This window comes from Pseudarthrobacter arbutini (genome assembly GCF_054510915.1).
Window position 1 is genome coordinate 1 of record NZ_JBTNDQ010000009.1, and the last position, 56,250, is coordinate 56,250.

At 66.6% G+C, this 56,250-nt stretch carries 54 protein-coding genes (1 of these 54 only partly in view); 31 read left to right on the forward strand and 23 right to left on the reverse strand.

Annotated features, from left to right (window positions below; translation table 11 throughout):
* Both ACX80V_RS11435 and nboR read left to right on the forward strand, forming a co-directional pair.
* On the forward strand, positions 1-1,859 hold a 1,859-nt coding region (locus ACX80V_RS11435), incomplete at its 5' end, for a transketolase-like TK C-terminal-containing protein (RefSeq protein ID WP_485843213.1).
* A gap of 84 nt (positions 1,860-1,943) precedes the next feature.
* Positions 1,944-2,552, forward strand: a complete 609-nt coding sequence (gene nboR / locus ACX80V_RS11440; RefSeq protein WP_485843214.1) for a nicotine blue oxidoreductase — start codon at positions 1,944-1,946, stop codon at positions 2,550-2,552.
* On the opposite strand, the gene ACX80V_RS11445 is transcribed toward nboR, so the two are convergent.
* From ACX80V_RS11445 to ACX80V_RS11485, 9 genes are all read right to left on the reverse strand, one after another.
* Positions 2,549-3,172 carry a Pr6Pr family membrane protein gene (locus ACX80V_RS11445; protein ID WP_485843215.1) on the reverse strand — a complete coding sequence of 208 codons (624 nt, stop codon included), beginning with the start codon at positions 3,170-3,172 and terminating at the stop codon, positions 2,549-2,551. The genes nboR and ACX80V_RS11445 overlap by 4 nt on opposite strands.
* A gap of 209 nt (positions 3,173-3,381) precedes the next feature.
* Positions 3,382-4,161 (reverse strand): SDR family oxidoreductase, encoded by a 780-nt coding sequence (locus ACX80V_RS11450; RefSeq protein WP_485843216.1) that lies wholly within the window; start codon positions 4,159-4,161, stop codon positions 3,382-3,384.
* A gap of 43 nt (positions 4,162-4,204) precedes the next feature.
* Positions 4,205-4,948 (reverse strand): aspartate/glutamate racemase family protein, encoded by a 744-nt coding sequence (locus tag ACX80V_RS11455; RefSeq protein WP_485843217.1) that lies wholly within the window; start codon positions 4,946-4,948, stop codon positions 4,205-4,207.
* A gap of 72 nt (positions 4,949-5,020) precedes the next feature.
* Positions 5,021-6,589, reverse strand: a complete 1,569-nt coding sequence (locus tag ACX80V_RS11460) for an NCS1 family nucleobase:cation symporter-1 (protein ID WP_485843218.1) — start codon at positions 6,587-6,589, stop codon at positions 5,021-5,023.
* 196 nt (positions 6,590-6,785) lie between these two features.
* The gene (locus tag ACX80V_RS11465; protein WP_485843219.1) at positions 6,786-9,638 is read right to left on the reverse strand and encodes a molybdopterin-dependent oxidoreductase; all 2,853 of its coding nucleotides are present in this window, start codon (positions 9,636-9,638) and stop codon (positions 6,786-6,788) included.
* 2 nt (positions 9,639-9,640) lie between these two features.
* Complete coding sequence (locus ACX80V_RS11470) at positions 9,641-10,576, reverse strand: FAD binding domain-containing protein (RefSeq protein WP_485843220.1); 936 nt, start codon at positions 10,574-10,576, stop codon at positions 9,641-9,643.
* A complete protein-coding gene (locus tag ACX80V_RS11475) occupies positions 10,567-11,868 on the reverse strand; it encodes an XdhC family protein (RefSeq protein WP_485843221.1) in 1,302 nt (433 codons plus the stop codon). Before ACX80V_RS11475 ends, ACX80V_RS11470 begins: the two co-directional genes overlap by 10 nt.
* 296 nt (positions 11,869-12,164) lie before the next feature.
* Complete coding sequence (locus ACX80V_RS11480; protein WP_248764071.1) at positions 12,165-13,691, reverse strand: NCS2 family permease; 1,527 nt, start codon at positions 13,689-13,691, stop codon at positions 12,165-12,167.
* Between the two features lie 15 nt (positions 13,692-13,706).
* On the reverse strand, positions 13,707-14,201 hold the full coding sequence (locus ACX80V_RS11485; RefSeq protein WP_485843222.1) for a nucleoside deaminase: 495 nt from the start codon (positions 14,199-14,201) through the stop codon (positions 13,707-13,709).
* Between the two features lie 365 nt (positions 14,202-14,566).
* Between ACX80V_RS11485 and ACX80V_RS11490 the strand changes: the two genes are divergently transcribed.
* A complete protein-coding gene (locus ACX80V_RS11490; protein WP_485843223.1) occupies positions 14,567-15,961 on the forward strand; it encodes an 8-oxoguanine deaminase in 1,395 nt (464 codons plus the stop codon).
* A gap of 126 nt (positions 15,962-16,087) precedes the next feature.
* On the opposite strand, the gene ACX80V_RS11495 is transcribed toward ACX80V_RS11490, so the two are convergent.
* A complete protein-coding gene (locus ACX80V_RS11495; protein ID WP_485843224.1) occupies positions 16,088-17,032 on the reverse strand; it encodes a type IV toxin-antitoxin system AbiEi family antitoxin domain-containing protein in 945 nt (314 codons plus the stop codon).
* A gap of 212 nt (positions 17,033-17,244) precedes the next feature.
* Positions 17,245-17,418 carry a hypothetical protein gene (locus ACX80V_RS11500; protein ID WP_167349832.1) on the reverse strand — a complete coding sequence of 58 codons (174 nt, stop codon included), beginning with the start codon at positions 17,416-17,418 and terminating at the stop codon, positions 17,245-17,247.
* A 372-nt stretch (positions 17,419-17,790) separates the two neighbouring features.
* On the opposite strand from ACX80V_RS11500, the gene pucL reads away from it, so the two are divergent.
* On the forward strand, positions 17,791-18,705 hold the full coding sequence (gene pucL / locus ACX80V_RS11505; protein ID WP_485843225.1) for a factor-independent urate hydroxylase: 915 nt from the start codon (positions 17,791-17,793) through the stop codon (positions 18,703-18,705).
* Between the two features lie 178 nt (positions 18,706-18,883).
* A complete protein-coding gene (locus ACX80V_RS11510; protein WP_485843226.1) occupies positions 18,884-20,389 on the forward strand; it encodes a nucleobase:cation symporter-2 family protein in 1,506 nt (501 codons plus the stop codon).
* A 129-nt stretch (positions 20,390-20,518) separates the two neighbouring features.
* On the opposite strand, the gene ACX80V_RS11515 is transcribed toward ACX80V_RS11510, so the two are convergent.
* Entirely contained in the window at positions 20,519-21,274 is a 756-nt protein-coding gene (locus tag ACX80V_RS11515; RefSeq protein ID WP_485843227.1) for an IclR family transcriptional regulator, read from the reverse strand.
* Positions 21,275-21,495: 221 nt separating this feature from the next.
* Here ACX80V_RS11515 and ACX80V_RS11520 point away from each other — a divergent pair, with 221 nt between their 5' ends.
* The 5 genes from ACX80V_RS11520 (at position 21,496) to ACX80V_RS11540 (ending at position 28,892) form a co-directional block, all read left to right on the forward strand.
* The gene (locus ACX80V_RS11520; RefSeq protein WP_485843228.1) at positions 21,496-22,890 is read left to right on the forward strand and encodes an NAD-dependent malic enzyme; all 1,395 of its coding nucleotides are present in this window, start codon (positions 21,496-21,498) and stop codon (positions 22,888-22,890) included.
* Between the two features lie 16 nt (positions 22,891-22,906).
* Positions 22,907-24,505: a malate synthase A gene (gene aceB / locus ACX80V_RS11525; protein ID WP_485843229.1), complete on the forward strand. Its 1,599-nt coding sequence runs from the start codon at positions 22,907-22,909 to the stop codon at positions 24,503-24,505.
* Between the two features lie 3 nt (positions 24,506-24,508).
* Entirely contained in the window at positions 24,509-25,786 is a 1,278-nt protein-coding gene (locus ACX80V_RS11530) for a DUF6986 family protein (RefSeq protein WP_485843230.1), read from the forward strand.
* Between the two features lie 10 nt (positions 25,787-25,796).
* A complete protein-coding gene (locus ACX80V_RS11535; RefSeq protein WP_252603495.1) occupies positions 25,797-26,609 on the forward strand; it encodes a bifunctional allantoicase/(S)-ureidoglycine aminohydrolase in 813 nt (270 codons plus the stop codon).
* A 165-nt stretch (positions 26,610-26,774) separates the two neighbouring features.
* Entirely contained in the window at positions 26,775-28,892 is a 2,118-nt protein-coding gene (locus ACX80V_RS11540) for an AfsR/SARP family transcriptional regulator (protein WP_485843231.1), read from the forward strand.
* 8 nt (positions 28,893-28,900) lie between these two features.
* On the opposite strand, the gene ACX80V_RS11545 is transcribed toward ACX80V_RS11540, so the two are convergent.
* Together ACX80V_RS11545 and ACX80V_RS11550 are read right to left on the reverse strand one after the other, a co-directional pair.
* Entirely contained in the window at positions 28,901-29,200 is a 300-nt protein-coding gene (locus tag ACX80V_RS11545) for an antibiotic biosynthesis monooxygenase family protein (RefSeq protein WP_058931198.1), read from the reverse strand.
* A gap of 129 nt (positions 29,201-29,329) precedes the next feature.
* Positions 29,330-29,737 carry a winged helix-turn-helix transcriptional regulator gene (locus tag ACX80V_RS11550; RefSeq protein WP_058931197.1) on the reverse strand — a complete coding sequence of 136 codons (408 nt, stop codon included), beginning with the start codon at positions 29,735-29,737 and terminating at the stop codon, positions 29,330-29,332.
* Between the two features lie 210 nt (positions 29,738-29,947).
* Here ACX80V_RS11550 and ACX80V_RS11555 point away from each other — a divergent pair, with 210 nt between their 5' ends.
* From ACX80V_RS11555 to hutG, 3 genes are all read left to right on the forward strand, one after another.
* On the forward strand, positions 29,948-30,625 hold the full coding sequence (locus ACX80V_RS11555) for an FMN-dependent NADH-azoreductase (protein ID WP_485843232.1): 678 nt from the start codon (positions 29,948-29,950) through the stop codon (positions 30,623-30,625).
* Positions 30,626-30,829: 204 nt separating this feature from the next.
* Positions 30,830-31,585: an IclR family transcriptional regulator gene (locus ACX80V_RS11560; protein ID WP_485843233.1), complete on the forward strand. Its 756-nt coding sequence runs from the start codon at positions 30,830-30,832 to the stop codon at positions 31,583-31,585.
* Complete coding sequence (hutG, locus tag ACX80V_RS11565) at positions 31,582-32,532, forward strand: formimidoylglutamase (protein ID WP_485843234.1); 951 nt, start codon at positions 31,582-31,584, stop codon at positions 32,530-32,532. The genes ACX80V_RS11560 and hutG overlap by 4 nt, the downstream gene beginning before the upstream one ends.
* Positions 32,533-32,567: 35 nt before the next feature.
* Here the strand turns inward: hutG and ACX80V_RS11570 are convergent, their stop codons facing one another.
* Both ACX80V_RS11570 and ACX80V_RS11575 read right to left on the reverse strand, forming a co-directional pair.
* Positions 32,568-32,777: a hypothetical protein gene (locus ACX80V_RS11570; RefSeq protein WP_485843235.1), complete on the reverse strand. Its 210-nt coding sequence runs from the start codon at positions 32,775-32,777 to the stop codon at positions 32,568-32,570.
* 58 nt (positions 32,778-32,835) lie between these two features.
* Entirely contained in the window at positions 32,836-33,681 is an 846-nt protein-coding gene (locus ACX80V_RS11575) for an aldo/keto reductase (protein ID WP_485843236.1), read from the reverse strand.
* 182 nt (positions 33,682-33,863) lie between these two features.
* Here ACX80V_RS11575 and ACX80V_RS11580 point away from each other — a divergent pair, with 182 nt between their 5' ends.
* The gene (locus ACX80V_RS11580) at positions 33,864-34,769 is read left to right on the forward strand and encodes a helix-turn-helix transcriptional regulator (RefSeq protein WP_485843237.1); all 906 of its coding nucleotides are present in this window, start codon (positions 33,864-33,866) and stop codon (positions 34,767-34,769) included.
* A 163-nt stretch (positions 34,770-34,932) separates the two neighbouring features.
* Positions 34,933-35,709 carry a carbonic anhydrase gene (locus ACX80V_RS11585; RefSeq protein WP_485843238.1) on the forward strand — a complete coding sequence of 259 codons (777 nt, stop codon included), beginning with the start codon at positions 34,933-34,935 and terminating at the stop codon, positions 35,707-35,709.
* Between the two features lie 4 nt (positions 35,710-35,713).
* Here ACX80V_RS11585 and ACX80V_RS11590 read toward each other — a convergent pair whose 3' ends face one another.
* Both ACX80V_RS11590 and ACX80V_RS11595 read right to left on the reverse strand, forming a co-directional pair.
* The gene (locus ACX80V_RS11590) at positions 35,714-36,646 is read right to left on the reverse strand and encodes a threonine/serine dehydratase (protein WP_485843239.1); all 933 of its coding nucleotides are present in this window, start codon (positions 36,644-36,646) and stop codon (positions 35,714-35,716) included.
* 199 nt (positions 36,647-36,845) lie between these two features.
* The gene (locus ACX80V_RS11595; RefSeq protein ID WP_485843240.1) at positions 36,846-37,445 is read right to left on the reverse strand and encodes a hypothetical protein; all 600 of its coding nucleotides are present in this window, start codon (positions 37,443-37,445) and stop codon (positions 36,846-36,848) included.
* A 321-nt stretch (positions 37,446-37,766) separates the two neighbouring features.
* On the opposite strand from ACX80V_RS11595, the gene ACX80V_RS11600 reads away from it, so the two are divergent.
* Positions 37,767-38,144 carry a recombinase family protein gene (locus tag ACX80V_RS11600; protein WP_485843385.1) on the forward strand — a complete coding sequence of 126 codons (378 nt, stop codon included), beginning with the start codon at positions 37,767-37,769 and terminating at the stop codon, positions 38,142-38,144.
* Positions 38,145-38,211: 67 nt separating this feature from the next.
* On the opposite strand, the gene ACX80V_RS11605 is transcribed toward ACX80V_RS11600, so the two are convergent.
* A complete protein-coding gene (locus ACX80V_RS11605) occupies positions 38,212-38,520 on the reverse strand; it encodes a Fur family transcriptional regulator (RefSeq protein WP_485843241.1) in 309 nt (102 codons plus the stop codon).
* A gap of 30 nt (positions 38,521-38,550) precedes the next feature.
* On the opposite strand from ACX80V_RS11605, the gene ACX80V_RS11610 reads away from it, so the two are divergent.
* The 14 genes from ACX80V_RS11610 (at position 38,551) to ACX80V_RS11675 (ending at position 51,690) form a co-directional block, all read left to right on the forward strand.
* The gene (locus ACX80V_RS11610; RefSeq protein ID WP_485843242.1) at positions 38,551-39,492 is read left to right on the forward strand and encodes an RNA polymerase sigma factor; all 942 of its coding nucleotides are present in this window, start codon (positions 38,551-38,553) and stop codon (positions 39,490-39,492) included.
* A gap of 2 nt (positions 39,493-39,494) precedes the next feature.
* Positions 39,495-40,316, forward strand: a complete 822-nt coding sequence (locus tag ACX80V_RS11615; RefSeq protein WP_485843243.1) for a hypothetical protein — start codon at positions 39,495-39,497, stop codon at positions 40,314-40,316.
* 206 nt (positions 40,317-40,522) lie between these two features.
* Entirely contained in the window at positions 40,523-40,681 is a 159-nt protein-coding gene (locus ACX80V_RS11620) for a hypothetical protein (RefSeq protein ID WP_485843244.1), read from the forward strand.
* Positions 40,682-40,746: 65 nt separating this feature from the next.
* Positions 40,747-41,388 (forward strand): NADPH-dependent F420 reductase, encoded by a 642-nt coding sequence (locus tag ACX80V_RS11625; protein WP_485843245.1) that lies wholly within the window; start codon positions 40,747-40,749, stop codon positions 41,386-41,388.
* A gap of 119 nt (positions 41,389-41,507) precedes the next feature.
* Positions 41,508-42,452 (forward strand): hypothetical protein, encoded by a 945-nt coding sequence (locus ACX80V_RS11630; RefSeq protein WP_485843246.1) that lies wholly within the window; start codon positions 41,508-41,510, stop codon positions 42,450-42,452.
* A 166-nt stretch (positions 42,453-42,618) separates the two neighbouring features.
* Entirely contained in the window at positions 42,619-42,795 is a 177-nt protein-coding gene (locus ACX80V_RS11635) for a CsbD family protein (RefSeq protein ID WP_056340807.1), read from the forward strand.
* 220 nt (positions 42,796-43,015) lie between these two features.
* Positions 43,016-43,816: a hydroxypyruvate isomerase family protein gene (locus ACX80V_RS11640; RefSeq protein ID WP_485843247.1), complete on the forward strand. Its 801-nt coding sequence runs from the start codon at positions 43,016-43,018 to the stop codon at positions 43,814-43,816.
* Positions 43,705-44,739, forward strand: coding sequence for a 2-hydroxy-3-oxopropionate reductase (locus ACX80V_RS11645; RefSeq protein WP_485843248.1), 1,035 nt, complete (start codon positions 43,705-43,707; stop codon positions 44,737-44,739). The genes ACX80V_RS11640 and ACX80V_RS11645 overlap by 112 nt, the downstream gene beginning before the upstream one ends.
* A 129-nt stretch (positions 44,740-44,868) precedes the next feature.
* Entirely contained in the window at positions 44,869-46,647 is a 1,779-nt protein-coding gene (gcl, locus tag ACX80V_RS11650) for a glyoxylate carboligase (protein WP_485843249.1), read from the forward strand.
* Between the two features lie 24 nt (positions 46,648-46,671).
* On the forward strand, positions 46,672-47,859 hold the full coding sequence (locus tag ACX80V_RS11655; protein ID WP_485843250.1) for a glycerate kinase: 1,188 nt from the start codon (positions 46,672-46,674) through the stop codon (positions 47,857-47,859).
* Entirely contained in the window at positions 47,852-49,213 is a 1,362-nt protein-coding gene (allB, locus tag ACX80V_RS11660; RefSeq protein ID WP_485843251.1) for an allantoinase AllB, read from the forward strand. Before ACX80V_RS11655 ends, allB begins: the two co-directional genes overlap by 8 nt.
* Positions 49,214-49,224: 11 nt before the next feature.
* On the forward strand, positions 49,225-49,920 hold the full coding sequence (locus ACX80V_RS11665; protein ID WP_485843252.1) for a winged helix-turn-helix domain-containing protein: 696 nt from the start codon (positions 49,225-49,227) through the stop codon (positions 49,918-49,920).
* 67 nt (positions 49,921-49,987) lie between these two features.
* Complete coding sequence (gene bcp, locus ACX80V_RS11670) at positions 49,988-50,455, forward strand: thioredoxin-dependent thiol peroxidase (RefSeq protein ID WP_141141703.1); 468 nt, start codon at positions 49,988-49,990, stop codon at positions 50,453-50,455.
* Positions 50,456-50,646: 191 nt separating this feature from the next.
* The gene (locus ACX80V_RS11675; protein WP_485843253.1) at positions 50,647-51,690 is read left to right on the forward strand and encodes a DMT family transporter; all 1,044 of its coding nucleotides are present in this window, start codon (positions 50,647-50,649) and stop codon (positions 51,688-51,690) included.
* Between the two features lie 67 nt (positions 51,691-51,757).
* Here ACX80V_RS11675 and ACX80V_RS11680 read toward each other — a convergent pair whose 3' ends face one another.
* Positions 51,758-52,855 (reverse strand): D-TA family PLP-dependent enzyme, encoded by a 1,098-nt coding sequence (locus ACX80V_RS11680; protein WP_485843254.1) that lies wholly within the window; start codon positions 52,853-52,855, stop codon positions 51,758-51,760.
* An 80-nt stretch (positions 52,856-52,935) separates the two neighbouring features.
* Between ACX80V_RS11680 and ACX80V_RS11685 the strand changes: the two genes are divergently transcribed.
* Entirely contained in the window at positions 52,936-53,313 is a 378-nt protein-coding gene (locus tag ACX80V_RS11685) for a cupin domain-containing protein (RefSeq protein ID WP_485843255.1), read from the forward strand.
* A gap of 303 nt (positions 53,314-53,616) precedes the next feature.
* Here ACX80V_RS11685 and ACX80V_RS11690 read toward each other — a convergent pair whose 3' ends face one another.
* The 3 genes in view from ACX80V_RS11690 to ACX80V_RS11700 are tightly spaced (at most 52 nt apart) and all read right to left on the reverse strand, a layout consistent with a single transcriptional unit that may run on beyond the window.
* A complete protein-coding gene (locus ACX80V_RS11690) occupies positions 53,617-54,678 on the reverse strand; it encodes an NAD(P)-dependent alcohol dehydrogenase (RefSeq protein ID WP_485843256.1) in 1,062 nt (353 codons plus the stop codon).
* Between the two features lie 52 nt (positions 54,679-54,730).
* Positions 54,731-55,648, reverse strand: coding sequence for a carbohydrate ABC transporter permease (locus tag ACX80V_RS11695; protein ID WP_485843257.1), 918 nt, complete (start codon positions 55,646-55,648; stop codon positions 54,731-54,733).
* Positions 55,645-56,250, reverse strand: partial view of a carbohydrate ABC transporter permease gene (locus tag ACX80V_RS11700; protein ID WP_485843258.1) — the 3' portion only. The gene runs 363 nt beyond the window's last position; only the last 606 of its 969 coding nucleotides appear in the window; its start codon lies off the right edge, out of view — the gene reads right to left on this strand; the stop codon is at positions 55,645-55,647. Before ACX80V_RS11700 ends, ACX80V_RS11695 begins: the two co-directional genes overlap by 4 nt.

The window sequence follows — 56,250 nt, forward strand, 5'->3', positions numbered from 1 at the left end:
TCATCAAGGTCGTCTGGGGCCGGGAGTGGGATGACCTGCTCACCAAGGACGCCGACGGCTCGCTCGTGAAGATCATGAACGAGACCCCGGACGGTGACTACCAGACCTATAAGGCAGAGTCCGGCGGGTTCGTCCGCGAGCACTTCTTCGGCAAAACCCCGCAGACCAAGGACATGGTCGCGGACCTTTCCGATGACGAGATCTGGAACCTCAAGCGCGGCGGCCACGACTACCGCAAGGTCTACGCCGCGTATAAGGCAGCCACCGAATTCAAGGGCAAGCCCACCGTCATCCTGGCCAAAACGGTCAAGGGCTACGGACTCGGACCCCACTTCGAGGGCCGCAACGCGACCCACCAGATGAAAAAGCTCACCCTCGAAGACCTGAAGAAGTTCCGCGACCACCTGCGGATCCCCATCACGGACGAACAGCTCGACGCGGACCTCTACCGGCCCCCGTACTACCACCCCGGCATGGACTCCCCCGAGATCCAGTACATGATGGAGTGCCGCCGCGCCCTGGGCGGTTTCGTCCCCGAACGCCGGCCGGACCACGCGCCGGTGGAGCTGCCGGAGGCCAAGACCTACGAGGTTGCCAAGCGCGGTTCCGGCAAGCAGCAGGCGGCCACCACCATGACCTTCGTGCGCCTGCTCAAGGACCTGCTCAGGGATAAGAAGTTCGGACACCGCATTGTCCCCATCGTTCCGGATGAATCCCGCACCTTCGGCATGGATGCGTTTTTCCCCACGGCGAAGATCTACAACCCGGACGGCCAGGCCTATCTCTCCGTGGACCGGGACCTGGTCCTGGCCTATAAGGAATCGGCTCAGGGCCAGCTGATCCACCCCGGCATCAATGAGGCCGGCGCCGTCGCGGCGTTCACCGCCGCCGGAACCGCCTACGCCACCCACGGCGTACCGCTGATCCCGGTGTACGTGTTCTACTCCATGTTCGGTTTCCAGCGCACCGGCGACGCCTTCTGGGCCGCCGCGGACCAGATGGCCCGCGGGTTCATCATCGGCGCCACCGCCGGCCGCACCACCCTGACCGGCGAAGGCCTCCAGCACGCCGACGGCCACTCCCCGATCCTGGCCTCCACCAACCCGGCCGTACTCACCTATGACCCGGCGTACGGGTACGAAATGGGCCACATCATCCGGGACGGCATCGAGCGCATGTACGGGCCGGCCGCAAGCGGCGATGGAACCGGACCTGCATCCGATAACAACCTCATGTACTACATCACGGTCTACAACGAGCCGATCTCCCAGCCGGCCGAACCTGAGAACCTCGACGTCAACGGTGTGCTGAAAGGCATCCACCGGGTGTCGGCGTCGGGTCTCGAAGGGCCCAAGAGCCAGATCCTGGCCTCCGGCGTCTCCGTCCCGTGGGCCCTGGATGCCCAGCGGATCCTCGCCGAGGACTGGGGCGTCTCCGCCGACGTCTGGTCCGTCACGTCCTGGAACGAACTGCGCCGCGACGGGCTCGCCGCCGAGGAAGAGGCCTTCCTGAACCCGGGCCAGCCCGCCCGCGTACCGTTCGTCACGCAGCAGCTCGCCGATGCGCAGGGGCCCGTGGTGGCGGTGACCGACTACATGAAGGCCGTCCCGGACCAGATCCGCCAGTTCCTCCCGCACCAGTTCGCCTCCCTCGGAGCCGACGGCTTCGGCTTCTCCGACACCCGCGCAGCAGCCCGCCGCTTCTTCAAGAACGACACCCACTCGATTGTGGTGAAGACCCTGCAGCTGCTCGCTTCGCGCGGAGAGGTGGACGGCGGCGTGCCCGCCTACGCGCTGGACCGCTACAAGCTCCTGGACGTCAACGCCGGGACCACCGGCGGCACCGGCGGCGACGCCTGACCCCGGTCATCCATACAACAGTTGACGGCAGTGTTCCCCCGGAACACTGCCGTCAACTGTCATGTGGCTGGATAGGCTGGGGCGATGGCTGACCTGGACAAACAACGCACGACGGCGGTGCTGCTTGCCGCCGGCGCCGGGACGCGGCTGGGGCTCGGGCCCAAGGCACTGCTCCGGTTCCAGGGCCGCACGCTCGTTGAAGTCCTGGCCGACGTGCTGCTCGACGGCGGCTGCCGGGAGGTGGTGACGGTGCTCGGCGCGGACGCGGCAACGGTCCGCGCCGCCACCGATCTCAGCCGGCACCGGGTCATCGACAACCCGGACTGGGCCAGCGGAATGGGAAGTTCGTTCCGGACGGGAGTTGCCGCCGCAGCCCCGGTGGACCATGTGCTTATCGCGCTGGTGGACCAGCCCGGCCTGACCATCGAAACCGTCGCCAGGTTGCTGGCATCCCACCGGCCTGGCCGGGTGACGGCGGCCGCCTACCGTGGCGCCGACGGAAAACTACAGCGGGGACATCCGCTGCTCCTGGATTCCAGCCGCCGCGTTGAGGCCGCGGAAACGGCAACGGGCGACGCCGGGGCACGCTATTTCCTCCAGGCACATCCCGGACTGATAGACCTCATCGATTGCAGCGACCTCTCCGGCGGCGAAGACCTCGACACCCCCGAACAGCTGCACCTCCTCGACTAGTAATCCACCTGCCGCTTGAGCTTGTTGCCGAGCCACAGCATCGCCAGGCTCACTACCAGGAAGCCGACGGAAATGGCGAGGGCAAAGACCACCACCCCGCCCCAGCCACCTGCCCGTGCGGGGTCGATGAACCAGTACGGGTACCAGTTCACTAAGGCCCCGCGGACCAGGCTGTAGACCAGGTAGCCGACGGGGTAGAGCAGCCAGTACCAGATGTGCTTGACCGTGAGCGTGGCCCGCGGCGGTTGGAAGAGCCAGTCCACCACCATGACCACCGGGATCAGGTAGTGCACCACGAAGTTGATCCACGGCAGCATCGAGCCGAGATCTTCCCCGGCGAGCAGCGCACCGAACACGAGCCCCACCACGGCCATGGCGATGGTTGCCGTGCCGCGCGTGACGTCGTCGATTTCGCTGGGGCGTTTGCGGATCAGGACCCTGTAGCCGCTGATGAGAAGCACCAACGCAGCGAAGATGTTGGACAGATTAGTGAAGTAGCTGAAGAAGTTCCAGACGTCATAGCCCATGCCCAAATGAACTGTCAGCTGTGTTCCCACCGCCACCAACGTCAAAAGGCCAAAGAAAAAGCGTCCCCCGATAAGCACAGTTCTCTTGGTCATAGCCCCAATCCTTGCCGAATCCCCAGCTCAGACGCGGTTCGACACTCCGAAGCTGAACGGGCGCTCCGTGATCGGCAGCTCGAGTGCCTCGGCCACGTGGCCTACTTCGCGTTGCGGTCCGCTATCGGCATTCGCGCCGCTACGTTAGTCGAGCCCAATTTTGCGCAGCAGGCTCTACTGCCCAGAGGGCCCACGTTGGTGTTCTCCAACTACCCCCGGCCGATGAACGGCATTCCCGCAGCAGTGATCACCACTGAACCCACACTGGCCGACGGCGGCATGCCTGCCATCAGGAGCACGGCGCGCGCGGCGTCCTGCACCGGGAACGTGGGTTCCACCCTGCGGCTGCCGTCAGCCTGCAGGGCGCCGGAGTCCACGCCGATGGTGGACATGATGTCCGTGGCCGTGTTGCCGATGTCGATCTGACCGCAGGTGATGCCGAAGTCCCTGCCGTCCAGCTCGATGCTCTTGGTAAGGCCCGTCATGGCGTGCTTGGTGACCGTGTAGGCCACCGTCCGCGGCCGCGGCGAATGCGCTGAAATGGACCCGTTGTTGATGATGCGGCCACCCTGCGGCTCCTGGGATTTCATGGCCCGCACGGCGGCGGCGGCGCACAGCATGGAGCCGGTCAGGTTCACCGCCACCACCGCGTCCCAGTCGGCCACACTGATTTCATCCACCGACGCCGCCGGGCCGAACACTCCGGCGTTGTTGAACAGGACGTCAACCCTCCCCCACTTGCCGAGGGACGCGGCGAAAAGGCGCTCGACGTCGTCGGGCACGCTCACGTCGCAGGGAACCGTCAGCGCCTGGCGGTGGCCGGCCGCGGACTCCAGCAGCGGAGCCTCACGGCGGCCGGCCAACACCACGCGGTACCCATCAGCCAGCATGAGCCGCGCCACCGCCCTGCCAATCCCGGAGCCTGCACCGGTCACTACGGCGACCGGTGCCGGCCGGTGGGGATGTGCGGGCCGGTGGGTTGCAGTCATAGGGTCGCTCCTTGAGTTGACGGCCGGGCTGTTGATCGCCGGCTTAAGGCGCAGCGGGCACGTCCGCTGCCGTTATTGGCCAGCCTATGACGGTCTTGGGCCGCGGGGTGGCGTAGGTCCGGACCTTTGAGGTGCTCAGCCGCAGCCGGACCAGCGATTCGGCGATGGTGACAGCAGCCGCCACACCGTCCACCACGGGGACGCCGGCACGCTTCCGGATTTCCTCGTCCAGACCGGCCATGCCGCCGCAGCCCAGGACAATGACTTCCGCCTTGTCCTCACGGACAGCCAGCAGCGCCTGTTCGATGATGGCTTCCACAGCGCGCTCCGGCTCCTCCTCCAACTCCAGGACGGCCATGCCGCTGGCCCGGACCGAGGCGCACCGGGCGTCGAGGCCGGCCAGCTTCAGCCGGTCCTCGATCAGCGGCACGGCCCGGTCCAGGGTGGTGATCACGGAGTACTTGTGGCCCAGGAACATCGCGGTGCTCGCGGCCGCCTCGGTGATGTCCACTACCGGAACGTCAAGGAGCTCCTGGAGCCCTTCGCGGCCGTGCTCGCCGTAGCCGGCCTGGATGACGGCGTCGAACGGCTCCTGGTAGTTGACCACGGCGTCCATCACCGCGATCGCCGCGAGGTAACTCTCAAAGTTTCCCTCGCAGGAGTCTGCGCCGAAGCGCGGAGTGATTCCCACGATCTCCGTGTCCGGCAGCGCGGCCTGTTTTGCTTGCGCGGCGATGGAATCGGTCATGGACTGTGTGGTGTTGACATTGGCCACAAGGATGCGCATGGTGCTTTTTCCTCTTTCGGGACAGGTTGGTTGGCTGGCGCGGCGGTTGGCTGGCGCGGCGGTCAGCTGGTGTTAGTGGGCGCTGGCGACGGCAATGGATTCGCCGTCGACGTCGTCGAGCCGCTGCCTGCGGTCCGAGATGACGTAGTAGACCGCCGCGGCGATGCCGGCCGCGACGAACCACGCGAACGGGGCGGCCGCTTCCAGTGCCGGAACAAAGGCGATCAGGAGTGCAATGGCCGCAGCAGGCACCATGGCAATGATGGCCCGGGGGTTGTAACCCTTTTTGTAGTAGTAGGCACCTGCCGGGTCCTCGGAGTAGAGCTCAAGGACGTTGACCTTGCCGCGGCGCAGCAGCCAGTAATCGGCCATGACCACGCCGAACAGCGGGCCGAGAAGGGCTCCGAGTCCGCCCAGGAAGTACACAATGACCAGCGGGTTGTTGTACAGGTTCCACGGCAGGATGATGAGGCCGATGGTGCCGCTGACCCAGGCCGCCTTGCGGAAGTTCAGGTGCTTCGGGAAGAGGTTGGTCAGGGCATAGACGGGGGCCACAAAGTTGGCCATCAGGTTCACGGCGATGGTCAGGATCAGCAGGGCAAGGCAGGCCAGGACAAGGAACAGCGTGTTCGGGATGGTCTGGACGATGTCCGACGGGCTCTGGATGACAGTGCCGTTGATCTTGAACTGTCCACCGGCCATCACCACAACGATCGCGCCGAAGAGGAGCATGTTGATGGGGATGCCCCAGAAGTTACCGCGAACCACGGCCTGCTTGGAGACGGCGGACCGGGTGAAGTCGCAGAAGTTCAGGACGAACGTTCCGTAGATGGCAACCCACAGGGCACCGCCGGCGAAGATGGTGCGCCACATGTCGCCGCCTTCGAGGGCGTTGTCCCCGGCCCAGGCGATGGAGCCGCCGGCTTCGACGAAGATCCAGACGGCGATGGCCGCCATGGTGACCAGGATGATGGGGCCGGCGAAGGCCTCGTACTTGCGGATCATTTCCATGCCGAAGCTGACGATGACCAGCTGGACAATCCAGAGGAATACGAACGACGCCCAGCCCAGCGTGGACAGGCCGAGAATGGAGTTGGTGTCGAGCTCCTGCAGCGAGGGAACCATGGCAACGAGCATGACCCTGAGCACCACGGACGCGAGGTACGTCTGGATGCCGAACCAGGCCACGGCCACTGCCCCGCGCAGGAGGCTGGCAATCTGGGCGCCCCTGATGCCGAAGCTGATCCGGCTCATGACGGGGAACGGGACACCGGTTTTTACGCCCATAAAGCCTGACAGGCTAAGGAGCGCAAACAGCAGGACGGCGCCGACACCCAAAGCGAGGAGGATCTGCCAGCCGCCCAGCCCGAGGGCGAAGAGTCCGATGGCGAAGGCATAGTTGCCAAGGCTGTGGACGTCGTTGGCCCAGAGCGTGAAGATGCTGTAGCCGGTCCAGCGGCGACCTTCCCGCTTCGTCGGGGCAAGGTCGATGTTGTAGAGGGTGGGGCTGATGGTTCTGCCGGAGGCGGCGCTGGCTACATCGCAAAGCGCGTCGACGCCCACGGAGGGGTGGGCTGCTTTGCCCAAGTCAACTGCTGTCTCAGGTGCCGGTTCAACGCCGGTCAACGGGGTTGTCTGCATCGTGATCTCACTTCTTGAAGATGTTTTCCATATGTTCCGCTGTGGGATTTATGCCGGAAACTACCGGCAGAAGCGTCGCTGCTTTTCCACAATGCGAAAAATAGGTATCGAGTAGTGAAATAACGGTATGACCTGGGTCACGCATCAGTCAAGGGGTCGCCGAATCACGGGCAGTCACAAACGGTCAGCAATGGTGTCAGCGGGACGGAACTGGACCTCCTTCCTTCAAACCCAGATAGATCTTGTCCCGCCCGATCGGCAGCTCCGCGAACCGGACCCCCGTGGCATTCCGGATCGCATTGGCCAGGGCCGGAGCCACCGGGTTGAACGGGCTCTCACTCATGGATTTCGCCCCGAGCGGGCCCACCTGGTCGTTGGTGGAAGCGAAGTAGACCTCGCTGCGCGGCACGTCCGCGAAGGACGGGATGTGGTATTGCCGCAGGATGTCCGTGGTGACCCGGCCGGCGTCGTCCACCCGGACCTCCTCATACAGGGCAGCGCCCAGCGCCTGCGCGATGCCTCCTTCGATCTGGCCGCGGCACTGCCGCGGATTCACCACCACGCCGGCGTCGGCTGCCTGAACGCTCTGCAGGATTCGCAGCTCCCCCGTGCCGGTGTTGACCGCAACGCGGAAGCCGTGGACGTTGAACGCCACGGATCGCGGGGTCCCGTCCCAGTTGCCCTCGACGGCGAGCTGCACGCCCTGGTCCCGCGCGGCGTCGTGGATGTCCGTGAGCGGAACCCGCCGTCCGGCACAGTCCACGCCGCCGTCGTCGAGCACGCATTCGGTCTCCGGCGCGCCGGTCAGCGCCGCGGCGACGGTGACGATCCGGGAGGCCAGCCCGGTAGCCGCCATCAGGGTGGCCTTGCCGGCAACCACCGTTCCGGCCGAGCCGAACGCGCCGGTGTCGTGCTCCACGAGGTCCGTGTCGGACTGCCGCACGGCCACTTTGGCTGCCGTGGTGGACAGCGCCGTCGCGGCCAGCTGCGCGTGCACCGTGGTGGTGCCGTTACCGAACTCGGCGGTCCCGACGGCGGCCGCGAACGTGCCGTCCGGAAGCAGGCTCACGCGGGTGTGGGCGAAGTGGCCGCGGGGCGGGACGGTGTCGATCATGGACAGCGCGGAACCTTCCCCGGTGACCCAGTCCGGGCCGAGGTCGTCGAGCCCGGCGTCGCGGTAGCGCTGCTGGCCGCGGTCCAGGGCATCACGCACCAGGGAGATGCACTGGTCCAGGCCGTAGCTGCCGTAGTGGACGTCTTCCTCGGGCTCGGGGTTGGTGGAGAGCATGTCATCGCCCTCGCGCACCATGTTCCGGCGCCGGAATTCCAGGGGATCCATCCCGATGCCGACAGCCAGCTCATCGATGGCCGACTCGATCGCGAAGATCATCTGGCTCAGCCCGTAGCCGCGGAACGCCCCGGCCGGCACGGTGTTGGTGTAGACGGCATGCGCGTCCACTTTTTTGTTGGCGCACTTGTACACGGCCAGCGATTCGCCGCAGCCGTGGAACATCACACCGGGGGCGTGGTTGCCGTAGGCGCCGGTGTTGGTGACCACGTCCAGCTGCAGCGCGGTGAGGAGACCGTCCTTGCTGGCGCCCGCCTTGAGCTTGATGGTGAAGGGGTGCCGCGTGGTGGTGGCGGTGAACTGCTCCGTGCGGGTGAACTCCACCTGGACCGGCCGGCGCAGCGTGAGCGCGGCGAGGGCAACGAGGTCCTCGGTGAGCACTTCCTGCTTGCCGCCGAAGCCGCCGCCCACGCGCCCGGCCACCACGCGGATGCGGTCCTCCGGCATGTCGAACACCCGGCCCAGCGTGCGCCGGACCAGGAACGGGACCTGGCTGGACGTGCGGACCACGAGGCGGTCTTCCTCGTCGAGCCAGGCGATGGAGGAGTGCGTTTCCAGGGCGACGTGCTGCACGCGCTGCGTCCTGTACGTGTGCTCATGGATGAAGTCGGCAGCGGCGAAGCCGTCCGCCACACTGCCCAGCTCCGAGTGCAGCTCGGCCACGACGTTCTGCCGCGGCCGCGAGATCCGGGCCTTCACGGCATCCTTGTCCCCGTGCAGTGCCGGGGCGCCGGGGAGCATGGCGTCCTGCGGGCTGAAGACGGTGTCCAGCAGCTCGTATTCCACCTGCAGGGCGCGGGCCCCAGCCTCGGCGGCACCCACCGATTCCGCCACGACGGCCGCAACGCGCTGGCCGATGAACCGCACCACGTCATCGAGGACACGGGTGTCGTCGGGATCGTCCGTGTAAAGCTCGTGCTGGGCGGTGGAGAAGTGCTGCGCCGGGGCGTCCTCATGCGTGAAAATTGCGACGACGCCGGGCACCTGGAGCGCGGCCGTCCTGTCGATGGAGACAAGCCGGGCGTGCGCGTGGGGTGAGCGCAGCAGCTTCAGGTGCAGCAGGCCCTGGAGCTCTTCGGCCGGGACATCGAGTGTGTAGCGGGCGGTGCCGGTGACGACGGCGAGGCCCGCCGGGGCGGGCACGTTGTCGCCCAGCTGTCCGGCCCGGGCTGCCGTGGTGCCGGCGGCGGTATTGCTCGTGGCGGTGGCGCCAGCGGCAGTGGCGACTGCGGAAGCCGGACGGACCGCGCCATCTGCCGCGCCGCCGTCGTGCGTGTGGGTCCCGCACACTGCGTCCGCGATGGAACGGTAGCCGGTGCAGCGGCAGAGGTTGCCCTTGAGGCTGCGGGGCAGGTTGGCTTTCTGGTCGTCGTCGAAGGTGGCTGCCGTCATCATCATGCCGGCGGTGCAGAAGCCGCACTGGAAGCCCTGTTCGGCCAGGAACTGCTCCTGCACGGGGTGCAGCGCACCGCCCTGGGCGAGGCCTTCGATGGTGGTGACGGCCTTGCCGTCGGCGCGGACGGCCGGGTAGATGCAGCTGTGCACGGGGGTGCCGTCCACGTGCACGGTGCAGGCACCGCAGTCGCCGCCGTCGCAGCCTTTTTTGACCCCGAAGTTGCCCTGTTCGCGCAGGAACGTGCGCAGGCACTGGCCGGGGCGGGGTGAGGCCGGGGTGGCGGTGCCGTTGATTTCGATTGCCATGCTCAGGCCTCCTTCTGCTGCTGGTTCTGTGCTGTGTCGGGTTGCGCGCTCGGCTGCGGCGATAAGGCGTGCGGCCGACCGGTCCAGAAATCGCCCGACACGGTGAGCCGTTCCTCCAGCAGTTCCGCACGGATCTCCTCGGCGAGCCGGAGGGTCATGTCCCGGCGCCATTCGGGCAGCCCGTGGATGTCGTCGTGGTACAGCTCCGCCGGGATGGCCTTCCCGACGGCGGCCGCCAGTGCCGCGGGGCCAGCCATCTTGGCCGCGGTGAACCGCAGCTGCACGGGGCGTTTGGTGGCGGCGGTGACGGTGAGGACCAGGCCGCCGTCGGCATCCCGCCGTCCGATCAGCAGGACTCCGGAACGGCCGAGGTTGCTGAGCGAGAGCCGCCGGAAGGCCACTTTCGCGGACAAGGCCGACGCCGGCAGGTGGATGCTGCGCAGGAGCTCGCCGGGTGCCAGGCTGTTTTGCCCGTCCCCGGTGATGAACGTGGCCACCGGGACCGTGCGGCTGCTGCCGCCGGGGCCGAGGATGGTGGCGGTGCCGTCCAGCCCTGCGCAGAGCGAGATCATGGGCCCGGCCGGGAGCGAGGTGCACAGGTTGCCGCCCACGGTGGACATGTTCCAGACCTTGAACGACGCCACGAAGGAGTCGCAGCACGGACGGAACAGGTCCAGGCCCGGCCACTCCCTGCCGGCAACTTCTTCGGCAGCGGGCAGGGCGTAGAGTGCCGCGACGGTGCACGTGGCGGCCAGTTCAATCCCGGCGTCGCTCACGGTCACGGCCGGCCAACCCGCTTCGCCAAGGTCCAGCAGCCGCTTCAGGACGGTACTCCCGTAGGAGAACAGCACCGTGCCGCCGGCCAGCCAGGCATCGCCGTCGCGCCAGTCGGCGGGGTCCGTCGTGGGCACAACGGCCTCAATGGTGTTCATGTCCATGGGTCCTCCTGGCGGGGTTCGTGCGTGCGGGGTTCGTGCGTGCGGGGTTCGTGCGTGCGTGGGTCTGGATGGTGAATGGGGCCGCTGCCGTCCTTGAGCGAGGATGCCTTGAGCGGCGCCAGGGTGGCCTGGCTGTGTCCGGCCCGGCCACGGGAGGCGATGATCTCGGCCGTAATGGAAACGGCCACTTCGGCCGGGGTGACCGCGCCAAGGTCCAGGCCGATGGGCGAATGGAGCCGCTCCAGCGCTTCGGCCGGCGTGCCGTCCGCGAGCAGCGCGTCGATCCGCTGGCGGTGGCTGCGCCGCGAACCCATGGCGCCCACATAGGCGAGGCCCAGGCCGAGCGCGGTTTCCAGCAGCGGGATATCGAACTTGGGGTCGTGGGTCAGCACGCACACCACGGTGCGGCCGTCCACCCGGCCCGCGGCTGCTTCTGCGGCAAGGTAACGGTGCGGCCAGTCAGTGACCACCTGGTCAGCGGCGAGGAAACGGCCCTGGTTCGAAAAAGCCGGCCGGGCATCACACAAGGTAACGTCATAGCCCAGCAGTTTCCCGGCCGGGAGCAGCGCGGCGCCGAAGTCGTTGGCGCCGAAAATGAGCATGCGCGCGGCCGGCAGCTGGCTTTCCACAAACAGCGTGATGGGCTCGGGTTGCGTTTCACCTTCCCGGCCCCAGCCGTCTATGCAGCCCTCGGGAGGTGCCAGCCGGACAAGGCCCGCGCGGCCGCCTTGGAGCAGCGGCTCCACTTGGGCGGCCGCCGCGAACACAGTTGCGGGATGGTCGCCCACCAGCATGGCAAGTTCCGGCGACTCCATGGCGCGGAACCTCACAGGATCGTCGACGACCACCACGCCTCCGCCCGCGTCGAGCCGGCGGATGACCGCCAGGGCGGCAAGCCCCCGGGCGGCGGGGCCTTCGGCCACGTTGCGGCCAGCGTCACCAAAGCCGCGCAACACAGATAGTTCAGGGGAGCCAACACCGAGCGGCTGGATATGGACTTCCAGCTCTCCTCCACAGGAGAGTCCGACGGCGAACGCGTCCTCGGCACTGTAGCCGAACGACTCAAGGCGGCTGCCGCCGTCGCGCATGGCCTCAAGGGCGGCGTCCACCACGGCGCCTTCCACGCAGCCGCCGGAGAGACTGCCGAGGACGTCCCCGTGTTCCGACACAAGCATGGAGGTGCCGAGCGGCCGGGGCACGGAGCCGCCCGCGGCCACGATGGTGGCGACGGCGCAGCGCTGGCCGGAGACCGCGGGCCGCCAGCCTCCCAGTGAAGGTATTAGGTCCAGCATGGCAACACGTCCTTTACCACTGAGGTTCCGGACGGGAAGCCTGTCCGGAACAGTGCGCGGTCTTGCCTCATAATCTCATTCCTTGCTGGTGTAGAGGGAAAATCAGGGGAGTTGTTTGATGGGACCGGGGCGGGGCCTCTAATCCCGCCCCGGTCCGTGACGGCGCAGCCGCACTCCACCGCCGCTCGCCGTCGTGGGTTCCCGTGCTGCGGACCACGGCGACGGACGCCTACTCGATGCGGTGGGTGCGGATGGACCGCCGTTTAGGGCGCCCGAATGGGCGGTTACGCCGGGGCCTACGCGCCCAGCAGGGCGTTGATCGGCCCGCGGGCGAAGTAGATGATGAAGCCCGCGGTGACCACCCACATGAGCGGATGGACTTTCCTGGCCCGGCCAGACGCCGCGCTGATGACCGCGAAGGAGATGAATCCGACGCCGATGCCGTTGGCGATCGAGTAGGTCAGCGGCATGGTGATGATGGTCAGGAAGGCCGGCAGTGCGATCGAGAACTTGCTGAACTTGATCTCGCGGATCTGTGCCATCATCATGGCGCCCACCACCACCAGGGCGGCTGCCGCCACTTCGAGCGGCACCACCGAGGTCAGCGGCGTAAAGAACATCGAGCCCAGGAACAGCACGCCGGTGACCACGGATGCCAGGCCGGTACGGGCACCTTCGCCGATGCCGGCCGCGGAATCGATGTAGACGGTGTTCGATGACCCGGAGGTCGCGCCACCGGCCACTGCGCCGAGGCCTTCGACGATGAAGGCCGACTTCAGCCTGGGGAACGTGCCGTCCTTGTGCGCCACTCCGGCGCTCTTGGCGAGCCCGGTCATGGTGCCCATGGCGTCGAAGAAGTTGGTGAACACCAGGGTGAACACAAGCATGGTGGCCGCGAGGCCGCCGATCCTTGAGAACGAGCCGAAGAGATCGAACTGGCCCACCAGGCTGAAGTCCGGGGCGGAGACCAGCTGGCCGGCGAGCACGGGCACGTTGAGGTGCCAGCCGCCGGGGTTGTCGGCGCTGCCGGGACCGATATGCATAGTGGCCTCGACGACGGCGGCGAGGGCTGTGGTGGCGACGATTCCGATCAGGAGGCCGCCCTGGATCTTGCGGGCCACGAGGATTCCCATGACCAGCAGACCGACGATGAAGACGAGTGTGGGGATGGAGGTGATGGAGCCGTCGTTGCCGAGCTGGACCGGCGGGCCGCCTTTGGTGGGGCGGACGAAGCCGGAATCCACAAAGCCGATGAAGGCGATAAACAGGCCAATGCCGACGGTGATGGCAGCCTTGAGTTCCTTGGGGACTGCCTTGAAGATCGCCGTCCGGGCACCCGTGGCGCCGAAGAGGACAATCAGGACACCGTTGATGACCACCAGACCCATGGCTTCGGGCCAGGTGACGTCCTGGATGACGGCCACTGCCAGGAACGAGTTGATGCCCAGGCCCGCTGCGAGCCCGAATGGCAGGTTGGCGACGAGGCCGAACACGATGGTCATAACGCCGGCGGTGAGCCCGGTAACGGCCCCCACCTGCGCCGCCGAGAGCCAGCCGCCGGCGACGTCCGTGGGGGCGTTCTCGGCCGAGAAACCGCCCAGGATCAGCGGGTTGAGGATCACGATGTAGGCCATCGTGAAGAACGTGACGATGCCACCGCGGAATTCGCGGGCCAGCGTGGAGCCACGCTTGGTGATCTGGAAGAAACTATCCAGGAAGGATTTCGACGCCGGGGGCCGGGGTGCCGCCGTGTGCTCTGCGCCTTCAGGCGCAGCCTGCTTTTCAGCTGCGGTTCGCATTTCTGCGGGGTCCAGGATTGTCATGTCAGCCACCGGATCCTAGTAGTCAATCCTGGAATCGAGCGTGTTCCAGGTGTTGAACGGTTCCAGGATGCCGGGAGCCTGGGGGTCGCCCAGTTCCAGCTTGGCGACCGGCATCAGTGCATCCCGGTCCTCGTTCTCGAAGTATTCGTAGAAGACCGCGTCGTCGAAGCCCACGGAGGCTGCGTCGTGCCGGTCAGCGGCGAAGACCACGTTGCCGATCCGTGCCCACAGGGCCGAGGCCAGGCACATGGGGCAGGGCTCGCAGCTGGTGAAGAGGGTGGCTCCGCTGAGATCGAACGTGCCGAGTTCGCGGCAGGCATTGCGGATGGCGGTGACCTCGGCGTGGGCCGTGGGGTCGTTCGTGGCGGTGACCCGGTTGACGCCTTCGAAGGCGTGGCCATCCGCGGTGACAACGACGGCGCCGAACGGGCCGCCGCTGTTCAGGACGTTGGCTGTTGCCAGTTTTATGGATGCGGCCAGAAAATGTTCGGCCGTGACGGTTGTACTCATTTTTGCGACTTCCTTAGTGGCAAGGAAGCCCAGTAACCCTGAGACGGGGACGCGCCAGTGATACGGCTACCAGGCTTCAGCATGTGCTTTTGAAGGTTCGCCTGGTAGATAGCTTCCCGGAGTCCGGGTGCCCGCCTTTGGCAAGATCGAGATTAGCACCGGACCTGTGATCAGCGCCATAGTTTCTGGAAACTTAATTTCGTGATGTGAAATTTAGGTTTCAGGCGGGTCACATTGACGCGCTTCCGCGTGCGTCCTACGCTGAATCCCACCGGCCATCCCTAGGGAGGCCGGGATCCTGGATCAGCAGACAGGGCCTAACTGAGCTGGAACGCATTTGTTGCCGACCAGACAAGGAGCCATCCATGGCCCACCCGCATATCCCGTCCCCGGTCTCATCCCCCGTCCCGTCCCCGTCCAGGCTCTGGATCAAGAACCCGCTCGCCGCTTTCACCGCCAACGGACTCGACGCCGGTGGCGGCATCGTGGTCAGCGGAGGCATCATCGCCGAGCTGGTTCCGGCCGGCCGGCAGCCGTCCGCACCCTGTTCCGCCGTGTTCGACGCCTCCGCGCATGTCCTGATGCCGGGCCTGATCAACACGCACCACCACTTCTACCAAACCCTCACGCGCGCCTGGGGTCCGGTGGCCAACGCCCCGCTGTTCCCGTGGCTGCAGAACCTCTACCCGGTCTGGGCGCGCCTGACTCCGGAGAGCCTGGAACTCGCGGTGAAAGTGGCCCTGGCCGAGCTGCTGCTTTCCGGCTGCACCACGGCAGCCGACCACCACTACCTATTCCCCGCGGGCCTTGAGGACGCGATCGACGTGGAGGTCAGCGTCGTACGCGACCTCGGCATGCGGGCCACCCTCACCCGCGGCTCGATGACTTTGGGAACGGACGACGGCGGCCTGCCGCCGCAGTCCACGGTGCAGCGGCCGGAGATCATTCTGGCGGACAGCGAGCGCCTCATCTCGCAGTACCACGAGCGCGGCGACGGCGCTGTCATCCAGATTGCCCTGGCCCCGTGTTCGCCGTTCTCGGTGACCAAGGAGATCATGGCCGAAAGCGCCTTGATGGCGGAGCGGCTGGATGTCCGGCTACACACTCACCTCGCCGAAACCATCGACGAGGAAGACTTCTGCCAGTCGATGTTCGGCCTGCGGACCGTGGACTACCTGGACAGCGTCGGCTGGCTGGGCAACCGCACCTGGCTGGGCCACGGCATCCACTTCAACGACGAGGAGATCGCCCGGCTGGGCGCCGCGGGCACCGCTGTCGCGCACTGCCCGACGTCGAACATGCGGCTCGCGTCAGGCACCGCACGGGTGCTGGAACTCGAGGCAGCCGGGGTCCCGGTGGGGCTGGGAGTGGACGGATCGGCGTCGAACGATGCCTCCAACATGATCCTCGAGGCCCGGCAGGCGCTCTATCTGCAGCGGCTGCGCTACGGCGCGGACGTGCCGGTGGAGCGCGCTCTCGGCTGGGCGACGCGGGGCTCGGCAGCCGTGCTGGGGCGCTCCGATATTGGTCAACTTGCGCCGGGGATGCAGGCCGACCTGGCACTCTTCCGCCTCGACGACCTGCGCTTCTCCGGCAGCCACGACCCGGTGGCGGCGTTGTTGCTGTGCGGGGCGGACCGTGCGGACCGGGTGATGGTGGGCGGAGAGTGGCGCGTGGTGGACGGGCAGATTCCGGGCTTGGACGTCGCCGGGCTCATCGCGGAACACTCGGCTGCGGCGCGGAAGCTCGTGGCGGGCTAGGCACTCCGCCTCGGCTCACCGGCCTGCCCGCTCCGCCGCCTCCCCACCCCACCCGTTTCGATGGTTCCCTGCGCAGACGATGGTTCGAACCATCGAGCGCGCAGGGAACCATCGAAACGGCCTTGGCTAACCTGCATTTCGGAGGGCCCGCAGGACGCGCATCTTGAACTCGTGTTCCTGGAACAGGTCTTGCCACTTGATCCGGATGAACGTCCACCCTTCCTCGGTCAGCGCCTTTTCACGTTGCCGCTCCTTGTAGATGACCTCATCGGTGGGCTCGTAGTCGAAGTACTTCACCCTGCCGTCGAATTCCAGTGCGACCTTCTTCTCCCGCCAAGCAAAGTCCAGCCGGTACTGGCCTTCCGGCGACCATGCGACCACCTGGAGTTCGGGCGGTTCAATGCAGAGCCGGTGAATCAACTCACGGGTCAACGTCTCGCCCGGTGACTCCGACCGCGCGTCGGCGTTCTCAGTGGCTCGTCGCAAGGTCCGTACGCCATTGCGTCCCGCCAACGAAGCACTCATCCGACGGATTTTCTCCAGGTCAGCGCCCATCCTGAGGGCATGATCCATGAGCACCAAGGCCTGCCTGTAGGTCAGCATGAGGCAGCAATCCACCACCGTACGCTCCAGCGAGGTGCAGGGCATGCCGTCCACGAAGACAATGTCCGCTGTCTGCAGAGACCTGGTGTGGGCAACAACGTCGCGACCATGGGAAGTGCGCGAAGGAGCGGACTCCTGAGTGACGTGCACATAATCATCAACGCCCCACAGGAACAGCCGGTGAAGGCGGGCAGCCGAGGTGTGGCTGTAGACGAAGCCGCCGCCCGACGTCGTGAGCGTTCCGTGGGCGTGCGCGGCGATCAGTTGCCGGCTGCGCACCCCGGGCTTTTGGGCCGCCCATGTACTGCCGCGGATGTAGCAACCTCGGCGGAGCCGGACCAAGTCGCCGGCCCGTACCAGGGCCGCTACGTTGCGGGCATTGAGCCCGGATTCCTGCAGCTCGCCGGTCCGCCACAGGTCCATCCCGGTGGGCAGCGTCGTTTTCGTCAACTGCGCGCTGTTCGTCATGGGACAAGCCTCGGACGGCACCACCAGCCGACGACAGCCGGAGTTCGTCCTATGTGGATAACACCGGATCGATGCCGGCACGCAGGCACGGGGCACGCAGGCACGCGGGGACGGGGCACGCGGGCACGCAAAAGCGGGCAGCACCTCCCCAGGTGCCACCCGCCCTTTGGCTCTGTTGCGCAGAGTCCGGCGTCCCTTCGAGGCAGGAGCTCTTAGGGACGCTGCCGGCCGAATACCGGGAGCGCGCGCATCCAGCGGGAGAACCCGCCTGCACGGTCACAGTCGGCCGGAATGTAGAAGTCGGGATCCGTGGCGCCGAACGGCAGGTACAGCTCCTGGCCGGGGGCCGGAAAATCCACGACGTTGTTCTTATCCTTCGAGTCCATCTGTTCCTCCTCGTTCTTGCTGCTTGGTTTTTCCGCACTTCGGAAAACTTTTATTGTTATGTGGAAATTCTATGAGCGTCTGGGATCGGCGTCAAGACCTCGGCCGCAGGGACGCACCCCCGGCCGGTCACAATCGGAAAGTACATAACAATTCCCCGAAAGTGATGTACACCACTGGCAAGAGTGGGCTACGCTTTTCTCACTTCGTGGCCCAGGTCACGTAACCTGGGAGCAGCAGGCAGGGTCGTAATGAGCTGGCATCAATGGATGCCGGCTCTTTTTTGTTGGGTCGGCTCCACCAGAAACGCGTTTGAAACACGCGCTTAATTTCGTTGGTGGACCTTGAAGGTTCCACCTCGCAGAAGTTGGGATATGACCATGAGCAACAAAATCGTCCTCGGCGACAACCAGTACGGCAAGGCAGAAGTCCGCGTCGTCAAAGTCACCCGCGACACCGACCGCCACCAGATCGAAGACCTGAACGTCACCTCGCAGCTGCGCGGCGATTTCGAGGCTGCGCACCTCCAAGGCGACAACGCCCACGTCGTCGCCACGGACACCCAGAAGAACACCATCTACGCCTTCGCCCGGGCGGGCATCGGCTCCCCCGAAGCCTTCCTGCTTCGCCTCAGCGAGCACTTCACGTCAGGCTTCGACTGGGTTACGGGCGGCCGCTGGGAAGCCGAGTCCTACACCTGGGACCGCATCCAGGCGCACGGCTCCGAACACGACCACAGCTTTGTCCGCAACGGCCAGGAAGTCCGCACCGCCGTTGTGGTCCGGGACGGCAACACAACGCACCTGATCTCCGGGCTCAAGGACCTGACCGTCCTGAAGACCACCCAGTCCGGCTTTGTGGGCTACCCGCGCGACAAGTACACCACCCTGCCGGAGACCACCGACCGCATCCTGGCCACGGATGTTTCCGCGCGCTGGCGCTACAGCACGGGCCTGGACCACACGGCCGCGGACTTCAACAAGAGCTACGAGGACATCAAGGCCCTGCTGCTCGAGGGCTTCACGGAGAACTACTCCCACGCCCTGCAGCAGACCCTGTTCGACATGGGCAAGAAGGTCCTCGAGGCACACGGCGAAGTGGACGAGATCAAGTTCTCGATGCCCAACAAGCACCACTTCCTGGTTGACCTCTCCCCGTTCGGGCTCGACAACCCCAACGAGGTCTTCTTCGCCGCGGACCGCCCCTACGGCCTGATCGAGGCCACGGTCCAGCGCGAAAACTCAGGCACTGCCCCCGCCGCCTGGAACGGCATCGCCGGCTTCTGCTGACCCGCACCGTCACCACCCCGCCCCGGCCTTGGAGTTTTTGTCCACTTAAAGCGACTTCAGTACCCGTGAACCCGCTGTATCTGCCCAAAAACTCCGGGCCGGGGCGACCCAGCCGAACAAAGTTAGCCAGACCACGTTAGCCAGACAAAGATGTCTGCCATGAACCAGAAAGTCTGCCGTGAACCTCAAGAAAAAGTCCCCCAGCCTGGCCGCCAAGACCGGCCGCCAGCCTTCTGACCGTCCCGAAGACCAGCGCCTCTCCATTGGCAGCAGCTTCGCCTACGGCTTCCAGCACGTCCTGACCATGTACGGCGGCATCATCGCCCCACCGCTCATCATCGGAGCCGCAGCCGGCATGTCCTCAACGGACATCGGCCTGCTCATCGCGGCTTGCCTGTTTGTCGGCGGCCTGGCCACCATCCTGCAAACCGTGGGCATCCCGTTCTTCGGCTCGCAGTTGCCGCTGGTCCAGGGCGTTTCGTTCGCCGGGGTCTCCACCATGGTGGCCATCGTCCACGGCGGCGGGGGCATCCAGTCCGTCTTCGGCTCGGTCATCGTCGCCTCGCTCATCGGCCTGGCCATCACCCCATTGTTCTCCAAGATCATCCGATTCTTCCCGCCGGTGGTCACCGGCACCGTCATCACCACCATCGGCCTGACGCTCATGCCGGTGGCCGCCAACTGGGCCATGGGCGGCAACAGCAAGGCACCCAACTACGGCAGCGTGGCCAACATCGGCCTGGCCGCCGCCACCATGGGCATTGTGCTGTTGCTGAGCAAGGTGGGCAGCGCCACGATCTCGCGGTTGTCCATCCTGCTGGCGATGATCATCGGGACGGCCATCGCGTTTGTCACCGGCATGGCCGACTTTTCCAAGGTGGGACAGGGCGAGATCGTCGCGTTCCCCACCCCGTTCGCCTTCGGCCCGCCCACGTTCCACATTGCGGCCATCATCTCCATGCTGATCGTCATCCTGGTGACCCTGACCGAGACCTCAGCAGACATCATCGCCGTCGGCGAGATTGTGGGGACCAAGGTGGATTCCAAGCGCATCGGCGACGGCCTGCGCGCAGACATGCTCTCCAGTGCGATCTCGCCGATCTTCGGCTCCTTCACCCAGAGCGCCTTCGCCCAGAACGTGGGCCTGGTTGCCATCACCGGCATCAAGAGCCGCTTTGTGGTCAGCGCCGGCGGCGTCATCCTGGTGGTGCTGGGGCTGCTGCCGGTCCTCGGCCGGGTGGTAGCGGCGGTGCCCACGCCCGTCCTGGGCGGTGCCGGCGTCGTACTCTTTGGAACGGTGGCCGCCAGCGGCATCCGGACGCTGTCCAAGGTGGAGTACAAAAACAACATGAACCTGATCATCGTGGCGGCGTCCATCGGCTTCGGCATGATTCCGATCGCGGCGCCGGCCTTCTACGACCAGTTCCCGACCTGGTTCGGCACCATCTTCCACTCCGGCATCAGCTCCGCGGCCGTCATGGCCATCCTGCTGAACCTGCTCTTCAACCACCTCAAGGCCGGCAACTCGGAGAACCAGTCCGTATTTGTGGCCGGCACTGGCCGGGTGGTCACCGAAGCTGACGTGAAGTGCCTCGCCGACGGCGACCGCTTCGAGGGCGGCAAGCTGATCGACGCCGAGGGCAAGGAAGTCCCGGTGGAGTCGTCGTCGAAGTCTGACCACTAGGCAAGCCAACCTCCCCACCACCCACAACGCAAAGCGCGAACTGGCAGAAAATGCCCTCAAAAGTGGAATTTGAGGGCATTACCTGCCAGTTCGCGCTGTTGTGGTTGGCCGCCGTCGTGGTTGGTCGAGTCAGTTCTGGTTGAGCTCCGCCGAGATCGCCATTGCGGCCTGGCGCAGCAGCGGCACGGCACGGTCGGCGAAACTCTGGTCCACGCGGCTGATCGGCCCGGAGACCGAGATGGCGGCAGGGGTGGGCGCGTTGGGCACGGCCATCGCGAAGCAGCGCACGCCGAGCTCCTGCTCTTCCTCGTCGATGGAGTAGCCGCGTTCACGGATCAGCTTCAGGTCGGCCAGGAGGGAGTCGATGTCGCCGATGCTCTTGGCCGTGGGGGTGGGCATGCCGGTGCGGGCCACGATGCCGCGCACCACCTCGTCGTCCAGCTGGGCCAGGATTGCCTTGCCGACGCCGGTGTCGTGCGTGTGGGCGCGGCGGCCCACCTCGGTGAACATGCGCATGGAGTGCATGGAGGGCACCTGGGCCACGTAGATGACCATGTCCGAATCCAGCACGGCCATGTTCGAGGTTTCGCCGAGGCGCTCCACGAGGTTCTTCAGCTGCGGGCGGGCCACGGCGCCCAGCTGCTTGCTGGCGCCTTCGCCGAGCCGGATCAGCCGGGGGCCCAGCGCGTAGCGGCGGTTGGGCAGCTGGCGGATGTAGCCAAGCGAGACCAGGGTGCGCAGCAGGCGGTGGATGGTGGGCAGCGGCAGGTCCGTGGAGGAGGAGAGCTCGCTGAGCGTCACGTCTCCGCCGGCATCTGTAATGAGTTCCAGCAGTTCGAAGACGCGCTCGACGGACTGCACGCCTCCGGAGGCTTTTTCAGCCATTCCGTTGTCTCCTAGTGGCTCAGATTCTGACAACTCTTATCCACATCGTGAAAAGAGTTGCTTAGAACACCCAACATACAGCACCACAGGGCCGGACGCGATGCCCCCAAACATGACCGTCAGGGGGTTGCATTTCCACTTTGCAGATAATAATATCCATAATACGAAAACATTCGGTTGCATAAGCGGTCCGGAAACGGACCCCACGAGGAGGAAATTCAATGGCGAACCCGAGCCCCGGAAATTCGATCACCCTGCGCGTCGCGGCGCCGTCGAGCTTCACCGCCACCAGCGAACTCGCAGCCGCCGTCGGCGCTGCCGGCGCAGCCATCACGGCGCTTGACGTCACGGAATCCCACCATGACACCCTCGTGGTGGACGTCACCTGCAACACCACCGACGACGACCACGCCGCCCGCGTCAAGGACGCCCTGAACGCGCTCGACGGCGTCACGGTCCAGCACGTCTCGGACCGCACCTTCCTCATGCACCTCGGTGGCAAGCTCGAGGTGGTCCCCAAGGTAGCCCTGCGAAACCGCGACGACCTCTCCCGTGCCTACACTCCCGGCGTCGCCCGTGTCTGCCTCGCCATCGCGGAGGACCCGTCGGCCGCCCGCAACCTGACCGTCAAGCGCAACACCATCGCCGTCCTCACCGACGGTTCGGCCGTCCTGGGCCTGGGCAACATCGGCCCGGCCGCGGCCCTGCCCGTTATGGAAGGCAAGGCCGCCCTGTTCAAGCAGTTCGCCAACGTTGACGCCTGGCCGGTCTGCCTGGACACCCAGGACACCGAGGAAATCATCATGATCGCCAAGGCCATGGCGCCCGTCTACGGCGGCATCAACCTTGAGGACATCGCAGCGCCGCGCTGCTTTGAAATTGAGAAGCGCCTGCGCGATGAACTCGACATCCCCGTCTTCCACGACGACCAGCACGGCACTGCCATCGTCACCCTGGCAGCTCTCCACAACGCCCTGCGGGTGGTGGACAAGAAGCTCCCCGAGGTCCGCATCGTTGTCTCCGGCGTCGGCGCCGCCGGCTCGGCCATCATCCAGCTCCTCAAGGCCCAGGGCGCGCAGCACATCGTTGCCGCCGGCCGCTCCGGCGCCATCCACTCGGGCGAGCAGTACGACGACGAGCACCGCGCCTGGATTGCCGCGAACACCAACGAGGAAGGCTTCGCCGGAACCCTGCACGAAGCCATGGCCGGCGCCGACGTCTTCATCGGCGTCAGCGCCCCGCATGTGATCGGCGAAGAGCAGGTCGCCGCCATGGCCGAGAATGCGATCGTCTTCGCCATGGCCAACCCGACCCCGGAGATCGACCCTGTCATTGCGTCCAAGTACGCGGCCGTGGTGGCCACGGGCCGCAGCGATTTCCCCAACCAGATCAACAACGTGCTGGCCTTCCCGGGCTTCTTCCGGGGGCTGCTCGACGCCGGCGCGAGCGACATCACGCCGGAGATGCTGGTGGCCGCCGCAGACGCCATTGCCAACCGGGTAGCTGACGACGAGCTCAACGCGAGCTACATTATCCCCAGCGTCTTCGATCCTCATGTAGCCGCCGATGTGGCTGCCGCAGTGGCAGGCGCCGCTCACGCCGCCCGCGCTCTCTAGAAAAGGACTTACGAATATGGCTATCACTGTTACTGACCGCCAGCCGGTCGCCCGCGCCGAAGAGATCCTCACCCCCAAGGCCCTGGCCTTCGTCGAGGAGCTGCACAGGCGCTTCGCCGGCACGCGCAACGAGCTGCTTGAGGCCCGCCAGGCCAAGCGCGACGGCGTCGCCCGCACCAGCCGCCTGGACTTCCTCCCGGAGACGCAGGAAATCCGCGACGGCGACTGGAAGGTCGCCGAGGCGCCCGCCGCGCTGCAGGACCGCCGCGTCGAGATGACCGGCCCGGCCACCCCGGCCAAGATGGCCATCAATGCCCTGAACTCCGGCGCCAAGGTGTGGCTGGCGGACCTCGAGGACGCCAGCACGCCCACGTGGCCCAACGTCATCGACGCCATCCTGAACCTGCGCGACGCCGCAACCGGCACCTTGGCCTACACCTCGCCCGAAGGCAAGGAATACACACTCCGCACCGACGCGCCGCTGGCTGTTGTGGTGGCCCGTCCCCGCGGCTGGCACATGCCGGAAAGGCACCTGCTGATCGACGGCGAACCCGCCGTGGGTGCGCTGGTGGACTTCGGCCTGCACTTCTTCCACACCGCCAAGCAGCTGCTGCTCAACGGCCACGGCCCGTACTACTACCTGCCCAAGATGGAATCGCACCTCGAGGCCCGCCTCTGGAATGAAGTGTTTGTCTTCGCCCAGGACTTCCTCGGCATCCCGCAGGGCAGCGTCCGCGCCACCATGCTGATCGAGACCATCCCGGCCGCCTTCGAAATGGACGAGTTCCTCTACGAACTCCGGGACCACGCCTCGGGCCTGAACGCCGGCCGCTGGGACTACCTGTTCAGCATCATCAAGTACTTCCGCGACGCCGGCGAGGAGTTTGTGCTCCCGGACCGCGCCTCGGTGGTCATGACGGCTCCGTTTATGCGCGCCTACACCGAGCTGCTGGTGAAGACCTGCCACAAGCGCGGTGCCTTCGCCATGGGCGGCATGGCTGCCGTCATCCCCAACCGCAGGCACCCCGAGGTCACCGAAGCAGCCTTCGCCAAGGTCCGTGCGGACAAGACCCGTGAGGCCAACGACGGGTTCGACGGCTCCTGGGTGGCCCACCCGGACCTCGTCCCCACCTGCCGCGAGGTGTTCGACGCCGCGCTCGGCGAGCGCCCTAACCAGCTGGACAAGCAGCGCCCCGAAGTTTCGGTCACCGCTGACCAGCTGATCGACATCGCCTCGGCTGACGGACAGGTCACCGAAGGCGGGCTGCGGCTGAACCTGTATGTCGCCGTCGCCTATACCGCCGTCTGGCTCTCCGGCAACGGCGCCGTTGCCATCCACAACCTCATGGAGGACGCCGCCACCGCCGAGATCTCCCGCTCGCAGGTATGGCAGCAGATCCGCAACAAGTCCGTCCTCGCCGACACGGGAAACACCGTCACCCGCGAACTGGTCGAAAAGATCCTGGGCGAGGAAACGGAACGGCTCCGGACCGAATTCGGCGACGAGGCGTTCCGCCTGTACTACCAGCCGGCCAGCAAGCTGATCGCCGAGATCTGCCTGTCCGAGGACTACACGGATTTCCTCACCACTCCGGCCTACGAACTGGTGGGCTGAGTCATGGCGGTCTCCCCCACGCCGTCGCTCTCCGCGGCGGATCTTGCCGCCATCGATGCACAGCTGGCCGCCACCGACCAGCTGCTGGAACGCAATTACCCGGGCGACGACGGCACCCGCCAGCCCGTGCACACCGTGTACGTGCCGGCGGACCGGTTCACGCCGTCGTTCGCTGCCGACTGGGGTGCCCAGGCACTTACGACGGCAGAGGCGCACGGCGGGCTCGAGAAGCTCGGGGCGTTGCTGGGCCAGGAGCCGGAGCTGGCCGCCGCCGTCGCCGCACGCGTCGGCGCCAAGCTGCGCAGGGAACCGATCGAGGACCTGCGCCTCGACTTCGAGGACGGCTACGGCGACCGCGGCGATGAGGCAGAGGACGTGGCAGCAGTCGCGGCGGCCAACGCTGTGGCCACCGCCGTCGCGGCCGGCACCGCGCCGCCGTTCATCGGCATCCGCTTCAAGTGCTTCGAGGCGCCCACCCGGGCCCGCGGCCTGAAGACCCTGGACCTGTTCGTCTCCACGCTCGCGCAGGCCGGCGAACTTCCCGCCGGGCTCATCCTGACCCTGCCCAAGGTCACCACCGTGGCGCAGGTCCAGGCGATGGACTTCGCCGTGTCCCGGCTGGAGGAAGTCCACGGGCTTCCCGCCGGCCGGCTCCGCTTCGAGGTCCAGGTGGAAACGCCGCAGCTGATCCTCGGGCCGGAAGGAACCTCCCCGGTGGCGCAGTTGCCGCACGTGGTTCCGGGACGCATCAGCGCCCTGCACTACGGCACCTACGACTACTCCGCCTCGCTGCAGATCTCGGCCGAATACCAGTCCATGGAGCACCCGGTGGCGGACTACGCCAAGGAAGTCATGCAGCTGGCCGTCGCCGGCACGGGCATCCGCCTCTCCGACGGTTCCACCAACATCATCCCGGTGGGCGACGCCGTCGAGGATGCCTGGAAGCTGCACGGACGCCTCGTCCGCCGCTCGCTGGAGCGCGGCTACTACCAGGGCTGGGACCTGCACGCCGCCCAGCTGCCCAGCCGTTTCGCCGCCACGTATGCGTTCTACCGCGAGGGGCTTCCGGCCGCAGCGGCACGCCTGCGAAACTACGTGGAACGCACCGAAGGCGGGGTTATGGACGAACCCGCCACCGCCCGGGCCCTGGCCGCCTTCGTCCTGCGCGGCGTCCAGTGCGGCGCAGTGGGGACCGAAGAGGTCCAGGCGCTTGCCGGCGTCGAACTTTCCCAGCTGACCGCACTGGCGCACCCGCGGCTGGCACACTCCACTTCAAAGTAAGGATCCAATGATGGGCAAGTACTACTACCCCCAGGGCGGGCTGCCGCCGCAGACGCACCTCACCACGGAGCGGGCCATCGTCACGGAGGCCTACACGGTCATCCCCAAGGGTGTTATGACCGACATCGTGACCAGCACCCTGCCGGGTTTCTCCAACACCCGCTCCTGGATCCTGGCCCGCCCGATCTCCGGGTTTGCCACCACGTTCTCGCAGCTGATCGTGGAGATCGGCCCCGGCGGCGGTGCCCCGAAGGCCGAGTTTGAGCCCGGTGTTGAGGGCGTTGTCTTTGTCACCAAGGGCAAGGTCAACCTGACCCTCGACGGCGAACTGCACCAGCTGGAGGAAGGCGGCTACGCCTACCTGGCCGCCGGTGCTACCTGGGGCCTGGAGAACGTCTCGGATGACATTGTCTCGTTCCAATGGATCCGCAAGGCCTACGAGCGGCTTGAGGGTTACGAGGCAAAGTCCTTCGTCACCAGTGATGCCGAGGTGGAACCCACCGCGATGCCGGATACCGACGGCGCCTGGAAGACCACCCGCTTCACGGATTCCAGCGACCTGGCCCACGACATGCAGGTGAACATTGTGACGTTCCAGCCGGGCGGGGTTATCCCGTTCCCGGAGACCCACGTCATGGAGCACGGCCTGTACGTCCTGGAGGGCAAGGCCATGTACCTGCTCAACAACGACTGGGTTGAGGTGGAGGCCGGCGACTTCATGTGGCTGCGCGCCTTCTGCCCGCAGGCCTGCTACGCCGGTGGTCCCGGTGAGTTCCGCTACTTGCTGTACAAGGACATGAACCGCCAGATCAAGCTGACGTAGGCCGCCTCGGGCGGGCTTAAACACAACGTTCGACGGCGGCGCTTCAGTGCCGCCGTCGTCGTTCGTACCAGCGGCTCGGCAGCTAGGCGGATCCTTTCCCCATCCGCCGCCGAGGGCTCGCAGCCAGCCCTGTCATTGACAGCGTGGTGGTGGGATTCTGGAAGCGTGACGGCGTTGGTCGAGGGCGGAGTTCGAATTCGGTTGCTTGGCGGCTTCCGGGTGTCGGTGGGTTCGCGGGACATCCCGGATGGCGAGTGGCGTTTGCGTAAGGCCAAGGCCGTGGTCAAACTTCTGGCGTTGGCACCGGGTCACCGGTTGCAGCGGGAGCAGGTCCTGGATTATCTGTGGCCCGGGTTGGAGCCGGATGCGGCCAGCGGTCAGCTTCGCAAGGTGGTCCACGAGGCCCGCCTCGTCTTGGATCCGAGCCTGTCGGCATTGGACCGGTACCTCATCTCGGGTGAGCAGCTCCGGCTGGACCGCGAGTCGACGTGGGTGGATGTTGATGCGTTCGAGGCTGCGGCTATGCGGGCACGCCGGACCGGCGACCCGGCCGCGTATGCGGCTGCGATCCGACTGTACGACGGAGATCTCCTGCCCGAGGACCGATATGAGGACTGGGCAATAACCAGGGAGGGGGCGCTCCGGTCGGATTTCCTCGCTCTGCTGGTCGAACAGGCACGATTGTTGGAGGCCCGCGCGAACTTCGACGGTGCCGTATCGGCACTGCGGCGGGTCATTGCAGCTGACCCCATCCACGAGGAGGCAGGTGTCGCGTTGATGCGGGTGCACGCTCTGGCGGGCCGGCGACACGAGGCGATGCAGGAACATGAGCGCCTCCGCGCAGCGCTGGACCGGGAACTAGGCATCGAGCCAGACCCTGCCACGGAACGGCTGTTCGAGCAGATCCGCACAGGCCTGTCGTCGGAGCCTGAGCTGGCCAGCGAGTTGTTGGAGCAGGTCGGTGGCCTGCGGTTGGTGTCGGGCGATTTTCAGGGTGCGGTCGCAGCGTTCGTTGCGGCGGTTGCGCGCCTGCGCGGTTCCAGCGCCAATCACCGGTTGGCCCGGCTGCACCGCAAAGCCGCGCAGGCCCACCTTATGATGCAGGACGCGGCTGCCGCGGAGAGCCACTTACGGGCGGCCGAGGGCCTACTGGCAGGCAGGAAGGACGAGGCCGAGAAGGCGCGGGTCCTGGAGGCGCGCGCGAACTGGCTGTGGTCCGTGGGGCGCTACGACGAAGCACAATCCGCAGCGGAGGCTAGCCTGGCGGCTGCCGAGGTCCACGGAACGGGCGAGGACGTCGCCGCGGTGCAGGAAACACTCGCCATCATCTGTCATATGCGCGGAGCATGGCGGCCTGGTCTTCAGGCCGAGATCGAGCGGCTGGGTGATGTGGGCGGCGAGGATCCGCGGCTGGGAAGGATCTTCGAATTCCATTGCTGCATCGGTGAATACCATCTGTATGGGGACGGGCTGTGCGAGACGGTCGAAGACTATGCCCGCGGCACGCTGGCGCTGGCCATCGGCCGGGGTGCGCGCCACGCTCAGGCGTTCGCCTGGTGCCTGCTCGGGGAATCACTCCTGTTGCAGGGGCGCTGGGATGAGGCCGCGGGGTGCCTGGAGCGCAGCACGGAATTGTACGCTGAGCTCGATGCCCGCTCCGGTGCGCTGCCTTGGCAGCGGCTTGCCGAACTCGCGGTAATGCGAGGCGATAGCATCGCGGCGGCGGCGTACCTTCGTCACGGGATGGCGATCGCCGTGGTATCGCCCTTGGCCCGGCACGCCTGGGGCCGGCTCTATGCGACAGCGGCGTTGGACGCGCTGGAGCGCCGCGATCCGGCCGAGGCAGTCCGCGTAGTCCGGTCCGCGGCGGCGACAGCGGCGCGCTACGGCGAATGTCCGACGTGCACCGCCCTGCTGTATCCGATGGCGGCCGAAGCGTTCGCTGCGCTCGGCGACAGGGCGGGCGCAACCGTATTCGCCCAGGCAGCCGAGCGGGTTGGGCACTCCTTCCAAAGTTCGGCGTGGACTGCCATGGCCGAGTCCGCCCGCGGTTCGCTGGCGCTGACCGACGCGGACGCGGGCGGGGCACGCGAACGATTCCTCTCCGCGGCGCGCCTCTACGAAAGGGCCCATCAGCCTTTCTGGTCCGCCCGCTGCCGGCTGCAGGCCGCTTTGGCTGGCGCCGGCGGTCTGGCTGACCGGCACCTGCTGGACGACGCGGCCATTGCGTTCGAGCAGCTCGGCGCGCTGCGGGCGCTCGCGGCCGCGCGCCGGGCAACCTGACTCAGAACTTACACGGTCACTACCCGGTCGAAATCAGCACCGCTCATGTGCTCGCACAGCGCAACGCAGGCATCGAAGTGGGTCATGAACCCCGGGTTCTGCTTCCACGCGTCCCGGGACGCCTCGTCGGTCCACTCCGCGAACGAAACATAATGACCGGGAACACGTCGGTCACGAATGAGGTTCGCCACCAGGATCGACGGGTAGTTCGCCCGGGACCACTGAAGGAACTCGGTCCACCGATCTATGAATTCCTGCTCGCTGCCCTGCTTCACCTGCCAGGTTCCTGAGGCATAGTGGTCTGCCATTGTTCTCACCTCCTTTCAGATTTCTCGCTTAACGGTAGGTCGCGACCGTTCCCCAAGCGTTCCCCGGTCCGCATGGTGATGTCCCGGGCGTGGGCGAGGCCGACGACGGCGGGCGGGCCGCCGTCGGGGTTACCCGGCGATGGAGCGGTCGTGGTCGTGCTCAAGGCGGGCATGGGCTACTTCGTCCATGTTGGCCTCGGCCCAGTCCTTCATCTCATGGATCACGCAGAGCAGGGAGTGGCCCAGGGTGGTGAGCTCGTAGTCCGTCCGGGCAGGAACGGTGGGTGTCACGGACCTCGAGACCAGGCCGTCCCGTTCCAAGGAACGCAGCGTGGAGGTCAGCATCTTCTGGCTCGCGCCCGGGATCTGCCGCCGGAGCTCGCTGTGCCTTTGTTGCCCCTCGGATAACGCGAGCATCACGAGGCTCACCCATTTGCTGCTCATGGCCTCCAGCAGCTGCCGTGCCGGGCATCCGGGCAGCGCGGCGTTGTACTCGAGCCGAGTTTCGTGCCGCTTCTGGCTGGCTGTCAGAGTCATGTCACCCACGCTTTCCATCAGGATCTGAAGTGCGCCGCCAAGCCTACGGAGGCAAGGTTTCCGGAAGGGAAACTCCCGCAACATTCGGTCACACAGGCACCCCGGCGTGCCCGGGGCACTTTGAGGTGCCTCCTTCTGCGGTCCCCTAACGGTGGGCAAGGATCGTGAGGGCGGCCGGAAACCGGCGCGCCTTCCGAGGAAAGGACCCCCATGCCTACGCTCCTACACATCAATGCCTCGCCCCGCGACGCCCACAGCGGCTCGCTCCAGTTGGCACGCCACTTCATCGACGCCGTGCAGGATGCCGGCGGGGAGCGCGTCACGGTTGAGGTCTTGAACCTGTTCGACGCCGGAGTGCTCCCTGATTTCGGCAGCATCGCGGCCGCCGCTAAAATGGCCGCCTTCTCCGGCCAGGAGCAGAGCCCTGAGCAGACGCACGCGTGGGAGGCCGCCCGGGCCGTATTCGAACAGTTCGCGGCCGCCGACGCCTACGTCTTCAACATCCCCATGTGGAACGCAGGGATCCCGTACGTGCTCAAACAGTGGATCGACATCGTGACCCAGCCGGGCTGGACCTTCGGTTTCGACCCCGCGGCCGGCTACCGAGGCCTCCTGGAGGGCAAGCACGCCCTGGCCATCCACAGCAGCGGCGTCTACGCGCCCGGGGTTCCCGCAGCCTTCGGACAGGACTTCAGCAGCACCTTCTTCGCGGATTGGCTGGCTTTCGTCGGCGTCGAGGACGCCGTGCACGTGCGCTTCGCACCCACCGTGTTGAACGGCGACGTCGACGGCACCCGCCGCAAGGTGGAGGCGGAACTGCTCGACGCCGTCGCGGGCTTTGTCGGCAAGCTCCGCGGCGCCGGTGTTCTTGAGCCTGCAAGCGCCTGAATAGGGGCCCGACGGCGGCACCCGGGTGCCGCCGTCGGGCCCTCCCACGTGGTGCCGCGCCCGCCCCACGACCGGCAGGAGAGTACCGCCAGCAGCCGCTGAGCGACTCCTGAGCGTCGCCATTCCCACCCGGCGGAAATTAAATTCCCACGCCATGGGAACTCATTAGCGCCATCTGTGATTCCAGCCACTAACGTCGCTCTTATGTATACAGATCCGAGCCATTCCGTGATGCCGGAAGGCAACGCCTCGCGGTTCGTCGACATCCTGCTCGAATTCGCGCGGCACCGGACTCTGACTGCAGCCCAGATCAGCAAAACAACGGGCATCCCCGCCAGCGCCGTGTACCGGCACCTGGCACTGCTGGTGCAGTCCGGGCTGGTGGCGCAGACCAGGCGCCGCGGGCACTACAGTGCCGGCCCGGAAACCCTGCGCCTCGCCGCCAACTTCCACCAGGAAGCCATGGTCAAGGGCCGCATCTCGGAGCAACTACAGCTGCTCTCGGATGAAACCCAGGAACTGGCCGCCTACCTGGTGGTCCGCGGTGCGGAGGCACTGTGCGTGGATGCCATCGAAGGCCCGCAGATGCTGCGCTGCAGTTATTCGCCGGGCCGCTCGCTCCCCCTGCTGAAGGGCGCCAGCGCAATGGCCCTGCTCGCACACCTGGACCCCCAGGAGCAGAGCAGGATCGTGGCCGGCCTCGGGCTCAGCTCCGAGGACGCAGACAACCTGAACCACGAGCTCCAGCTCGTCCAGGGCCGCGGCTTCGGCCTCAGCTACGGGGCGGTGGATGCGGGCGTCTGGGGCGTCAGTTTCCCCGTGTTCGACGACGGCGGCCGGCTTCTGGGTGCCGTCAGCACCATGGCTCCGGCGGACCGGGCGGTCCGGCGCGAAAAGCAACTCATAGCAAGCACCCGTGACGCCGCATTGGTGCTCGGACACGGAGAAGGATCCCGATGACCAACCCCACCACCCAGCACACGTGGACGGGCCGCGACGACGGCCCCGGCCCAGAACACCGGCGCTGGCACCACGCAGTGAACACGGCCCAGGCCGGCACCACGGGAATCGCCATCCTTGGGTTCCGCAGCGATGAAGGCGTCCGCCGGAACAAAGGCCGGGTCGGCGCCGTCGACGGTCCCGCAAGCATCCGCGCCGCCCTGGCACCCATGGCGGCGCCCGCGGAACTCCCGGTCCACGACCTTGGCGACAACGCCGTGGTGGACGGAAACCTCGAGGACGGCCAGGAGCGTCTTGGCGCGGCCGTCCGCCATGCCCTGGATGCGGGCCACCTGCCTGTCATCCTGGGCGGCGGCCACGAAACCGCCTTTGGAACCTACACGGGCCTCCGCGCCAGCCAGGTCACCGATGGACGCCGGATCGGCATCATCAACCTGGACGCGCATTTCGACCTCCGAGCGGAGGCCATCCCGTCCTCGGGCACGCCGTTCCGGCAGGTGGCCGAGGCCGAGCGCGCCCTGGGCCACGGGTTCAACTACACAGTGGTGGGCATCAGCCAGCCCGGTAACACCGAGGCCCTGTTCCAGACGGCCCGGGAGCTTGGCGTCAAGTACCTCCTGGACGAGGAATGCACCGAGTCCAGGACTGAGCAGGTCCGGCAGTTCACGCAGGACTTCATCGACTCCGTGGACGTGGTCTACCTGACCATAGACCTCGACGTCCTCCCCGCGTACGTCGCCCCCGGTGTCAGCGCACCGGCGTCGTACGGGGTTCCGCTCTCCGTCGTGCTGGAAGTGTGCCGCCAGCTGGCCCGCTCCCCCAAGCTCGCCGTGGTCGACGTCGTCGAACTGAACCCCAGGTTCGACGTCGACTCCCGCACGGCACGCACGGCCGCACGCCTCATCCACACGATCGCCACAGAGCGATCCGGTCACCGGCATGCGTAGCCGGAAGCCCGCCTCCCCTCCCCAGAGACTCACGGTCAGGGCTCAGTAGCCGTCCGCGGTTCAGGTTCAATTGCCCACGCGGCTTCGTGCAGGAAACTGGCCAGCCGCCGCTGGAAGCGGGCCAGTCTCCTGCGTGCGCGTCCGGCTGGTCGTGGTGCCACAACGGGTGCATCCGGCAAGGCGCTGCGGCTGTCGTTGTTTATGAGGTGGACGACTGCCCAAGCGATCATCAGCGAATTATCCATGGTTCTCTTCTTGTTCGATGGGGCTCTTTTGGTTTCGCACTTCTCAGGTGCGGATTGGCTACATTTGGCTGTGCGCGGCGACGGCGGGATCCCCGCCGGTGCGGGCGCCCGACTCCAGTTCCGTGATTTCGGCTGCCTCCGCGGGCGTCAGCGACACGGCGGCAGCGCCCAGGTTTTCCCGCATGCGTGCGGCCTGGACCGACTTCGGGATGACGATGGTGCCCTGGCTGAGATGCCACGCGAGCACAACCTGGGCAGGTGTGGCACCGTACTTAGCGGCCAGGGATTTCACGGTGGCCGCTGCCAGATCGGCGCCCTGCCCCAACGGGCTGTACGCCTCCACCGCAATGCCCACGGAGCGGTTCTTGGCCGCCAGCTCCTGCTGCTGGAACGCGGGGTGGACTTCGATCTGGTTGACGGCCGGGACAATATCCGCCGCCGCCAGGAGCGTGTCCAGGTGGTCAGCCAGGAAGTTCGAAACCCCGATGGCGCGGATCTGGTTGTTTGCGTACAGCTGTTCCATGGCCTTCCAAGCCTCCGTGAAGAGTCCCTGTGCGGGCACGGGCCAATGGATCAGGTAGAGGTCCACGTAGTCCAGGCCCAGGGCTTGGCGGCTGTTCTGGAAGGCTTGGTGGGCCATTCCTTGTTCACCGTTGCGCAGCTTGGTGGTGATGAAGAGTTCCCCGCGGGGTATGCCCGAAGCGGCAATGGCTGCCCCGACGCCGGCCTCGTTCCGGTACGCCGCAGCAGTGTCGATGTGGCGGTAGCCGGCTTCGAGGGCGTCCTCGACGATGCGCTGCGTTTCTTCCGGCGGGACCTGGAATACGCCGAAGCCGAGTTGCGGGATCTGGACGCCGTTGTTGAGGGTCACGGTGGGGATGGTAATTTCCTGTGGCTGGGACATCATCAATTCTTCCGGTGGGGGTGTTGTTGGCTCGATCAGCCCTGCGGGGGCGGGCTATGCATTCAACGCTAAGCACGCCGGCAGGCCGTGTCAGCAGGTAAGCCATTCCCTCCTTTTCCTAGGACTGGCAGTCCTACCTTCGTCACTGGAAAGCGGGGACCCCGGCTTGGACAATGGAAGACATGGGTCAGAGCGCGGAGTTTGGAAAGTTCCTGAAGGCAATGCGGTCGCGGCTGACGCCGGAGCAGGCCGGGATAGCCGCGACCTCCGGTGGCAGGCGCGTCCCCGGGCTGCGACGCGAGGAAATCGCGCGCCTGGCGGACGTGAGCACCGACTACTACACCCGGCTCGAACAAGGCCGGAACATCCACCCCTCCCGGGCGGTGATGGATTCAGTGGCGCGGGCCCTGCGCCTGGATCCTGGCGAGCAGGCGCACATGTTCGACCTTCTGGAGAACTGCGCGAGGTCCCAGCATTCACCCGTTCCGGAACAGGGCGTTCGGCCGGCGCTCCGCCAACTCCTGGATGCCGTTGGCAACGTTCCCGCCCTGGTCCTGGGCCGGCGCACAGATGTTCTGGCCGGCAACCGCCTGGCGTTCCTTCTGCTTGCCGATTTCCCGGCCATGCCGACGGCGGAGCGGAACCTCACCCGCTGGATCTTCCTCGATCCGCGCTCCCACGATCTCTTCCGGGACTGGGAGACCGTGGCGGCCGAAGCCGTCGGGACACTGCGCGCGGATATCGGCCGGCACCCCAACGACCCCCAGGCCAATCAACTCGTCGGCGAACTCGCGGTGCACAGCGAACGCTTCCGCCGTTGGTGGGCCGGACACCGGTTGGCCACGGGGTCCGCAGGCAGTGTCCGGCTGCACCACCCCGTCGTCGGGGACCTGGAACTGAACTTCGAAGACCTGACGCTTCCCGACGATCCAGACCAGGTGCTGCGGGTGTATTCGGCGAAGCCGGGCTCGCCGTCGGCTGATTCGCTGACCCTGCTCGGCAGCTTCGGTGCCGAAGTGCCGGCCGCCGCGGAAGCCCCGCGGGCAACGGAAAACACAGACGCTTCCGGCGCCAGCAAGGCGCCCTGACTTCCGGCAGGACAGCGGGTCACATCCTGCGGCGTGCGTCTGTGACAAGACCTGCCACCGGCCCCCGTGGTAGTCGTCGTAGGTCCGCCCGGGCTCTCCGGTGCGGACCTACACGACCCGAAGGATGGAAATGCGCAGCGCCACAATAATGACCAGGAAGTCTTTGATAGTTGGATCAGGCCTGGGGCTGCTGGCACTTGTCACCGGCTGCAGCAGGTCCGCCGCCGGGGCCGCGGCACCCTCGCCGTCCGCCCCCGCAGGTCCCCATGCCTGGTCCTACGACGGCGCCGAGGGTCCCGAACACTGGGGCGCGTTGAGTTCCGATTTCGGCTCCTGCTCTTCGGGCACCGCCCAGTCCCCCATCGACGTCGGCGGCCGTTCGGGCCTTTCCCCGGCACCGCTCGCTGTCGACTATTCCGCCTCGGAAGGCGAGATCACCGATAACGGCCACACCACCGAACTGCGTGCACTGACGGCCCAGGGCATCACGGTTGGCGGCAAGAAGTACGCGTTCAAGCAGCTGCACTTCCATGCCCCGTCCGAGCACACGCTGGGTGGTGTACGGCACGAAGCGGAGTTCCACTTCGTCCACCAGGCCGACGACGGCGGGCTGGCCGTCGTCGGGATCCTCGCCACGGTGGGGGCTACCAATGCGCCGTGGGCGCCGTTCACGGACGGCGTGCCGGCCGCAGCCGGTGGGCAGAAGGTGCCGGCCGGCGTCGTGGACTTCCCGGCACTGTTCCCGGCGTCGCTGGATCATTTCGCGTACGACGGCAGCCTGACCACTCCGCCCTGCTCGGAAGGCGTGCGCTGGCTGCTCCTCGAGACGCCCATCGAGCTGGGAGCCGGACAGCTTGCCACACTGCGCGCGGCGCACGCGGGCAACAGCCGGCCGGTCCAGCCGCTCAACGGGAGGGACGTCGTCGTCGTCGATCAGTAGAACCTCAGACGGTGGCGGGGTCCGTGTTGGCGCCGCAGAGGATCACGGCCACGCGTTCCCCGTCCGCCGGTACGTAGGCGCCGGAGTGGAGGGCAGCGAAAGCTGTGGCCGCGCCGTGCTCCACGATGATCCGGTACTGCTCCCAAAGCAGGGACCGGGCGGCCACGATGTCCTCGTCGGAGACCAGCACGGCGCGGACGCCGGTACGGACGGCCACTTCGAAGCCGATCCGGCCGATCTGCCGGGCCCCCAGGGAGTCCGCGGCAATCCCCGAAACGGCAACGTCCACGGGGGTTCCGGCCGCGAGCGCGGCGTGCAGGGTGGGCGTGGATTCGGACTCGACGCCCACCACTTTGGCCCGGCCCTCCACGGCGGCCGCGACCCCCGCCATCAGTCCGCCGCCGCCCACGGCCACCACCACGGTGTCCACGTCGCCCAGCTGCTCCAGCAATTCGGTTCCGATGGTGCCGGCCCCGGCGGCGATCTCGGGCTGGTCGTAGGCATGGCAGTAGACCGCGCCCGTCTCGGCGGCGTAGGCCATCGCGGCGTCGAACGCTTCCGAGTATTCCGCGCCGCGCTGGACCACGTTGGCGCCGATGTCCCAGAGCTTCTTGACCTTCACGGCCGGGGCGGTTTCGGGCACGAACACCGCGGCGGGGACGCCCACTTCCGTGGCGGCGTAGGCGTTGGCGAGCCCGGCGTTGCCGCCGGAGGCCACCACAATGCCGACGTCGTCCTTCAGCTCGCCGCGCTCCCGGCAGGCCAGGACCCGGTTGAACGCGCCCCGGGCCTTGAACGTGCCGGTGTGCTGCATGAACTCGCACTTGAGCCACACCTCGCCGGGGAACGCGCCGCGGTCTGCCGCCAGCACGGGCGTGACGCGGATCCTCCCCGCAATCCGGGCAGCGGCTTCGTCGACGTCGGTGCGTGTGATCATGGGGAAATCCTCGTTCCGGGGTGGGGCTGGGTTCAACGTTCAGGCTATCGCCCCCGTGGTGTCGCCGTCGTTCCGTCCCGGCGGCTCGGCGCAAAAGCGTCCCAAAGAGAGAAATGGGCCGCTTGCGCGGGCGTGGTTCGCGGCATGCCCGATTACCCGGCCCTGCTGCCGGTCGTGTTCCCAGGGCCGCTTGAATTTGTTAACCGATGAAGGTGACGAGGTCTTCGCAGAAGTCGCGTCCTGCCGTGTCCGCTTGCCCGTGACTGGCCGTCTCGCCGAGGTCCCTAATGAACTCGTCGTCGGAGGGGTCAGCAGGCGTGCCGCCGTGATCCATGAGGATCTCGAACCTGAATGTACCCGTGTCCATGAACAGACGCGTACCGTCCGGGCCATAGACCTTCTGGACGCCGGAGACAGCGATCTCGACGGTCAGGGTGCCATCGCCGTTGTCGGTTATTTTGTGGTCCCGTGCCTGGCCCGACTCCGTGATCGTGTAGGTCTGCTCGTTCAGGGTGTTTGTCCACACATCGGTTGAGCGGATCGGGCCCCCTCCGTATGCGAGACCGTCGCCGTGATGAACGAAGAGGAACATCCCCTCGGCGTGCCTGTCGTGTCGCACCGGGAAGTCTACGATCCCGGCGCAGAACCCGGGGAATTCTTCCTGGGCAATGGCGCTGCTGGAATCCGTAAAGTGGTCGTGCTCGAGCGGCCGCGCCGCCAACGCAGGGGCAGCCGATGCGATCGAGATTCCGATCACGGAGATCACCGCTCCCAAGGTGGCAAGTACCTTGTGCTTCATATCATCCTCCTCGATTAGTGGCCCGCAGCAGCGGGCCAGAGATCATCTGTTCGTTGCTTGGGTGGGGATCGACGTAGAGCAGGCAACCACGGCCAGGGAATTCAGAAGCATCACGCACAAGACAATGAGTTTGAGATTCGGCTGTGATGCCGCTCCGCCACTTTTCACAAGGGGCACCTCCACACCAAGAATGTGTCCGGAGCCCAGATCAGCGGAGTTTTCTGATGGGGAAAACGCTACTCTCAGGGCGCCGTTGGCATCAGAGTTCGAGTCTCAAAGGCCGACGGGTCCCAGACCACGGACCTGCAGCGGGACGCCCTCCTGGCCGCCGGCATCGGTGTGGGTTCCCTCTCCGAAGACAAAGCCTCCGGGAAGAAAGATGACCGGCCCGAACTGGCCGCCTGCCTCAAAGCCCTGCGCCACGGTGACACCCTGGTCGTCTGGAAACTCGACCGGCTCGGCCGGGACCTGCGGCACCTGGTCAACATCGTCCATCATCTGACCGAACGCGGCATCGGGTTGAAAGTCCTTACCGGCCAAGGTGCGGCGATCGATACCACCACGGCGTCCGGAAAGCTCGTCTGCGGCATCTTCGCGGCCCTCGCAGAGTTCGAACGCGAGCTGATCTCTGAACGCACACTCGCCGGGCTGGCCTCCGCCCGCGCCAGGGCCGGAACGGCGGGCGTCCCTACAAGATGACCCCGGCGAAGCTCCGTCTGGCGATGGCTTCCATGGGGCAATCTGGCACCAAAGTCAGTGATCTCTGCTATCCGGTCGGCCCAGCGTTCGACCGTGGTCTCTGCGACTTCAACGGTGTGCCGCACTGGCGGCAGACCAGATGGTGGTGATGTTCCTGGCGGTGGCAGCGGCGGTACCGGTTCTCACTGTCCTGGCTGCGGAGCACGTCCACTTCACCTTCGTCGGCCATGGATTGCAGGAGCCGGTAGACCGTGGCCAGGGAGACGGCATCACCGTCCTCACGCAGCATGGCGTGCAGCTGCTGGGCGCTGCGGAACCCGGTGGTCCGCCCCAGCATCTCTTCCAGGGCCGAGCGCTGCCGGGTCCGCCTTTCCACCCCTAGTGACGACGTGCGACACTTGAGCACATGGAGCCGTCCGACGGCGAACTTGTCGTGGCCGCGCAAGCAGGCGACGCTCAGTCGCTGGCAGTTCTGCTGATGCGCCATCGTGCCGCAATGCACGCGGTGGCGACCGCGGTGATGGCCGCGGGTCCAGACGTCGAGGACGTGGTGCAGGATGCCTCGCTGGTCGCGATCGCCGATGTTGGCAGGATCAGGGACCCGTCGCTCGCGCGGGCGTGGTTGACCGGGATCACCCGGAATCTGGCCCGTGCCCGGCTCCGCCGCCGCGAGCCGCTTCCCATGGACCTCACCGACATTCCGTCGGCGGAGGATCTCGAACGCCGGCTCGACGAGGCGGCACTGCGGGACTGGGTCTGGGAGGCGATAGGCGGGCTGTCGGAGCCCCTGCACGATGTCGTGGTGCTGCGCTACTTCAGCTCGGCCCCTAGCTATGACGCGATCGCGGCTGCCCTGGGCGTTCCCGTGGGCACGGTGCGCAGCCGTTTGCACGATGCCCGTGCGGCCCTGGTTGCCCGGCTGCGCGCACTGGAGTTGGCGGCTGCCGATGACCATTCCCGGGTGAGCCAAGCCCGCGAACTGCTGTTCGCCGCGATCGTCGAGGAGTACAACGGCGGCTACGAACCCGCCCTGCTGGCCAACGCGCTGGCTGAGGGGGCCCGACTCACCGTGGCCACCAGCGCCGAGGTCTTCGTCGGCCGGGAAGCGATCATGCGCAGCCTGGCAGAAGACCTCGAAGCCGGGGTCCGGCTGCGCCTGCTCCGCGTGGTGGCCGGTGCCGGGCTGACCGTGGTCGAAGGTGCATTCCAGAACCCCGCAGATGCGCCCGATCACTGCCCGCCGTTCACCACGCAGGTTTACCGGCACCGCGGTGAGGAGATTGTCAGCCTTCATCTGGCGTACTCGTCCGGAGCAGCGAACTTTTTGGCTCGCCCAGGACACCAGTAGGCATGACAACTACCGCCTACCCCACACTGAGCTCCCTCGAGGGCTTTCCGTTCCCGGTCTTCGCCAGCCGCGGATCCGAGGACCGCGGCCGGTCCATCGCTGCTCGCACGGCTCATGCGCTCGACTGGCTCGGCCAGGTCACCGGCAAGGTGCGCCGCCCGACGTTGGTGGTGGCCGACGCGCACGACTGGGCCAGCGTCTGCGAGATCCCGATCTACGGGATGATGTTCTCCATCCCGGACAAGCTCGGCACCTCTCCAACACCGGCCGACTGGTGGCAGGAATACGTCGACGCTCTGCGACCACACCTGAGCGAGACCGCTTCCACCGGGATCGCGGCCACCTTTGGAGACCCGCCGGACTTCACCGGGATCGCCGACCTGATCATCACCCACGAGGCGACCCACCTGTTCCACGAGATCCAGCCGGTCACGTGGGCCTCGGAGTTCCCGGCCGAATGGGTCATGGAGCTATTCGCCAACCTCGGGATGCACGGCTACCTCGCCACTCACGAACCCGACCAGCTGCGTCGGCTGGGTGCCCTGACCGAGGCCACCATCGATGCCGGAAACGGCATCTGGGACCTGCAGGACCTGGCACTGATGGGCGAGAGCATGCAGACCAGCGTCACGAACTACGTGTGGTATCAGTTCCGGCTGATCCGCTTCGCCGAGCAGCTGTGGACCGCCGGCCATGAGGGCGGGCTCCGGGACTACCAACAGCTGCTGGGCCATCCGGAGCTTACCCCCGACCAAGTCGTGGATCGGCTGTCTCGACTGGAGCCCGCAGTCGCCGATGCGATCCGGCGGTGGCCGGCTCCCTGACCAGGCGGCCAGCGAGGACCGATGGGCGATGACGGGTTCCATCACGCCATGTTCTTTGATGCTGGCGATGAAGTCGGTAGTCAGGGCGGCATCCTTGCGGGGGACTGTGGAATTAGCGGTGTATCAGCGAGGCAGGAAATTTCCGACAAGGCATGGGCCGAAATGGCACATCTTTCCCCGTGTGGAAGGGGAACGGACGTCCGATCATGGACATGCGGCGGACGGTCGAGGGCATCGTCTGGCAGCAGGCGGATCTTCTGGCCGCCGGCGTCCGACGCGATGACCTCTACGTTGATCACGGTGTGTCCGGGAACCGGCTCTCCCGCCAGAGAGAAACGTTGCTTCCCCCTGCCGTAGAGACTTAGCCTTGGCCGGCCGTCGCAGGGCGTAACGAACGAAATATCCCCACGGGCGCCGGCGTTGCCCCGATATGACAACCATCGGAATCATCGGAGCAGGACACATCGGCAGCCAGGTGGCCCGCAAAGCAGTCGAACTCGGCTACGACGTGGTGATCAGCAATTCCCGCGGCCCCGAAACGCTGGCCGCACTCGTGGCGGAACTGGGACCCCGTGCCCGGGCCGCGACGCCGGCCGAAGCAGCAGCGGCGGGCGATTTCGCCGTCGTGACCATTCCTTTCAGGAGCCTCGGCAGCATCCCTGTGCAGCCGCTCGCGGGGAAAATCGTGATCGATACCGGCAACTACTACTGGAAGCGCGACGGCCATGTTTCGGCCCTCGACGCCGGCGAAACCACGTCTTCCGCGCTGGTGCAGGAACACCTGCCCACGTCCAAGGTGGCGAAGGGCTTCAACCACATCCGGTACAGCGAGATCACCACGGACGGCACGCCTACCGGCACACCGAACCGCCGTGCCCTGGCCACCGCAAGCGACTACGCCGAGGCCAGCGAACTCGTGACGAAGCTATATGACGAGTTCGGCTTCGACACGGTGAACCTCGGCCCCATCTCCGAGAGCTGGCGCGCAGAGCCGGGCCGTCCGGCGAATGTGGTGCGGCAGAACGCTGCTGAACTCAGCGAGACCCTGGCCAAGGCGCCGCGGACCGTCTGACGGCAGGTGGGCGGTGCCTCGCTGCCGCAATTAATCCATTCGGCGTATTATTTAGGTGGATCCACGTTCTCTTGGCCCAGACGCGGCCCAACCCTGATCCCCGTCACCGAAGGATTTCCGTGAGCCACCTCAACCACAACCAGGCCGCGCGGCCTGCCTCTGGCGCCGAAATGCCGCCCCACGCCATCGGCAAGGACGTAGCACTCGCCTTGTTGATCGGGCTTCTGGCGGGCTTGCTTGGGCTGGCCCCGTGGCTGGCCACCGGCGCGCAGCTTCCTCTGCAGAACCTTTGGGGCGCGGAAGTGCTGCCGCAGCAGATGCCCCTGTCGCTCCTGCCGTTGAGCCAATACGAACTCACCACGCTCGTTGCGCTGATGACCGTGGGAGGGGCGGCCGCCGGCCTGGCAGTGCGGCTCTGGTCACCCGCCCGACGACGGCTGGTTGTCTGGTGTGCGGCCGGCGGCGTTCTCGCGGTGCAGGCCACGGCGACGGTTCAGGCGTTTTCAGTGCTCGACGCCGGTTTGGCGAGCGGAGCGATGTCAGGCGTCTATTTCGCCGGGCTGCTCGCAGGGGTGCTAGCCGCTATCGTCGCGGGCCTGGTGGCGCTCCTGCTCATCGCGGCGAAGTCCATGGCCCTGACAGCCCTGGGTATCGGACTCATCGCCGTGCCATTTGGGTCGTGGGTCGGCGAGTGGGCGGGGAATCTGGCCGGGGCGGGCAACCTCTCCGCCCCGGTATTGACGCTGCTGCGCTGGTTGCCCGCGGTACTGGTTGGTGCGGCGCTGGCATGGTGCAGCCTCCGTCCCGCCCGCCGCGCATTCGTTTGGCTGGTGAACCTGGCCGCTCTGTGGGTGGTTCCGGCGTTGTTCATCTCCGTCAATTACGTCCTGGGCACACGATTGCCGGAGCGGGACCCGCAGGAATTGGCCCTGATGATCCGACAGATCCTCACGGCCACGCTCGGACCCGACGGCGGGGCCGGCCCGACCGTCCTCCTGGCATTGGCCATCGCGCTGGCAGGCGCGGCCGTCGGGGAATTAGCCCGCCGGCGTCGGCGTCGCTGAAGGCCGGACTCAGCCGCGAGGCCGGTACCAGAACTACCTCGATCCACCGCATTCCCGCAGATCTCTTAGGCTGCCCACCGGTCCGTGGGGGCCATTTCTTTCTACAATTTAAGTGGCGGCATAGGCGGCAATCAGCCGAACCGGCCGCACCACAAGGAGGACCGCAATGGGTTTGGGTGACAGGATCCACAACGCCGCGGAGAGGCTTCACGGCAAGGGAAAGAAGGCCGCCGGCGAGGTCAGCGGAAACGACCGCATGAGGGCAGAAGGCAAGGCCCGCGCAGTCCGGGCCGACCTCAAGCAAGCGGGCGAAAAGATCAGGCACGCCTTCAAGCGGCACTAAGTATCGTCAATCGAACGGGCGGCTCTGCCAAGAGCCGCCCGCTTTTCTGTGCCTGGCGGCGAAGATGCCCATCCACATCCCCACAGAACACCCCCTTGACTCCACACCGCACTTTCCCTAAACTTTTCATAAAGCAGAATCTAAATTCCACAAAGCGGAAACTCGAGAAGAGCCAAGCAAGCGGGAAGATAGATCAAAGCCCTCCTCGGAAGGACCTACGATGACGTACACAGTGAACTGCTCCATCCTCTTGACGGAGCTTCCCCTGCTCGAGCGCCCCGCAGCCGCAAAGGCGGCCGGCTTTGACGCCGTCGAGTTCTGGTGGCCCTTCGACACCTCCGTCCCCACGGACGCCCAGATCACCGGGTTTGAGAACGCCATCAAGGATGCCGGTGTACAGCTCACAGGCCTGAACTTCAACGCCGGCAACATGCCCGGCGGCGACCGCGGCCTGGTCTCCTGGCCCGCGCGTTCTACCGAATTCCTGGACAACATCGACGTCGTCGCCGGCATCGGCGAGCGCCTCGGCTGCAAGGCCTTCAACGCCCTCTACGGCAACCGCGTCGACGGCGAATCGGCCGAGAAGCAGGACGCCATCGGCGCCGAAAACCTCGCCGCGGCAGCTGCCGGCGTCGCAGGCATCGGCGGCACCGTCCTCCTCGAACCGGTCAGCGGCGCCGCCAAGTACCCGCTCCTCACGGCAGCGGACGCCCTCAAGGTGATCGCCCGCGTCAAGGCTGAATCCGGCGCAGAGAACATTAAGCTCCTCGCGGACTTCTACCACCTGGCAGTCAACGGGGACGACGTCGCAGCCGTCATCGAAAACCACGCCAAGGACTTCGGCCACATCCAGATTGCCGACAACCCCGGCCGCGGGGCTCCCGGAACCGGCGAGCTTCCCCTCGGCGAATGGATCGCCCGCAGCCGCGAACTCGGCTACGACGGCTACATCGGCCTCGAATACAAGGAACCGGCGGAAACCGCGTTCAGCTGGGCCATCCGCCAGCGCGTCTCGCAGTAGTCCCCACCCGCACCACCACACAGACTTTCAGTAAAGGAACCACAATGAGCAACGTTGCAGTCATCGGACTCGGAATCATGGGCCTCCCCATGGCCATCAACCTCGTCAAGGCCGGCCACACCGTCACCGGGTTCAACCGCAGCCAGGACAAGATCGACAAGCTCGTCTCCGAAGGCGGCCAGGGTGCCACGAGCATCGCGGACGCCGTCAAGGACGCCGACGTCGTCATCACCATGGTCCCGGACTCCCCCGACGTCGAGGGCGTAGTCAGCGGCAAGGACGGCGTCTTCGCCAACGCGAAGAAGGGCACCTTGTGGATCGACGCCAGCAGCATCCGCCCGGATGTCGCCAAGCGCCTCGCCGACGATGCCAAAGAAGCAGGCATCCGCCCGCTCGACGCCCCGGTCTCCGGCGGCGAACAGGGCGCCATCAACGCCGTTCTCTCGATCATGGTGGGCGGCGAGGCAGCCGACTTCGAGGCTGCACAGCCGGTCCTCACGGCCGTCGGCAAAACCATCGTCCACGTGGGCCCCTCCGGCTCCGGCCAGACCGTCAAGGCAGCCAACCAGCTGATCGTGGCCGTCAACATCCAGATCCTCGGCGAAGCGATCGCCTTCCTTGAGGCCTACGGCGTGGACACCGACGCAGCCCTGAAGGTCCTCGGCGGCGGCCTGGCCGGCTCCAAGGTCCTGGACCAGAAGGGCCAGAAGATGCTGGACCGCAACTTCGACCCCGGTTTCCGCCTGGCCCTCCACCACAAGGACCTCGGCATCGTCACCTCGGCAGCCCGCGAAGCCAACGTCGCCGTCCCCCTCGGCGCCGTCGTCGCACAGCTCGTCGCCGCAACCGTCAACCAGGGCGACGGCGGCCTCGACCACTCCGGCCTCTTCAAGCAGGTCCTGCAGCTCAGCGGCCGCAAGTAAGCACCTCCGGCAGTAGCCGGACAAGAAGCAAACCGGTGATCCGCCGTCGTACATCACGACGGCGGCTCCCCCACTACACCCAAATTCCGCCCCCAGCGGGCACCCCACAGACTTTTCAAGGAGTACACAATGACTAAGATGCGCACCGTTGACGCTGCCGTCGCGATCCTGGTTAAGGAAGGCGCCATCGAGGCGTTCGGCCTGCCAGGCGCGGCAATCAACCCGTTCTACTCGGCAATGCGGAAGAACGGCGGGGTCCGCCACACGCTGGCCCGCCACGTAGAAGGCGCCAGCCACATGGCGGACGGCTACTCCCGGGCCAAGGATGGCAACATCGGCATCTGCATCGGCACCTCGGGCCCTGCCGGCACGGACATGATCACCGGCCTGTACGCGGCCTGGGCGGATTCCATCCCCATGCTCTGCATCACCGGCCAGGCCCCCGTGGCCAAGCTGCACAAGGAAGACTTCCAGGCCGTGGACATCCAGACCATCGCCGCCCCCGTCACCAAGATGTCCATGACCATCATGGAGCCCGGCCAGGTTCCGGGCGCCTTCCAGAAGGCCTTCCAGCTGATGCGCTCCGGCCGTCCGGGCCCGGTCCTGCTGGACCTGCCGTTCGACGTGCAGATGGCCGAGATCGAATTCGACATCGACGCCTACGAGCCCATCGCCGTCGAAAAGCCCACGGCCAGCCGCAAGCAGCTGGAAAAGGCGCTGGACATGCTGACCGCAGCCGAGCGCCCGCTGATCGTGGCCGGCGGCGGCATCATCAACGCCGGCGCCTCCGCGCAGCTGGTGGAACTGGCCGAACTGCTGAACGTTCCGGTCATCCCCACCCTGATGGGCTGGGGCACCATCCCGGACGACCACGTCCTGATGGCCGGCATGGTGGGCCTGCAGACCAGCCACCGCTACGGCAACGAGACCATGCTGGCCTCCGACTTCGTGATCGGCATCGGCAACCGCTGGGCCAACCGCCACACCGGCGGCCTGGACACCTACACGGCGGGCCGCAAGTTCGTGCACATCGACATCGAGCCCACCCAGATCGGCCGCGTGTTCTCGCCGGACCTGGGCATCGCGTCCGACGCCGGTGCGGCGCTGGACGGGCTGATCGAGCTGGCACGCGAGCGCCAGGCGGCTAAGTCCCTGCCGGACTACGCCGGCTGGGTTGCCGAGTGCACCGCACGCAAGGGCTCCCTGCAGCGCAAGACGCACTTCGAGAACGTGCCGATCAAGCCGCAGCGCGTGTACGAGGAAATGAACAAGGCCTTCGGCAAGGACACCACCTACGTGTCCACCATCGGCCTGTCGCAGATCGCCGGCGCCCAGCTGCTGCACGTTTTCGGCCCGCGCCAGTGGATCAACGCCGGCCAGGCCGGCCCCCTGGGCTGGACCGCCCCGGCCGCCCTGGGCGTGGTCCGCGGCAAGCCGGACGAGACCGTGGTTGCCCTGTCCGGTGACTACGACTTCCAGTTCATGATCGAAGAGCTGGCCGTGGGCGCGCAGTTCAACCTGCCGTACATCCACGTGGTGGTGAACAACTCGTACCTGGGCCTGATCCGCCAGTCGCAGCGCGGCTTCGAGATGGAACAGAACGTGTCCCTGGCGTTCGAGAACATCAACTCCCCTGAGACCAACGGCTACGGCGTGGACCACGTCAAGGTGGCCGAGGGCCTGGGCTGCAAGGCCATCCGCGTGGAAAACCCCTCCGACCTGCCGGCCGCGTTCGACAAGGCCAAGGCACTGATGGGCGAGTTCAAGGTTCCCGTGGTGGTGGAAGTGATCCTGGAAAAGGTCACCAATATCTCCATGGGCGTGGAAATCAACGCCGTGAACGAGTTCGAGGAACTGGCGGCCCGCGGCGCGGACGCCCCCACTTCGATCATCGCCCTGCTGGACTAGAACAGAACGAGAGGAGGTACCGGAATGCGTGTGGTCATCGCCCCGGACAAGTTCAAGGGTTCAATGTCCGCCCCCGACGTCGCCAGCCGCCTGAGCGCGGGATTGCAGTCAGCTGTGGCGGACCTTGAGACCACACTCATTCCGGTGGCCGACGGCGGCGAGGGCACCCTCGACGCCGCCGTCGGCTCGGGTTTCACCCGCCGGACCGCCACCGTCACAGGCCCCACGGGCCAGCCGGTCCGGGCCGACTTCGCGGTCCGCGGCAGGGAGGCCGTGATCGAAATGGCCGCCGCATCCGGGCTCGCGCTGCTGCCCTCTGTCATCCAAGGCGGCGGCCCGGACTCCGGAACGGCCACCACGTCCACCAGCCTGGGCACCGGAGAACTCATCCGCGCCGCACTGGACCTGGGCTGCCGGCAGATCATCCTGGGCGTGGGTGGCAGCGCCAACACCGACGGCGGCGCCGGGGTCCTGCAGGGCCTCGGCGCGGTCTTCCTCGACAAAGAGGGCAGCGAGCTCCCCGGCGGCGGGGCCGCCCTGGCCCGCCTGGACCGGATCGATTTCTCCGGCCTGGACGTCCGGCTGGAGGACGCCCGCTTCACCTTGGCGTCCGACGTCGACAATCCCCTGCTGGGGTCCAGCGGCGCCGCCGCGATCTTCGGACCGCAGAAAGGCGCGACCCCGAGCGACGTCGTCGCCCTCGACGCCGCCCTGACGAACTTCGTCTCGGTCCTCGCCGGCGAGATCGGCATCCGCGCCGAGAGGGCCGCCGTCGCACCCGGCGCAGGAGCAGCCGGCGGCGTCGGCTACATTGCCATCGCGGCGCTGGCCGCGGCACGCAGGCCGGGCATCGACGTCGTCCTCGAATTCACTGGACTGGAGCAGCGGCTGGCCGGCGCGGACCTGGTGATCACCGGCGAAGGCAGCCTGGACGAGCAGAGCCTGCTCGGCAAAACGCCCATGGGTGTGGCCCGCGCCGCGGCTCGTGCCGGAATCCCCGTGATTGCCGTCTGCGGCCGCAGTACGCTGAGCCAGGAACAGCTCACGGAAGCCGGGTTCAGGGCCGTTCACGCCCTGACCGATCTTGAGTCCAATGTAGAAAAATGTATGGCCGAAGCAGGCCCGCTGCTTGAAGAATTAGGTAAGCACATCGGCGTGCACCTGCCTGCGAGTGCAGCGCGAACCGACACCAAGGAGAACGTCCATGTCTGAAGAAACCATCCCGGCGCCCGGCGCGTTTGACCTGGTCATCCGCGGCCAGCGCATCCTCACCACCGCCGGCATCACCGCCCGCGAAGTTGGCATCCGCGGCGGCGTGATCGTCGCCATCGAACCGCTCGGCAACGGCCTCACCGGCACGCAGGTCATCGACCTGGCCGACGACGAAACCCTGATCCCCGGCCTCGTGGACACGCACGTCCACGTCAACGAGCCCGGCCGCACCGAGTGGGAGGGCTTCGCGTCCGCCACCCGGGCGGCCGCCGCGGGCGGCGTCACCACCATCATCGACATGCCGCTGAACTCCATCCCGCCCACCACCACGGTGGAGAACCTCAAGCTCAAGCGCGAGGTGGCCGAGGACCAGGCATTTGTGGACGTCGGATTCTGGGGCGGCGCCGTACCGGGCAACAAGAAGGACCTCCGCGGCCTGCATGACGAGGGCGTCTTCGGCTTCAAGTGCTTCCTGCTGCACTCCGGCGTGGACGAGTTCCCGCACCTCGAAGCGGACGAGATGGAGGAGGACATGGCCGAACTCAAGTCCTTCGACTCGCTCATGATCGTCCACGCCGAGGACTCCCACGCGATCGACCGCGCCCCGCACCCGGGCGGCGACCACTACGAAACGTTCCTGGCCTCCCGCCCCCGCGGCGCCGAGAACAAGGCCATCGCCGAGGTCATCGAGCGCGCCCGCTGGACCGGCGCCCGCGCCCACATCCTGCACCTCTCGTCCTCCGACGCGCTGCCCATGATCGCCAGTGCAAAGCGCGACGGCGTCCACCTCACCGTGGAGACGTGCCCGCACTACCTCACCCTGATGGCCGAGGAAATCCCCGACGGCGCCACGGCGTACAAGTGCTGCCCGCCGATCCGCGAGGCGTCCAACCGCGAGCTGCTCTGGAAGGGCCTGCAGGACGGCACCATCGATTGCATCGTCTCGGACCACTCCCCGTCCACCCTGGACCTGAAGGACCTGGAAAACGGCGACTTCGCCGTGGCCTGGGGCGGCGTCTCCTCGCTGCAGCTGGGGCTGTCCCTGATCTGGACCGAGGCCCGGCACCGCGGCATCACCCTGGAACAGGTGGTGTCCTGGATGGCTGAGAAGCCCGCCGCTTTGGCCCGCCTGCACAACAAGGGCCAGCTGGCCCTCGGCTACGATGCGGACTTCTCCATCTTCGCACCGGACGACGCGTTCGTCGTCGACGTCACCAAGCTCAAGCACAAGAACCCCATCACGCCCTACGACGGCAAGGCGCTCTCCGGCGTCGTCCGCAAAACGTTCCTTCGCGGCAACGAGATCGACGGCCGCACGCCCAGCGGCAAGCTGATCCGCCGCGGCGGCGTCTGAGGCGCAGCGCGATGGCCGTCAACGTCCACGCACCATACCCGCGGCAGCACGCCGGCTCCCGTGTTGGCGTTAGTCCGGGCGCCCGTCCAGGCCTCCAGCCAGGGCTTCAGCCGCGCGGCCTGGCAGTGTGGCTCCAGCCTTGTGAAGGCCAGGACATCGACCCGGCGGTCTGGGCCCAGGCCGCCCAAGCGGTCCTGGCGCGTGCCCGCCAACTCGCTCCGGAAGCCGGAGTCCACCTGTGGACCGCGGCCGGAACGTCCGGCGTCGAAGGTTCAGACGGTCCCGACGTTTCCGACGGCGGCGCTAATGTTTCGGAAACGGCGTCCGACGCCGGAAACGGCACCGCCGCCGTCGTCGCCCCGCCAGTCTCCCTGGCCGGGCGACGGAGCATCGTGGCAGTGGATCTGGCCGCGGACACCGTACTTCTGGATGGTGTCCCGGTCAGCTTCACCCACATGGAATTCAGCCTCCTGAGGTACCTCGTGGAAAACCAGTCGCGGACGATTCAACGTGAAGAACTGCAACGCGTTCTGGAATCGCTGGACTGCCCCGGCGCGGCATTCCGCTCCATCGACGTGTATGTTGGACGCGTCCGGCGCAAGCTGGGCTCGGCCCGCCACGCCATCGCCACCGTGCGCGGTGGCGGCTACCAGTTCGTGCCCGGACCGGGCAGCACGGTCCGCGGACCCGCGGAATACTGCATCTAGGCAGCCCGTTGCACCCATAGATTGATCGCCGGCCACGGCGGTTGCCCCACCAGTCAAGGATCGAAAAATGACCCAGAAACTCCTCGCCGGAACCCAGGCCCCCGATTTCGCCCTGCTCAACGCCGACGGCCAGAAGGTCTCCCTCTCTGATTACCGCGGACGCAACGTCATTGTGTACTTCTACCCGGAAGCCGCAACCCCCGGCTGCACCACCGAGGCCTGCGACTTCCGCGACAACCTCGCCAGCCTGCAGTCCTCCGGCTACGAGGTCCTGGGCATCTCCCCGGACGCGCCTGAGAAGCTGGCGGCCTTCACCGGCGACTTCGCCCTGACGTTCCCGCTGCTCTCCGACGAGGACCACGCCGTGGCGCTGGCCTACGGCGCCTGGGGCGAAAAGCTGGTGAACGGCGAAGTGGTTGACGGCCTGGTCCGTTCCACCGTGGTGCTCGACGCCGAAGGCAAAGTCACGCTCACCCAGTACCAGATCAAGGCCCAGGGCCACGTCGCAGCACTCAAGGCAGAGTTGGGCGTCTAAGGACGCACCGGACGCTCTTACGTCCTTCTCGTTGCGGCACGGTTCCGCGGTGATAAAATTCAGCGTCCTCCTGACGTCGCGGACGATCCATCACATCTGCCTTCGGGGGAACACCTTCACCATGCTGCACACCCGCCACCGCGTCGGACCCGAGATACTTCCGGCCACCGCATTCCCGGCAGCCTCCTAGGATGCGCTCGGCTGTTAGTGCCGGTGCTGTCCCGCAGCTCAGATCGGCAGCACGGGTACTGGCCGTTGGCATCCCGCTGGCCGTCACCGCTGGCCTGACCCTGCCACTGCAGGCCCGGATCAACGGCGAGCTGGGGCAACGACTGCAGGATCCGCTGCTGGCAGGGTTGTTCAGCTTCGGCGGTGCCGCCCTGATCATGGCTGCCGCCACACTGGTTCTCCCCAGCGGCCGCGCGGCCTTCGTGAAACTCCTATCCGGCACACGGGAGGGCTCCATCCCCTGGTACTTCCATGCCGCCGGAGTCGTCGGCGCGTACTTTATCTTTGCCCAGACCAGCTTTGTCGCAGGCGTCGGGATCGCCATTTATACGGTGGCGGTGGTGACCGGGCAGACGGTCAGCGGGCTGGCCGTGGACCGCATCGGGCTGGGTCCCGGCGGCAAACGGGCCATTACGGCGCTGCGGGTGATCGGTGTGCTGCTCACGGTCGGCGCGGTGTTCTGGGCTGTGTCGCCCCGGCTCTCCGGCGTGCCGGATCCCGCAGCAATGCTGGTCCCGCTCGCACTGGTTGTCCTGGCCGGGATCCTGATGACGTTCCAGCACGCGGTAAATGGCAAGATCGCCGCGCAGGTTCGGTCGCCGATTCCGGGGACCCTGATTAACTATGTGGTCGGCAGTTTCGGGCTGGCGCTGATCTGGGTGCTGAAACTCGCCCTTACCGGCGGGATGCCCACGCTGCCGGCCGAGCCCTGGCTCTACACCGGCGGAGCGCTGGGCTGCATTAACCTGGTGCTGAGCGCCCTGCTGATCCGGCATATCGGCGTGCTGCTGACCGGGCTGAGCATGATCGCCGGCCAGCTGATCGGCGCACTGCTCATGGACTGGCTGCTGCCAGTGGCCGGCAGCGCCATCTATCCGCAAACCGTGTTCGGCACCCTGCTCACACTCGCCGCGATCGTGGTGGCCGCACTCCCCGGATCAGCACTGCGGAAGTTCTGGCAGCCCGGATCCGGGCCGCTCCGATCCCGCCAGCGCCGCCGGCCCTAGCGATCCTTGGGCAGATCCCTGCTGCGCCCTCGCCCAATGCCATCCACCGTGAGTCGCATCCAGGGGTTTATTTGTTCCGTCCGCGTGCAGCCACGCGCCAGCGGTCCACGATTTCGCCGCCGCTGACCACGGTGACTTCGTCGACGAGGTTCATGGCAATGCAGACGTGATTGGGGACCACACGCAGCCGGTCTCCGAGAGCCGGCAGCGTTGCCTCCGCCGGCCAGACGACGGTGGCGTGGTGTTCTGACAGTGCGCTAATTCGGGCTTCCGGGTGGTCAAGGAGCCGCCCGAAGCCGGTGGCCCAGCCAGGCCGGTCCCCGCCAAGGATTTTGCTGCCGGAGTCCAGGATGATCCTTCGCGGTATGACGTCGGTGCCTTCATGCCGGCTGACGACCGTTGCCGCGATGGTCAGAGCGATGTCTTCGGCCGCACAGCGATCCAGTTCCAGTTGTTGGGCATCCCCGAAGACGTACACGCCGGGCCGGACTTCTGTGGCTCCGGAGTCGCCGGTGAGGGTGGCGGTGGGGGTGGACCCGCCGCTGACGTGGGTGATGGGGAAACCTGCCGCGGTAAGCAGATCGGCGGCCTTGCCGAGGGCCAACCGTTCCTCGTCCGCAGCCTTCAGCGGCATGCCCGGGGCATAGCTGTGCCCTGGAAACGTGAAAATTCCCGTGACGCGCAGCCCTGCCCGCGCTGCGGCGTGGGCGACGTCGACAGCGGCGTCCGGCGCTATCCCGCTGCGGTGATGGCCGCTGTCGATCTCCAGCAGCACTTCAATCTCACCAACGGCATCGCCGAGCGACGCGGCCATGGTTTCGGCTGCTTCACGTGAGTCCAGACCTACTGCGATCCTGCCTTTTGTTGCAAGGCGCTGGAGCCGTTCAGCCTGTCGGGGACCGACCCAGAGTGGATACGCGATGAAGATGTCTTTGGCCCCGTGCTCTGCAAAGACTTCGGCCTCTCCGAGGGTGGCCACAGTTAGTCCTGTGGCTCCGGCTGCCAGCTGCATTTCAGCGATTTCGGGCACTTTGTGCGTCTTGACATGTGGCCGAAGGTGCAGGCCCTTGGCCTGGACGGCCGTTGCCATGCGGTCGATATTTCGCTGGAGCACGTCCCGGTCGATGATGATCTCAGGTGTGTCGATTTCCTCTGGGATGGTCATCTTTACACTCTACGTGGAATGAGTCATCGCATACTCTATGTATACAACACTGACCCTCGGTGGGGACTGAAGGAGATGCAATGCGCAAACCTGAGCTGGAGTTCCACGAACCCCTCGTTGACTGGCGGAAGGCCAACGGCGACGCCGAACGCGGAATCTGGGAGCAGATACTCGCTGCGGACCCGATTAGCGGAGATTCGACCCTGGTCCAACGCTATGAGCCCGGTGCCGACACCCTGGCCAGCGGCGTGATCGTCCACGACTACTGGGAGGAGGTCATGATTCTCTCGGGGGAACTCACGGATGTGACCCTCGGGAAGACTTTTACCCCCGGCATGTACGCGTGCCGTCCACCCGGCATGCGTCACGGGCCTTACCTCAGCGGCGCCGGCTGCAGCATGCTAGTTGTTGTTCGGCCTTCCCCGGAACCCGGCGCGAACGGACACTTGGGGCCCTAGACGCAAAGGACGCACGACGGCGGGACCTCCCGCCGTCGTATCAGTCCCGGAGCGGTGTCCATCCGACCGGACGGGGGCCACGGATGCCGGCTCTGTGCCGATCAGCAGCCGCCGACCAGCCTTGTGCTTCCTGAGCGCCGGACTCGCCGACAGGCACACGGGCCACCCTGAACCCGACGTCCTCCAATAGGGCGTCCGGTGCGCTGCCCCGGCGAACTGATGATCGGCAACTCCACTCACGATCAGGATCACCGCGCCGCCGCCACATCCCCCGCACGGGTGAGACGGTCCCTCCTCCCCTGGTCAACGGCCGGGGTAGACGACGGCTTTGAGCTGGCCGGCCTGCTTGCCCGCTTTCAGGGCTTCTTCGGACTCGGCGAGGGTGAACTTTCCGGTGACGAGAATGTCCAGGTCCACCTTTCCGTCGGCGATCAGTTGGATCGCCAGCGGCCAGGTGTTGGTGTACCGGAACACGCCGGAGAGCCAGATCTCCCGGTTCTGGATGTACGAAACAGGGAGTTCGACGTCGTCCGCCCCGAGCCCCACCAGGATGACCCTGCCGGCCGGTCCGACGGCCTTGATCCCGGAACGGACCGCCTGCGGTGCGCCGGAAGCGTCAATGAAAGCATCGACGTCGAGCCCTTCCACACTGTCCGTCTTGGCGTTCAGCGCGTGCGTGGCGCCATGTTCCAAAGCGAAGGCGAGCCGGTCCTCGGCAATGTCAGTGACGTAGATTTCGGTGGCGCCGAACGCGCGTGCAGCCTGGGCGGCGATGATGCCGATCGGGCCGGCGCCGGCGATCAGGACCCGGCTGCCCGGCTTGATTTCCGCTCGTTCGCAGGCCCAGAGCCCTACGGAGAGGGGTTCGATGAGTGCCGCAGCCTCGTCGCTGACACTGTCCGGGATGTCGTAGGCGAAGTCGCTCTGGATGGTGACGTACTCGGCGAAAGCGCCGTCGATCGGCGGGGTGGCGTAGAACTCGATGTCCGGGCACAGGTTGTAGCGGCCGGCCTTGCACTGCTTGCAGGTGCGGCAGGGGCGCTGGGGTTCGACGGCGACGCGGTTGCCGATGCGGGCGGGGTCAACGGCGCTTCCGACGGCGGCGATCCGGCCGGAGAGTTCGTGGCCGAGGATCAGCGGGTGGTCCACCACATAGTCGCCGATCCGGCCGTGCTCATAGTAGTGGACGTCGCTGCCGCAGACGCCGACGGCGGCCACCTGCACCAGGACCTGGTCGGCGTCGATCTGCGGCAGGGGAAGGGTTTCCATGACCATGTCGCCTTGGCGCTTCAGGACGGAGGCGCGCATGGTGGCCAGCAGTTCGGCGGGGGCCAGGGTGGTGGACTGGGCGGTTGGTGTTGTCATCGGAGTGGTCCTTTCGGGAATTCGGAAGTGGTGGTCCGGGTGCCGTGCGGCGTTATTTCACGGCGCCCAGGGAGAGTCCCTGGACGAGCTTGTCCTGGGCGGCGAACCCGGCGAACAGCACCGGGAGGGAAATCACGACGGCGGCAGCGCACACCTTGGCGAGGAAGAGGCCCTGGCCGGAGACGAAGCCGGTGAGGAAGACGGGGGCGGTGCCTGCCACCACGCCGGTGAGGACCCGGGCCAGGAGCAGTTCGTTCCAGCTGAAGATGAAGCAGATCAGCGCGGTCGCGGCGATGCCGGGCATCGCGACAGGTGCCACCACCTTGCGCAGCGTGAGGAGCAGTCCGGCGCCGTCGATCTGTGCGGCTTCCAGCATTTCGGCCGGTACCTCGGCGAGGAAAGACCGCATCATCCAGACCGCGATGGGAAGGTTCATGGACGTGTACATCAGGATCAGGAACCAGATGTTGTCCAGCGCACCGACGGTCCTGGCGAACAGGTAAAGCGGCAGGATCGCCGCCACCACGGGCATCATCTTTGTGGAGAGGAAGAAGAACATCACGTCGGTCCATTTCTTCACCGGCCGGATGGAAAGGGCATACGCGGCGGGAATGGCCAGCACCAGGACGAGAACCGTGGACAGGATGGATGCGGTGGCGGAGTTGATCAGCGACGGCCATGGGCTGACGCCGGACGTTTCCCCGAAGAACTCCCGGTACGCGTCCAGGGTGAGGTTCGCGGCGATGGACGGCGGGTTGGTGGCGGCGTCGGTTTCGGAGTGGAAGGAGGTCAGGATCATCCACATCACCGGTGCGGCGAAGAGCAAGGCGAGCAGCCAGGCCCCGAGGCCGGCGGCGGTGTTGTTGCGGGTGGGGTCCATGCGTGACTTGCCGCGCCGGAGCGTTCCGGTCGCCAGTGCGGTGGGGCCGGTGGTTGCCTTGCGGTGTGCGGCAGGAGTGAGCGTGCTCATCGTGCTGCCTCCTTCTTGAAGAGCGAAAAGACGGTGCGGAGGGCAAAAGTGGCCACGACGATGGTGCCGATGACCACTACGACGCCGGCAGCAGACGCCAGGCCGTATTCGTTGGCGAAGTAGAACGTCTGGTAGATGGCGTAGGGCAGGTTGGCCGTGCCCAGTCCGCCTGCGGTGAGGGTGAAGACGGCGTCGAAGTTCTGCACGATATAGATGGCTCCGAGCAGGCCGCCAAGCTCCAGGTACTGGCGCAGATGCGGCAGGGTGAGGTGCCGGAAGATCGCCCACGGTGTGGCGCCGTCCATCTGGGCAGCTTCCACGGTGTCCATGGGACGGGACTGCAGGCCCGCCAGCAGGATGAGCATCATAAACGGTGTCCACTGCCAGACCAGCGAGACGATGACGGCCATCATGGGTGCCTGGGACAGCAGGTCCAGCTGGGGTGCCGTGCTGCTGCCGAAGAGGGACCAGATCCAGGTCAGGATGCCGTTGATCAGCCCGTACGTGGGGTTGAACAGGGCGTGCTTCCAGATGAGGGCCGCGGCCACGGGCACCACCAGGAACGGTGCGATCAGCAGTGTCCGTGCCAGTCCGCGGCCGAT

Bases quoted from the DNA above. Each gene is read 5' to 3' on its own strand.
- nboR (WP_485843214.1), top strand. From the start codon at position 1,944: ATGGCTGACCTGGACAAACAACGCACGACGGCGGTGCTGCTTGCCGCC.
- ACX80V_RS11445 (WP_485843215.1), bottom strand. From the start codon at position 3,172: ATGACCAAGAGAACTGTGCTTATCGGGGGACGCTTTTTCTTTGGCCTT.
- ACX80V_RS11450 (WP_485843216.1), bottom strand. From the start codon at position 4,161: ATGACTGCAACCCACCGGCCCGCACATCCCCACCGGCCGGCACCGGTC.
- ACX80V_RS11455 (WP_485843217.1), bottom strand. From the start codon at position 4,948: ATGCGCATCCTTGTGGCCAATGTCAACACCACACAGTCCATGACCGAT.
- ACX80V_RS11460 (WP_485843218.1), bottom strand. From the start codon at position 6,589: ATGCAGACAACCCCGTTGACCGGCGTTGAACCGGCACCTGAGACAGCA.
- ACX80V_RS11465 (WP_485843219.1), bottom strand. From the start codon at position 9,638: ATGGCAATCGAAATCAACGGCACCGCCACCCCGGCCTCACCCCGCCCC.
- ACX80V_RS11470 (WP_485843220.1), bottom strand. From the start codon at position 10,576: ATGGACATGAACACCATTGAGGCCGTTGTGCCCACGACGGACCCCGCC.
- ACX80V_RS11475 (WP_485843221.1), bottom strand. From the start codon at position 11,868: ATGCTGGACCTAATACCTTCACTGGGAGGCTGGCGGCCCGCGGTCTCC.
- ACX80V_RS11480 (WP_248764071.1), bottom strand. From the start codon at position 13,691: ATGACAATCCTGGACCCCGCAGAAATGCGAACCGCAGCTGAAAAGCAG.
- ACX80V_RS11485 (WP_485843222.1), bottom strand. From the start codon at position 14,201: ATGAGTACAACCGTCACGGCCGAACATTTTCTGGCCGCATCCATAAAA.
- ACX80V_RS11490 (WP_485843223.1), top strand. From the start codon at position 14,567: ATGGCCCACCCGCATATCCCGTCCCCGGTCTCATCCCCCGTCCCGTCC.
- ACX80V_RS11495 (WP_485843224.1), bottom strand. From the start codon at position 17,032: ATGACGAACAGCGCGCAGTTGACGAAAACGACGCTGCCCACCGGGATG.
- ACX80V_RS11500 (WP_167349832.1), bottom strand. From the start codon at position 17,418: ATGGACTCGAAGGATAAGAACAACGTCGTGGATTTTCCGGCCCCCGGC.
- pucL (WP_485843225.1), top strand. From the start codon at position 17,791: ATGACCATGAGCAACAAAATCGTCCTCGGCGACAACCAGTACGGCAAG.
- ACX80V_RS11515 (WP_485843227.1), bottom strand. From the start codon at position 21,274: ATGGCTGAAAAAGCCTCCGGAGGCGTGCAGTCCGTCGAGCGCGTCTTC.
- ACX80V_RS11520 (WP_485843228.1), top strand. From the start codon at position 21,496: ATGGCGAACCCGAGCCCCGGAAATTCGATCACCCTGCGCGTCGCGGCG.
- aceB (WP_485843229.1), top strand. From the start codon at position 22,907: ATGGCTATCACTGTTACTGACCGCCAGCCGGTCGCCCGCGCCGAAGAG.
- ACX80V_RS11530 (WP_485843230.1), top strand. From the start codon at position 24,509: ATGGCGGTCTCCCCCACGCCGTCGCTCTCCGCGGCGGATCTTGCCGCC.
- ACX80V_RS11535 (WP_252603495.1), top strand. From the start codon at position 25,797: ATGGGCAAGTACTACTACCCCCAGGGCGGGCTGCCGCCGCAGACGCAC.
- ACX80V_RS11545 (WP_058931198.1), bottom strand. From the start codon at position 29,200: ATGGCAGACCACTATGCCTCAGGAACCTGGCAGGTGAAGCAGGGCAGC.
- ACX80V_RS11550 (WP_058931197.1), bottom strand. From the start codon at position 29,737: ATGACTCTGACAGCCAGCCAGAAGCGGCACGAAACTCGGCTCGAGTAC.
- ACX80V_RS11555 (WP_485843232.1), top strand. From the start codon at position 29,948: ATGCCTACGCTCCTACACATCAATGCCTCGCCCCGCGACGCCCACAGC.
- ACX80V_RS11560 (WP_485843233.1), top strand. From the start codon at position 30,830: ATGTATACAGATCCGAGCCATTCCGTGATGCCGGAAGGCAACGCCTCG.
- hutG (WP_485843234.1), top strand. From the start codon at position 31,582: ATGACCAACCCCACCACCCAGCACACGTGGACGGGCCGCGACGACGGC.
- ACX80V_RS11570 (WP_485843235.1), bottom strand. From the start codon at position 32,777: ATGGATAATTCGCTGATGATCGCTTGGGCAGTCGTCCACCTCATAAAC.
- ACX80V_RS11575 (WP_485843236.1), bottom strand. From the start codon at position 33,681: ATGTCCCAGCCACAGGAAATTACCATCCCCACCGTGACCCTCAACAAC.
- ACX80V_RS11580 (WP_485843237.1), top strand. From the start codon at position 33,864: ATGGGTCAGAGCGCGGAGTTTGGAAAGTTCCTGAAGGCAATGCGGTCG.
- ACX80V_RS11590 (WP_485843239.1), bottom strand. From the start codon at position 36,646: ATGATCACACGCACCGACGTCGACGAAGCCGCTGCCCGGATTGCGGGG.
- ACX80V_RS11595 (WP_485843240.1), bottom strand. From the start codon at position 37,445: ATGAAGCACAAGGTACTTGCCACCTTGGGAGCGGTGATCTCCGTGATC.
- ACX80V_RS11610 (WP_485843242.1), top strand. From the start codon at position 38,551: ATGGAGCCGTCCGACGGCGAACTTGTCGTGGCCGCGCAAGCAGGCGAC.
- ACX80V_RS11615 (WP_485843243.1), top strand. From the start codon at position 39,495: ATGACAACTACCGCCTACCCCACACTGAGCTCCCTCGAGGGCTTTCCG.
- ACX80V_RS11620 (WP_485843244.1), top strand. From the start codon at position 40,523: ATGGACATGCGGCGGACGGTCGAGGGCATCGTCTGGCAGCAGGCGGAT.
- ACX80V_RS11625 (WP_485843245.1), top strand. From the start codon at position 40,747: ATGACAACCATCGGAATCATCGGAGCAGGACACATCGGCAGCCAGGTG.
- ACX80V_RS11635 (WP_056340807.1), top strand. From the start codon at position 42,619: ATGGGTTTGGGTGACAGGATCCACAACGCCGCGGAGAGGCTTCACGGC.
- ACX80V_RS11640 (WP_485843247.1), top strand. From the start codon at position 43,016: ATGACGTACACAGTGAACTGCTCCATCCTCTTGACGGAGCTTCCCCTG.
- ACX80V_RS11645 (WP_485843248.1), top strand. From the start codon at position 43,705: ATGGATCGCCCGCAGCCGCGAACTCGGCTACGACGGCTACATCGGCCT.
- gcl (WP_485843249.1), top strand. From the start codon at position 44,869: ATGACTAAGATGCGCACCGTTGACGCTGCCGTCGCGATCCTGGTTAAG.
- ACX80V_RS11655 (WP_485843250.1), top strand. From the start codon at position 46,672: ATGCGTGTGGTCATCGCCCCGGACAAGTTCAAGGGTTCAATGTCCGCC.
- allB (WP_485843251.1), top strand. From the start codon at position 47,852: ATGTCTGAAGAAACCATCCCGGCGCCCGGCGCGTTTGACCTGGTCATC.
- ACX80V_RS11665 (WP_485843252.1), top strand. From the start codon at position 49,225: ATGGCCGTCAACGTCCACGCACCATACCCGCGGCAGCACGCCGGCTCC.
- bcp (WP_141141703.1), top strand. From the start codon at position 49,988: ATGACCCAGAAACTCCTCGCCGGAACCCAGGCCCCCGATTTCGCCCTG.
- ACX80V_RS11675 (WP_485843253.1), top strand. From the start codon at position 50,647: ATGCGCTCGGCTGTTAGTGCCGGTGCTGTCCCGCAGCTCAGATCGGCA.
- ACX80V_RS11680 (WP_485843254.1), bottom strand. From the start codon at position 52,855: ATGACCATCCCAGAGGAAATCGACACACCTGAGATCATCATCGACCGG.
- ACX80V_RS11685 (WP_485843255.1), top strand. From the start codon at position 52,936: ATGCGCAAACCTGAGCTGGAGTTCCACGAACCCCTCGTTGACTGGCGG.
- ACX80V_RS11690 (WP_485843256.1), bottom strand. From the start codon at position 54,678: ATGACAACACCAACCGCCCAGTCCACCACCCTGGCCCCCGCCGAACTG.
- ACX80V_RS11695 (WP_485843257.1), bottom strand. From the start codon at position 55,648: ATGAGCACGCTCACTCCTGCCGCACACCGCAAGGCAACCACCGGCCCC.